Genomic DNA, 57671 nt, shown 5'->3' on the forward strand with positions numbered 1-57671 from the left:
GAGCTTGACGCACTGCTCGATCATTTGGAGATGATCCGGAACAGAGGCTACTCGATAGATGATGAAGAACATGAGCTGGGTATCAAATGCGCAGCTGCTCCCATTTTGAACTACAAAGGTGAGGTGATTGCCGGCATAAGTGTAGCAGGCCCGATTATGAGGGTAAGCGAGGAAAAGCTTGAAGAAATGGCGGCAGAAGTACTCAAAACATCAAAAGCAATTTCTATGGATTTAGGGGGAGTTATTTAGAAAATATTAATTTTGAATTGACTTTGTTTTTAGTTTAGCTATATAATTGTATAAAGTAATTAAGTGAAACGTCGTTCCTTATTGAGGAACGACTAAAAAATAATCATTTAATGAAACGGTGTTCCTTATTAAGGAATAGAGAGGGAGCGTTAGAATGAATTCGATTCTAGAGAGAATAGCTAATGAAAAGATTGTAGCCATCATCCGCAGTCAATCGTCTGAGAAATTAGCAGAAACTGTCGGCAGCCTTTATAAAGGAGGAATCCGGACCGTTGAAATCACAATGAACACCCCTGGCGCCCTGAAAAGCATAGAGGATATGAAAGCGCTTTACCCTGACTTGATCATCGGGGCTGGCACTGTCCTGGATTCAGAAGCAGCTGTACTGGCAATAAATGCAGGAGCCAGTTTTCTATTGGCTCCTACGCTTTCATCAAAAGCGATTGAAGCATCAAACCGGTATGATGTTCCATTGATTCCTGGTGTTTTTACACCTACCGAGGCTCTGACTGCGTATGAATATGGAGCCAAAATGGTTAAAATATTCCCTATTCGAAATTTAGGGCCGGGTTTTCTGAAAGATCTTAAGGGACCACTGCCATTTGTCCAAACAATGGCTGTAGGTGGGATTTCTCTTGATAATGCCAAAAGCTATTTAGAGGCTGGTGCATCATCTTTGGGAATCGGCAGCTCACTTGTGGATGACAAATTGGTTCAGACAGGCAACTTTGAAGAAATTCAGCGGCGAGCATCACAATTTGTAGAGGTGGCACGCCAAGTATAGACAGCGAGATGAATACAGAAAAGCGGTGATGAAATGTTTACCATCCTTATTGACTCGGGAACAACCAATTCACGAATCAGACTGATCGAAAGCAGTAAGAACTTGATAACAGATATTGAAAAAGTTCGCATCGGTGTCAGGAATACAGCGATTGAGGGAACGAATGAAGGACTGAAAAATCATTTACATAACGGTATTGCAAATTTACTGGAAAGAAATAATTTATCTGCAGCTAATATCGAGTATATAGTAGCTTCAGGGATGATTACCTCTAAACTAGGAATTCTTGAGGTGCCTCATCTGACTGCGCCTGTTACTGCAGAAGATTTTGCAAAGAATTCTCAAGTCGCGATATTAGACGAATTTTTTAATATTCCCTGTATTTTTGTACCGGGTATGAGCAACTATGCAGCAAATGTGGCTGATCAGGTTGATCAAATTAATCAATTTGATGTAATGCGGGGAGAAGAAGTTGAATCTCTAGGTTTATTAAAGCAATTGGAATTAGAAGGGAGAGGGATTTTGGTATTGCCGGGCTCCCATACAAAGTTTGTGATGGTGGATCGAAATCGTACACTGTCTTCCTGCCTATCTACATTGGCTGGTGAAACACTGATGGCCATTCAAAAAGAAACTATATTATCTGATTCGGTGAGCTCAAAACTGGTTCAATCAGTCGATGAAAGTATGTTGCTTAAAGGGTTCAGAGCGGCGGAAACGCATGGTCTTACCCGAAGCTTTTATCATGTTAGACTGCTGGAGCTTTTCACAGATGTAACGGATAACGAAAGAGCCAACTATTATGCGGGTGCAGTAATCCATGAGGATCTGAAATCTCTTCTGAGTAGTGTTCATGATAGTAAAGATATTGAGTGGGTTGTAGTTGGCGGATCTAATCCTTTACGAAGCTTATTTACTATTCTGCTGAAGCATTTGGGTCCAAAATGGAATGTAATTGAGGCAAGTGATTTGCAGGTTGAATACTCTCTTGTATTGGGCGCACAGGAAGTTGCTGAAAGAATTGATCAGAATTTATTCAAAAATTGTAAAAAACATATATAATTAGGGAGGTAATTGTATGAAGAAGAGTATGAAGTGTATCGGATTGTTTATTGTGTCAGTATTGATGCTGGCAATCGCAGGATGTGGAAATGACAAATCGGAAAATGCAAGTGACAGTGCCGGCTCAGGTGACAAAACAGACTTCCCGTCGAAAGCCATCACGATGATTTCACCTACATCAGCCGGCGGTGGAACAGACGCGACTGCAAGAGCGTTGGCGGCAGATGTTGAAAAGCACTTGGGACAGTCTATTGGCGTAGTTAATAAGCCGGGTGGCAGTGGTTCTGTCGGAATGACTGAAGGCGCTAATGCGAAACCGGACGGCTATACAGTAACTATGGTTATTGCAGAATTAACAATGCTTGAACATATGGGCGTTTCCACGTTGAATCAGGACCAGATGAAAGCGGTTGCTATGATCAACTTGGATCCAGCGGCACTTACAGTTCCTGCAGATGCACCGTATGATACATTGGAAGAATTTATTGATTATGCTAAAGAGCATCCTGGTGAACTTCAGGTCGGTAATGCGGGAACGGGCTCTATCTGGCATGTGGCTGCTGAAAGTTTAGCTAAGAATGCAGACATTGAATTAAACCACGTACCATTTGAAGGAGCTGCACCTGCTGTAACAGCTTTGGTCGGTGGACATGTGGACGCAGTCACAGTCAGTCCGGCAGAAGTAAAAACTCAGCTGGATGCCGGTAACTTGAAGACCCTTGCAATAATGTCTGATAAGAGATCAGATATTATTCCTGACGTACCGACATTTACAGAAGCAGGCCTTGAAAGTGAAACAATTGCCACTTGGAGAGGGATCACAGTACCAAACGACACACCGGATGAAATTGTCACAATTCTGCAGGATGCTTTCTTGAAGGCAGCGGATGAAGAGGGCTTCAAAAAATTCATGAGCAGTAATGGATTGGGAATTGAATTGAAGAAAGCAGATGAATTTAATGCGTTCATGGATGAAAACTACGATTATTACAAAGAGATGTTTGCAGAGTTGGGCTTAGGCAATAAATAAAGATTGGGACTTCCCAATCTTTGTTTTTTCACTATTTAATAGAAGTGAGGTGTGTGGCTATGAAGGTTCCGCATATAACGAGTGGGATTATTTCTATCTGTTTAGGCGGGTTGTTTTACTATTTGACTCTGGACTTTCCTAAATTAAACACTGCGGATACGGGGGCGGCATTTTTGCCCAGAATATACTGCGGTTTGTTGATTCTTTTTGGGATTATACTATTAATTCAGGGGATACGGGATCATTCGAAAAATGAAGAAAGTTCTCAAACAGTTAGATACGCATTGATCGCGATGGTCATTGTGCTGGCTTATATTTTGGTCATTCCCTATATCGGTTTTTATGTATCCACAGCTTTAACGATCTTCAGTTTGTTGTTTTTTTCTAAAGTCCGTAAGGCTGTTACGTTGGTGAGTGTTCCGTTAGGGGCCGTTTTGTTTGTCTTTCTTGTATTTGAAAAACTATTGAAAGTTTCGATTCCCATGGGATCTTTATTCTTATAAAAAGGCGGTGATTAAATGAGTTTATTAATGGAAGGTATAGTTAATATTCTTCACTGGGATGTTCTTCTTTTCCTGACTTTTGGTACTTTATTAGGGATTATCATTGGATCCCTGCCCGGTCTAACTTCGACTATGGGGGTCGCGCTGATGCTGCCTTTGACTTTCGGAATGGATGCGGTGACCGGGATTTTATTACTGATCGGGGTCTATTTTGGTTCAGTGTACGGAGGCTCACTGACCGCTATTTTAATCAATACACCGGGTACCCCCGCTTCTGCAGCTACTGTAATCGACGGGTACCCGCTTACTCAGAAGGGAAAAGCACAGAAGGCGCTAACAGTATCAACACTGTCTTGTGCAATTGGTGGTCTTGTCAGTGTAATTGTACTCATTTTAGTTGCACCGCAATTAGCTAATTGCGCATTAAAGTTTAGCGCGCCTGAGTCTTTCGCTTTGGCGCTATTTGGCTTGTCGATTGTATCCAGCATCGCCGGAGATTCACTTGTGAAAGGATTAATGGCCGGAACATTGGGACTGCTGATCGCCTCAATCGGATTGGACCCAATCGGAGGCTTTCCACGTTTTACATTTGGAATGTCGGAATTGTCTTCCGGTATTAATTTTATTCCTATTATGATCGGACTGTTTGCGGCTTCTGAAGCTTTTAAATCAATGGAAGACATATTCACTGAAAATAAAGTGAAAGTGACTATTGATAAAGTGAAATTAAAGTGGCTGGAGTTTAAAGGATTGATTGGTACCATTCTCCGTTCCGCAGGTATTGGGACTTTTACAGGCATGGTTCCGGGAGCTGGAGCGGATATTGCAGCTTTCGTCGCCTATAATGAAGCGAAACGATTTGCCAAAAATAAAGAGGAGTTCGGCAAAGGTGATCTGCGTGGGGTAGCAGCGCCAGAGGCAGCGGGAAACAGTGTAACTGGAGGAGCTATGATCCCGTTATTGACTTTGGGGATTCCCGGAGATGCGGTTACAGCAGTTTTATTGGGAGCGTTAATGGTGCAGGGGTTGCAGCCCGGTCCAATGTTATTTGAATCGAATGGGCCAATCGTTTATACGTTATTTGTGGGAATGCTGTTGGCGAATGTACTGTTATTGGTCTTTGGTCTGCTTGGAATTCGTTTGTTCACAAAAGTGCTGTTAATTCCACAAACAATACTCACGCCGCTGATCCTTATGTTATGTGTGGTAGGTGCCTATTCATTAGGAAATAATTACTTCGATATAGTTGTAATGTTTATCGCTGGTGTAGTAGGTTACTTTTTTAAACGGTTTAAAATTCCAGCTTCACCCGTCATTTTAGGGTTGATCTTAGGACCGATGTTGGAAAGCAATTTCCGAAGAGCTTTGGTTATGTCGCAAGGGGACTTGAGTATTTTCTATACAAGACCTATTACGGTCGTTCTATTAGTGATTGCGGTTATTACTCTGTTCACACCGTTATTTTCGAAAAAATTATTTAAAAAATCATAAGGAGGAGTATAGATGAAAATTACAAACTTTGAATTGTTTCAGGTGCCTCCCAGATGGCTGTTTCTCAAAATAGAAACAGATGAAGGATTGGTAGGCTGGGGAGAGCCTGTCGTGGAAGGGAGGGCCCATACTGTAAAAGCTTGTGTAGAGGAATTGATGGAATATTTAATAGGGAAAGACCCGATGAATATAGAGGATCATTGGAATAAGCTGTACCGGTCAGGATTTTACAGGGGTGGTCCTATTCTAATGAGTGCACTATCAGGAATTGATCAGGCGCTGTGGGACATTAAAGGGAAGTTTTTCAATGCGCCTGTTCATCAATTAATGGGTGGCGCTTGCAGAGATTCTATTAAAGTATATTCATGGATTGGAGGAGACCGTCCTTCTGATGTAGGAGTGGCAGCCAAGTCTATAGCTGATGCGGGTTTTACTGCCTTGAAAATGAATGGGACGGAAGAATTGCAGTATATTGACTCGTTTGAAAAAGTGGATCAAGTACTGGAAAGAGTAGCCGCTGTAAGGGATGCTGTAGGGGAATATATAGGAATAGGCATTGATTTCCACGGCCGTGTACATAAGCCGATGGCAAAAATACTGGCTAAGGAATTGGAGCAATTCAGACCTATGTTCATTGAAGAACCCGTACTTACCGAGAATATGGAAGCTCTTAAGGAAATCGCTCAACATACCGCAATTCCGATTGCAATGGGCGAAAGAATGTATTCTAGATGGGATTTTAAAAATATATTAAACGATGGCTATGTAGACATTATCCAGCCCGATTTGTCGCATGCCGGTGGAATCACGGAAGTAAAGAAAATTGCCGGTATGGCTGAAGCATATGATGTGGCTCTTGCCCCTCATTGTCCGCTTGGTCCGATTGCTCTAGCTGCCTGCCTACAAGTGGATGCAACTTCTCATAATGCGGTCATACAGGAACAAAGCTTGGGAATTCATTATAATAAAGGCAGCGATTTATTAGACTATATTACTGATAAATCTGTTTTTGACTATAAGGAAGGCTATGTCGCAATCCCTAAAGCTCCCGGTCTGGGCATTGAAATCGATGAAGATTATGTGAGACGGCAAGCCAAGATAGGACATAATTGGAAAAGTCCTGTGTGGAGACATAAGGATGGTAGTATAGCAGAGTGGTAACAGTTGAATAGGAGGGAAGTTCTGTATGAAGCCCAAAGTATTTATTGCTAAGCCCATACCTCAAGAGGTGGAAGATTATATAGCACAACACTGTGAGTATAAAATCTGGAACAAGGAAGAAGCGATTCCAAAAAGTGAATTGCTGAAGGAAGTAGCTGAAGTAGAAGGACTGATGACTCCAAAAGGGGTAATCACGAAGGAGTTCTTAACATATGCCCCTCACTTGAAGGTTGTGAGCAATATTGCAGTGGGATACGATGCGTTTGATACGGAGGCGATGAGAGAAAGACGGGTCATTGGCACACATACTCCCTACGTGCTAGATGACTCGGTCGCTGATTTGGTATTTGGACTGCTGCTTTCCGCGGGAAGAAGAATTGTAGAATTCGACCGCTATGTCAAAGAGGGTAAATGGGAAAAGCCGTTGGATAGCCGGGAGTTTTACGGGAAGGATATTCATCACGCGACAATAGGTATTATTGGATTGGGCCGTATCGGGGAAAAAATTATGAAACGGGCAAGTGCCGGTTTCGATATGAAAGTTCTTTATCATAATAGGTCACGGAAAATAGAATTGGAAAACCAATACGGCGTATTATATAGAGACATAGATGATTTGTTAAGGGAGTCTGATTATGTGGTCGTTATGCTGCCTCTTAATGAATCTACAACTCATATTATAGGCAAAGGGCAGTTTGAGCTCATGAAAAATGATGCGGTCTTCATTAATTGTTCGAGAGGAAAAGTGGTCGATGAACAGGCTTTGATTTCTGCTTTGCAGAATAATGAAATCCGTGCTGCCGGGCTCGATGTATTTGAAATAGAACCTATAGAAAAAGATAACCCTCTGTTGAAGATGAATAATGTTATTACATTGCCTCATATAGGTTCCTGCACCAACAACACCCGATTCGATATGGCTATGACAGCTGCAGAAAACATGGTGGCAGCCCTTACGAATCAAACTCCTCCAAATGTTGTGAAGGAACTACAAGACTTAGTAAAATGAAGTTAAATCGAGGCTTTAGTGGTGTCATCTTTCTGACGCCATTGAAGCTTTTATTAAAAAGTTACTAGGTTCCCGCACAACTAATCCTCAATTCTGAATTTCAAACATCATTGGGAAGTGTAACTGTCATATAATTCAGACTTACATAAATTTCACTCTCTAAAACAATAATCCACTAGCTGGCTTCCCGTTAACCCAGTTTGTTGCCGTATACTAGCTAGTTTTTCGCGCTGGACATCTTGAATTCTAATTTGATAAGCACTCATTTCTGACACTACAGCACAATATATTGTAATTAGCTTAAACAATGAAGCGTTACAAACAATTTTACCCTCATGACAAATAAGTGTATCCAACTTGTTTAGTTTTTCATTCATCTCCACAGTCGACTTTAAAAGGGAAATCGTTGATGGTAAGTAGATAGTCGTTCGTTTCGAAACCGTTTTTCGTTCACAACTTTTAGATGTTCATCATCCTGATACCAGCAAGACAATGCCTCCTCGTTTAAATAGTGATTTAGGAATTGAAAAGGCACTTCCTTCTTGCCGGCAGGTTACCACGTTTGATATAGCTCGGTAATTACTTCATGCGCCTTTGATTGTAATGTGTAGCATTCCGAGAAATTTGTTTGAGACGTGGATCTACAACTCATTTATAAACAGGGGAGTGAGCGGTAAAAAATCTTTTAGTTATGAATAGCAGTATTCTGCCTAGTCAAAATCTTCAATTCGGTGAATGAATTGAAACCTCGATTTTCGATACCTTTGCTTCGTTATACAGCCATCCCCCAGCAACTTCCCGCAAATCCGATGATATAATTGTTTGCTAACCTCCATTAAATTCACCAGTTAATGGGGATGTTCGTTCTATTATCTTATGTTTGACGGCTTAATCCTACTTGGATCATCAGGCAGATTATCTAGCTTGTTTCCAGTAGATAATCTGCCTGATCAGCCGATATAAAAAGTACTACTTAACTTAAAGGAAGACGACATCTATGTATGAAAACTCCGTAGAGGAACTCGAACTGCTTAAACAGCAACTGGAGCGGGTTAAGCAGCAAGATCGTATCCTTGCAGAGATCGAGCGCAAGTTGCATGGGATGAAAGAGATTGCTCAGTACGCCGCAGAGCATCGATTGTTAGCTGATGAGCAAGAGAGGTTGGATAAGCAAATGCAAGAACATCAGAATGCGATTATGTCGTTGGAGAACTATCTGTCTTAAATAATAGTAGTTGTTCAATTTTACTAATCCGCAATCCCTTACTGATTTATTGCAGATGACAGCACAAAAGAATTAATTCACTGTAATTAATCAAAAGGCATTTGAGTAGATTGCTTAGGTCTACAAGAATGCACATGAAGTGAATTTGGAAAAATAAAGAAGCGTAGGGTCCAATAGGAAGTGTGCTGGTTTGAATGCCACCTTCCACTTGTTTGTCGTTGTTTAATGTTTATATTTGGTACGCGTATTTATTCAAAGGTATGACATTCAATCTGAAAGTCACATGGATATTGAATCTTTCGATAAACAATATATGGAACAGGTGTGATATAGTGGGGACAAAAAGTTCCTTTTCTGAAAAAAAGAAACGCATGCGCGAGTGGCATGAGTTTCTTTCACGAGATACGCTAACGCGTGTTCAAATGACACGAGTTATACGCATACATATTATTATGTTACTAATCTTAACAAGTATACATACAGTCTGTCAAGAAAGTGGTGGGTTTTGTGAATGGAACTAAAAGTACAGAGATCATTATTTGCTTCGATGAAAGCGGTAAACAGAAACAAGATCCCATTCAATTAATGGGGGCAGTTAGTATTCCTTCAATTGTTTACAATCATCCTAACCACGCTGACATTCATGCGCTAAATGATAAGTACAAATTTCATTGGACAAGTTATGGAGGCTACTCTAAGGATCGGGAGGGAATAGAGTTACTATTTGAGCTGCTAGAACCTTTAGTCCCTTACATACAAATAAACATTATACATTATTCAAGAAATAAGCTAGATAGCCAAGCAGGATTGTTCACATCAGCTTACTCCTCAAAACAGAAAATCCTAAGTGATATGATTTACACAAAGTTGCCTGAAAGAATTTTTTATGGTTTGTTGAGAGGATATGGTGAACAAAATCAGCTGCATGCAAAAATATTTATCGAGGATGCGACCGAGTATCGCTCCAAACATCTCGATGTGCATGTGAAAGATACTCTGAACATACACTCACTTTATCGAGGAGAGTATTTTGTCATAACTGAATGCCATTATCGTTCGAAGGGAAAAGAAATTGGAGTAGAGTTAATTGATTTGCTATTAGGCATGGTCGGTCTCATATTAGATAATCCGGTTGCTCCGGGGACCAAGAAAAAGGCTAAGATTGCCTTGGTGCTGAAATTATTAAAGAATGATAAATTACAACCTTTAATAAATCGCTTAAGATTATTTCAGTTGAATCATTCTAACCAGTTGGTAGAAGTTGATTTCAATTATAGTATTAAATTGTTCATCAATCGAAATTTTAATGACTACCTTAAAATATAAAAATTGTGTAATGGTGATGTAGAGGGCGGCTCTTCTAATATACGAAAGTAGAAGGTGGAAGTCTAGAACGATTTTGGAGTGTTCTTGTATTATCCGATCGGTTGCCAGAGTAATGTGAATGTTGAATGACTTAACTCATTAAGTGCTAATTTCCTTATTTGAGCAGAAATTGATTGCTCAAATAAAAGACATTCTGCATGGTCAAAATCAAAGTGCAGCCGAGGTGGAGATTCAAATACTCAAAAGCAATTTTAAAACCTTTCCAAACTTAAAGATTATGCGAGCTATACGAATAAGTCGCTACTGTTGCATAAGCATAGAAATGGTTTTAACTTGCCTAGACACCACAAAACTAAAACAGGCCCCGTGGATGAATAAGCAAACGCGCCTATCGAAATAGTCATGTCTGTTTTGCGCACAGACAAGCATGAGAAATGGAACGGAAAAAGTAAAACCGCTGTCGAAACGCCCCTCATATATGGTAAACTAATATGCTTACCATATACGATAAGAAATTGAGGAATAGATATGTCAAACAACACCATGAAAAAAGGAAGTCACCTTTCGTTTTTACCGCTCATTGTTTTTGTAATTCTTTTCATCGGCTCAGGTATCGTTACAAAAGATTTTTCTATCATGCCGCTGAACGTTGCCATTCTCATTGCGGCAGCACTTGCGCTTGTGATGAATCGAAAGGAGTCTTTCGGCACCAAAGTTGATATTTTCATGAAGAGCGCAGGGCATCCAAATATCCTTTTAATGGCGGTCATCTTTCTTTTGGCTGGTGCTTTTGCAGGTGTCGCCAAGGGAATGGGTGCTGTTGAATCAACGGTCAATCTTGGGTTGTCGATGTTGCCAGCGAATTTACTCATGGTCGGTTTGTTTATTATTGGCTGCTTCATCTCTATTTCGATGGGGACTTCGATGGGAACGATTGTCGCGTTGGCACCGATCGGAGTGGGTATTGCCAGTCAGACGGATATTCCGGTGGCGCTTGCCATGGCGACTGTTATTGGTGGCGCGATGTTTGGGGATAACTTGTCCATGATTTCGGATACAACGATTGCAGCGGTCCGGACGCAGCATACGAAAATGAAAGATAAGTTTAAAGTGAATTTTTTTATTGTCCTGCCGGGTGCGATCTTGACGATGATTCTTCTTGGCTTCTTAACGCACGGCAATACAGCTGATCTAACAGGTAACCACCCGTACCAATTCGTAAAAATTTCGCCATATCTGGCTGTTTTAGTCGGTGCTTTGGCTGGCACACATGTGTTAATCGTGTTAGCAGGCGGGATTATTATTGCTGGTGTGATTGGTTTGATGGACGGCTCCTACAACTTGCAAAGCTATCTGAAGGCAATCGCTGACGGTGTTGTCGCGATGGAGGATTTGGCGATGGTATCGATTTTAATTGGCGGCATCGTTGGGATTATTCAGCATAACGGTGGTATTGATTATTTATTGCGCATGATTACGAGTAAGATTCAAACGAAAAAGGGTGCCGAATTTGGTATTGCGGGTTTAGTGAGTGCAGCGGATATTGCGACCGCGAATAACACAATCGCCATTATTATAACTGGACCGGTCGTGAAGCATATTGCGGATGAATATGAGATCGATCCCCGCAAGTCGGCCAGTTTGCTCGACACGTTCTCTAGCGTTTGGCAAGGTGTTTTGCCCTATGGTGTACAAATGCTTGCTGCTTCGGGGCTCGCTGCCATTTCACCGGTGAGCATTATCATGTATTCATTTTATCCAGTATTGATGGGAATTTGTTGTGTAATCGCGATTTTGGTTGGTTTTCCGAGGTTTAAAGGGGCGGAGAAAAAGGAGTAAGGAGTACGATTTTTATCTCAATCCAAAAAGAAGTTGTCCAAGAAGTCATATGTGGGGACCTGGTACCTCGAACAAACCCAAAAAAGCGAACAGCTATGTAAGCCGTTCGCTCAATTCTTATCCCCAAATCTCTTTGGAAATATCCACAATGAATTTCAACTTCGCCCATTGTTCTTCTTCGGTTAAAATATTGCCATGATGAGTGGAAGCAAAGCCACATTGAGGGCTGATGCATAATTGCTCCAATGGGACATAGTTTGTTGCTTCTTCCACACGTGCTTTAATATTCTCCTTACTTTCCAAATCACCGTGTTTTGATGTGAATACACCGAGCACGACTCGGGGACCGCCGTTTGGTATGTATTCCAATGGTTTGAAGTCTCCGGAACGATCATCGTCGTATTCCAGGAAGAATCCGTCCACTTTTTCCTTTGCAAATAAGACAGGGGCGATTTTAGCATAGCTGCCTTCAAAAGCCCAATTAGATCGGTAGTTACCGCGGCAAAGATGAGTCGTTACAATTAAGTCTTCTGGTTTATCTTCCAACACCCCATTGGCTACCCGCAATGCTAAGTCAATTAACTCTTCGCGGGAATGACCGCCGTCGTTAAATGGAATTTCGGGAGCATTGAGACCGGCGATATATACATCATCCAACTGTAAATACCGGCACCCGGCATCATAAAAGGCTTGGATTGCCTCACGGTACGTACTGATAATATCTTTTGCATATTCTTCAATGTCCGGGTAAATGTCCGGGTTGCGGATGCCCGCGTTAAATAATTGGTTGGGGCTCGGAATCGTTTGTTTGGCAATGGCACGGTCCCCGACGATCTCTTTAAATTCGATGAAGTCTTTTATGTGTGGGTGGTCCTGATTGAAGGAGACTTTCCCGATAACCCGTACATCGTATCTTTCCGTTTCTTCCCCTTTGAATGAAAAGCCTTCTTCCGGGATGTAGCCTTCCACTCCGTTTAAATGCTCAAGAAAATCCGTATGCCAAAATCTGCGGCGGAATTCTCCGTCTGTCACTGCTTTCAAACCTACTTCGATTTGCTTATCAACGATATGTTTAATTTCCTCTGTTTCGATTTCATGCAGCGTTTGTGAAGAAATGTTTCCTTCTTGGAAATCCTTTCTTGCCTGATGAATTCTTTCCGGTCGTAATAGACTCCCCACGTGATCCGCTCTAAACGGCGCTTTGACTAATGTCTTTACCATCAATACCCACTCCTTATTTTATAATTTTAATTAAAATGTAGGACCGAAATTAATTTATGTCCTTGGTAATTCCCAAATTCAAAAACCCTCTCCTAATAAATAAGAAGAGGGATAGGTAGACAAATTGGAATTACCTGCTCATCTTATCTTCTAGCATTATGCTACTGGAATTGGCACAGTTCTTATAAAAGTCCGTTGCCGAGGCTTCAAAGGGCCAGTCCCTCTACCTCTCTAGATAAGAAATTTCAAAATATTAAGTTGTTAGAACTCAATATACCATGTAGAAAAGAATTGTCAATAAATAAATGATAGATTGTATCTGAGTATGATTTTGTCGTACCAGTTCATCACACAACTTGAACATTTCCTGAATTACTTACATGGTCTATCTATTTCTCTAAGGAAGAAGCCTCTACGGGATTATCGGTACTAGTCAAATACAAGTTTAAAAAGAATTGATAACGTGTGATATAATTGAGAGAATCACAAAGTGCGACCCTAAGTGCCCATAAATTCCCTAAGAGGTTTGCGCAAAAAAACAGCAAAATCCTCTTTAAATCAGGAATATTAGTTTGCATATCTAGGGAAATACGATTTTAACTGCACTATATAGTATTTAAAGTATTGATGAACACAATATATCGCAGTCATTCTCTGTATAGAGAGTGTGGATTGAAATCCAAGTTAAGTGCTTTTGTTGAAGCAGAAAAGTGAAACATAAAGGCATATCCGGCGGTTTCTATGGAATAAGCGTGAACCATAAAAATACGTACTTTTTAGCCATGGAGTATAAAAGGAAATCTACTTGTTCTGTCAATTCACGACAGACACATAGAACTCACTTGTCATAATCATACCCATCAAAATGTATGTCTTCTCATTAAACCAAATAAGGTAAATTAGGCCTTCCTAATTAGCGTAATAAAACATTTGCCCCAACGGAAATTAGACACTCATGGATTAAAAAGGTATCATATAAGTATATAGGCACGTAGGAAATTTTTCCTTGTGAATTCTGAGGAGGTAATTAGCGTGATCAATCCTAGCAGTCCAGTGCCGCTTCATATACAACTTAGAAAGAGTATAGAACAAAAGATAACGCAAGGTCTATTTGAGGAGAAAATACCAAGTGAACGTGAATTAATGGAAACATATAATGTGAGCAGAAGCACTGTTCGAGAAGCTATCTCACAATTAGTTATCGATGGAATACTAGAAAAAAAACATGGTAGGGGAACATTTATTTCAAAACATCCTGTTCATTATTGGCAGGGGAATTTTATTAGTACAACTGAAATGATTGAGCGTATGAACAAGATTCCTAGTACTAAACTAATTGAACATGGAATTGAAGTAGTTCCTGAGGAATTAAATAAGGCGATTGCTTTAGAGAATGCGTATCTGATTAAGCGTGTTCGTTATGCAAATGAGGTGCCACTTGCGATCGAAACACAGTATTATCCTGTTAATATAGGTCTACAATTGGCAAATCTAGATATTAGCCATGGAACACTATATGATTTAATGGAGAAAGAACTGTCTATTCGGCTTCATGAAGCTGATGAAAAGATTACCGCTCAAAAAATATCAATTGAAGATGCGGAATTACTTAATCTTCCTGAAGATTGTTATACTTTACACTTAGAGCGATTTGTATATGACGTGAATGGTGATTTGGTTGAATATTGTATAGCTGATTATAATCCTGAGTTATATTCACTTCATTTTAAGTCAGCAAGGGCTGGTAAATAAAAGAAGACTCCTCACTAAATGGGAGTCTTCTTTTTTATTTATAAGTTTGTTGCAACTTGTTTTGTGTTTTCATAAATTACTTCTCCGTTTATAATAGTCATTTCAACTGAAATGTCTTTAATTTCTAACGGATCAATTGCAGTAGGGTCTCGATCAAGTACAGCAAAGTCCGCTAATTTTCCAACCTCTACACTACCTAATTGGTCTTCTTCAAAGTTTAATCGTGCTCCATATATAGTCATTGATTTTATAGCTTCTAAGACATCTATCTTTTGGCCTTCTCCTAACACCTTACCTTCCCGTGTAATACGATTAGCCGCTGCCCAGATAGAAAATAAGGGGGAAATGGCAGTGATTGGACAGTCTGAATGTAATGTATAAAGCATATCTAAATCTGAGGCATCTTTTAAGGGGTTCATGCGTTCTGCTCTTTCAGGTCCTAAAAATATTCGTTTATGACGATCCCCCCAATAGTACACATGATTGATAAAGAAAGAGGCGGCGATATCATGTTTTTTCATTTCCTGTAAGTCCTCTACAGTAGCGGTTTGTACGTGTTCAATGCGATGTCGATGGTCTATTTTCGTATTGGAATTAAGGGCGTATTTGTACGCTTCAATAATCGAGCCAATTGCCTGATCACCATTCCCGTGCGTTGTAACACGAAAACCACGCTTATGGAAATCAAGGACATAAGAATTTAAAGTATCTTGATGAAAAATTAATTCACCGTATAACTCGTCATCACAATAGTAAGGTTTACGCAATGCGCCAGTCAACCCTTGAATAGAACCGTCTTGAAATAGCTTGGCACTATCTAACTTTGCTTTCCCATTCGAGTCTTTCAAGATTCTTTCTCGTAATTCTTCAGCGTGAAATTTTTCGAATGGGCCACCTTCCGATAATAAATCATACATAATCATTAGACGCATACGCAGTTGGTTTGCACCTTCTTTTAATGCGACCATATGCAAGTCATATTCGGGCCGGCCAAATACTAAACCTACGCCTGCATCTGAACTTGTCGTGATGCCTTGTGCCAAATAGTCTTCTGACGCGAGTCCCATTAATTTAATAACTTCTTCATCTGTAGGAATCGGAGCGTGCTTATAAACTATATCCATTGCTGAAGGTTCAAATAACACACCATTCAGGGAGTTATTTTCTTCTCTTCCAAAATGGCCGCCTTCAGGATTCTCAATTGACTCATCAACTCCCGCAAGCTTGAGTGCATAGGAGTTTGCGACTGCTAAATGATTCGAGATATGTTTTATAAATATTGGACGATTCGTACTTACTTTATCCAAATCATGACGAGTAGGATGTCTATTCTCTTTTAGCAAGGTATCATCGTACCCGTACCCGATAATCCAGCTGCCATCCGAATGTGTATTGTGATGTGTTCGAAGGTTGTTGAGAATATCCTCGATACTTTCATTTTTTGGTGAAGAACAGTCTACTTGGTTTTTATTAAGTGCATACATAAGTAAATGGTTATGAGTATCAATAAAACCAGGAATGAGCGTCTGGCCTTCTAAATCATGAACAATGAGTTTATCGTCTTTCTCAATCTCTTTTTTTATAAGATCGAACTCACTATTGGTCCATATTCCTGTGATTTTGCCTTTATAGGATGCTACAACATTCGCATGACTGTTTTCCTCGTCAATAGTTAAAACGTTTGCATTTTTAAATAGTCTGTCCACTTGTATCATGGCATTCATTCTCCTTACATGTATTTAAATTTTATGAATATCAAAATTAGCGAAGGGATCGTTACTAACGAAATTATAGTTGACATAACGGTAGCAAATGCTCCAAACACCTCATCTTTAGAGTACTTTGTAAATAAAATGGATGCTAGCGTTAGTGAAGGCATCATTGCCTGAATGAGCAGCACTTTATTGATCATCACATCCATCTGAATCGGTAAAATACTAATAATAAAAAGTGTAATTATCGGTAATACTACTAACTTTGAGAAAATAGGTGAAAAGATATTTACATTTGTTGTTTTTATTGCACTTTTATTTTCACTCTTAGACATAATTAATAATCCAATATAAAACATTGCTAGGGGAGATGCTAAAGCCGCCAACTGGTTAGATAAATCAATGAAAATTTCAGGAGGCCGATAATTTATAAATGTACATAATAAGCCTACGATTATTGCGACAATTGGAATATTAATGAGCGATTTTATGTTGACTATCGAGAAGGCGTAAGAATTTTTTAATATCATGACACCTACTGTCCAAATTACGATATCCACACCTGCATCAAAAATAGCTGCATAAAGCGCTCCTTCAGGTCCAAGTATTGCAGCGCATAAAGGAATCCCGATAAAACCTGTATTCCCTAGACCGGATAAAAGAGCAATCTCTTGTCGAAGCCTACGGTTACCGGAAAATGAAGAAGCAAAAACCCATCCAATTCCAATTCCGATCGTATTAATAACAACGGAAAGGATTAAGACGATTCCGATATTTCTCAACATTGATTGGTCAATATTGACTTTAAAAATACTAGAAAGAATGATACAGGGCATAGCTACATTTACAATAAGTAGTGTATACGTTTTCTTAGTACTTTCGTTAATCGGTGTTACTCGGGCAAGTGCAACACCGATTACGATCATCATTCCAATTAGAGTTATTGAATTAAATACTGTGCTTAGTTGCATTCGAACCACATCCTAAATTCATCCAATTATCGTATGCTCATTTTATGTTCACCATTGGTGTTAGTAAGCGAACCTTACTTGCCGTCAACAAACTAACAATAATTGTTACAACAAAGTTGAAAACTAATGCAACTAGACCATTATTAATTGCAAATACACTTATGCCAGTGAATTGTAGGAACAATGCGACAGTGATTCCTGCAATAATACCTGCGCCCACTCCTTTGGCTGTTGCACTTTTGGAGAATAGAATAGCCAAAAGTCCGGGTAAGATTTGTCCGAAACCGAAATAGGCAGTATTGACAAGGTGGAGCATCAAACTCGGCATTCCAACAGTTAAAACCATCGAGATAAGTAGGTAACCAATTACTACAAATTGAGACCACTTTCTTTGTTTGTTTTCAGGGATACCTGGCATAAGGTTACGAGTAAAAATACCACCCACAACTAATGAAGTGATAGCAAGTACTAATAAGCCTGACAACGCGGCACCAGCAGCGACTATGCCGACAACCCAAGATGGTAATAATTCAATTGCCGTGGCAATAAACGCATGATTTGGATTATCGACGTTTGGAAGACCAACAAGTGCAAAGTAAGATGAAGCGATTAAGAATGGGTACATTAGCATATAAAGAGGCATAAATCTTTGTGCGCGCTTAATCGTTTTTTCTGATTTACTCGTGAATACGACCGTCACAATAAATGGTAAACAATAAAAAGCGACTGCTTGAAAAATGATTGTGGTTACGGAAAAGGTCAAATCACTAGTATTGGTAAATGATAATGATGTACCATGAGATTTAGCGGCTGAAAATAGATTATGAACGCCATCTAGGTTTCTAAATGCGGCTACACCTACAATAATAATCGCAGCAAACAATAATATATCTTTCAAGATTGAAATGATAGCAGGCGCCTTGACTCCAGATACAGATATATACAAGTAAGCAATCACGCCTGCTATAAATACAGCCAGACTAGGGGAAAGATTAAATCCCAAGGCATTTAATGCGACATTTAAGCCTTCAAATTGCAATTGTCCCCATGGTATGAGGAAGATTAAATATGAACAAGCGACGATCAATTCCAATGGTCTACTTTTAAAGTGACTTTTAAATAAATCTGGAGCTGTCATCGCATTGTATTTCTTACCTGCTCGCCAAATTAGAGGTGCTAAGAAATAACCGATTGGATAAGCTAATAAAATATAGCCAAGGAACCAAAGGCCGTAACCAACACCCTTTGCATAGATGCCGCCCGGAAAGCCAATAATCGTTCCTATGCTGTAAACTTCTCCAATTGCTAAGAAGAATAAGATGAAACCATTAAATGATCGTCCCCCGACCAAGTAATCTTCCATATTCCCTTTTTTCGCTTTACTCGAAGATCGAACTGCTAAGTATAAAGAAAAAATTAAAATACTACTAAATATTACAATTGCCATCTACAATCTCCGCCCTTCTCAATCTAATTCTACTTCTTTGCTGTCAAAGAAGTGCCATGATAGTGAAATGCAAATTGAAGTCAAAATAAACCATAAAAACATCCAGAAATATAAGATTGGAAACCCTAGAACGAATTGTTCAGAATTTCTAAATGCTAAGATACCCCCAATAACACCTACAAAAGGGATTACCAATCCAATTAGCACATTTAGCGCTGTCTTCAATTTCATCTAATCTCCTCCTTTTATTACAAAGTAAATTCAATTCATCATGATGTCCGTACCAGTTGTGTTTTTAGTAGTATAAGTTAAAAGAATAAAAGAGTCAATAACATTTCTGAAAATAAAAAATACATTGAATAAACTGATAAAAACTATTTTAAAATTGTTTTTTGAGGAAGTTTTAGTGTAAGGAAAGCTGAAGTATGAATAGGAATACAGGCTATATGCATGGTTAAATTTGAAACTGTATGCTGTTCTCCGTACACTTCAGTAATCGGTTTTCACATAATTCAACATTTGTTTAAAAAACTAAAAAGCGGGAGGAGAGTTTTTCAACCCTTCAATTCATCCACATGATTTAATTTTCATCTCAATTACGGCCATCAAACTAATAAAGCCTATCATCACTAACAGGAACCGTATAATCTTGATAGATATCCTTAAAAAGGTCTCATCAATCTATTTCCGCAGGAAGCCACTAAAATATCCCGGAAGATTATGAATGTTTATTGTCTTCGTCGCCACCATACTGATCAGCATCGTACGGCGAGTCAAATCCTCAAACATACCTTCCTTGCCCTTATGAATATCGAATTTTAGTATTTGCTCGAGTATTTGAAAGGACTCACGCGCCTTTGAGACAACTTTAGTTAACTTCAATAAATCCTTCATCTTCACGAACAAGGATATGAATAACATTTCAACAGCAGGGGATACACCTTTGTAGAATCTTCAACATTTGGAGATTATAAAAAGAAGGTTCATTTCTCAAAAACGATCTAGAAATCATGTCTTCAATAGGCTTGTCCGCTTTTTTATCCCTGTCCAAATACCTCTGGTTATTCACCGGCAAAATAACATAAATGTTTGCTCCGAAACTGCTCATCACTGGTCTGACGTAGTAGGTTCGCTCACCAGTGCGGAATTTGTTTTTTTATTTTTAGCGATTTAATACACCTTAATAAGGGTTTTCCTCACACCCTCCCGATCAATTCTTTTATTAGAATAGCATTACATATTACATATTACATATTACCTAAGCCTTTAAAATTTGAAAACTATACCGATATAAGAATTTGGATTGGAATTTAGGGAGGCTAGATAATGCAGTCAATTGAGCAGTTAGTATTAAAAGATGTAATGAAGAAGAACCGAGTAATGGCGATCACGATGGGTATCTCGCTGTTTATTGCGGTTATGCAGGCTCTAGCGTTTAAAGACACTGGGACTGCGATTTTATACAGTCTCGATTTTTTAGGGGTTGTCGGTTTTTATTTCCTATTCAGTAAGTGGTTACATAAGGCGGAGTGGTATGCTTATGCGGTCATTTTCAATGTGTTTACGTTTGCATTGATCGGGAGCGTTCTGTTCGACGGTGGCATGAAAGCAGTAATCATTAGCATTTTTCTCGCCATCTTCTCTGCTGTCCAGTTGAAGTTGCAACCATTTATTTTCGGTTATGCTTATGGTTTAGTATTGCTTATCGTCAACCGTATGGTGAGTGCCGAGGAGATGGTCGGAGAATTATTCGCCTATACCTTGATCCTATACCTTCTGCTTGGGTTCATGTTCATTGCCATCATGCGATTGACGACCGGGCAATTCAGACAAGTTGCAGCTTTTACGCAAGAGTTTGCTGAAGATGCAAAAAGGAAAGAAAACGAAAAAGCTATTTTGGACAAGAATGTGACGGGAATTATCGAGAGCATTTCGGGCATGAATTTGCGCATTCAGCAAAATATGACGTCACAGAGCAATATGTCATCTGTTGTGGAAGAGATGGCGGACGGCAGCCAGTCGCAGGCTGATCAAATTTCAACCATTGCGCAAAATACGGTGTCCATGAAAGATGGCATCTCTTCTCTATTCGATTTAGCGAATGAGTTGAAAAGGGAATCGAGCGAAGCAAACGGAGTGGCAGTTGAAGGGAACATGCAAATTGATATCCTTTCAGCGGACATGATGATGTTGAAGGAGAATATTGCCGAGTTACATAAGACATATCTTTCGTTATCCAATAAGTTAAATGAAACAAATGAATTCGCCGCTCTCATCAAAGGAATCACGGAACAGACCAACTTGCTTGCGCTCAATGCGTCAATAGAAGCCGCGCGGGCCGGGGAAGCGGGCAAAGGGTTCGCGGTTGTCGCTGATGAAATCCGGAAATTGGCTGAAGTGACGAATAAGACGACGGAAAAAATCACAGTCAATTTGTCAAAACTGAACGACAGCAATCGCGATGCGTTTAAAAAGATGACGGAAAGCAGCGAGAAGATAGAACAAAATGCGCTGACGACGGAACAGGTTTCAAATCAGATTTCAAAGATTGCTTCGACACTGCAGCATTTGGATGATGAGCTGGTCCAATTCGCATCCTCTTCCACTGAAATGATTGAGCAATCAACGGAAATCGAAGACTCGACGAACAACTTTGCGGCAATTGTTGAAGAGAATTCAGCCAATTTACTAGAAATGAGCAAGATCATCGACAATTTGACTTCCGACAGTCGGATAGTAGCAGAGGAAATGGATAGTACTGCTCAACAGGTTACTTCTTTGCATAAAGGGGAGTGAAAGTTGCAGGCAAAAAAGATGTCAACGAAATGTTATTGTCCTATAATAAAAGTAGTTCAAGAGTTATAGGCTGAAAGGGGTAAATGATGATGGAATATAAAAATATTACAGTGGCAGGCAGCGGCGTTTTGGGGAGCCAAATCGCTTATCAAACAGCGTTTCATGGCTTTAACGTTTCCGTTTACGACATTAATGACGAGGCTTTGAACGTGGCGAAAGAGCGCATCAACAAATTGAAAGATGTTTATAAAGCGGATTTGAATGCTACAGACGCGGTTGTAGATTCGGCATTTAAACGGATTTCATTCAATAGTGATCTTGCAAAGGCTGTTAAAAATGCAGATCTTGTGATCGAAGCGATTCCTGAAGTAGTCAGCATTAAGACGGATTTCTACGAGAAACTAGGACAAGTCGCACCTGAAAAAACAGTGTTCGCAACGAACTCATCGACTTTATTACCAAGCCAGTTTGCAGAAGCGACAGGACGCCCCGGGAAGTTTTTAGCGCTTCACTTTGCAAATGAAATTTGGAAAAACAACACAGCCGAAGTGATGAAACATCCGGGAACGGACGAATCAGTGTTCAACGAAGTGATTGAATTCGCAAAAGCGATCGGTATGGTAGCATTGCCATTGCATAAAGAGCAGCCAGGCTATATCCTTAACTCACTTTTAGTACCGTTTTTAGACGCTGCGCAGACATTGCTCGCAAGGGAAGTTGCAGATGTCGAGACGATTGATAAGACTTGGATGATCGGGACAGGCGCTCCTTTAGGCCCTTTTGCTATTTTGGATATCGTTGGCGTAACGACTGCCTACCACATTGTATCGGCAAAGGCGCAGGCAACCGGCAATCCAGAAGCCCAAAAAGTAGCCGATTTGATGAAAGAAAATTATATCGATAAAGGAAAATTGGGTAGGGAGACAGGTGAAGGATTCTATAAATATCCAAACCCTGCTTTTGCCCAACCTGATTTCTTAAAAGGATAAGATTATATGAAAGGGATGGCTTTTTAGCTGTCCTTTTTTTGTTGATTCATGTTCGAAACATCGCACTGGGCAAGAAAGAAGGGGCGTCCATCGAAATAGAAAAGTACATAAAATTTGGAGTAAATCTTATCGTCTATTACTTACAATAGGGCGAGGATCCTGTGGAGGGTACGAACCTCAAGTTCTGTTGCTACATGGATTTGACAGTACGGTATATGTGTGGTTTGAGCTTGCGAAGAGACCGTGTGGGACGGACATTTGCATTGCTCAAAGGTCAGTACGAAGATGATGAACGCTGTCTAATGCAATTAGGTAAGCCTAGTGGGGGCAAAGGACAGCGTGCATATCTTTATTTTTGTCGACAATTTTTACAGACCGTCACAGTTTGAGCCGATTCAGTTTTACTAGAATACAACAGCTTTATTCGTTTACGTCCACATAACGGGCAGTTTCCACGCGAATTGGACGGCAGCCTTTTTAAAGTTTTCCCCCGGTTTCTTTTCGCCATTGCTAATCACCTCTATAGTAAGGATTTATCTATCTCTGTAGTAGATGATGATAAGGAGAAAATGTTGACGATAGAAAGAGAAAATCGTCAACATTCTTATTGGATTTTGAATGTGGCGGGGTGCTTTTGCCTCTATACAAGAAAAACGTCTACAGAATAGCACTTCATTGTGCTTCGTAGACGTTTTTTATTTATTTTCTTGTCCAAGTCGATTGAACAGGGACGTTGGCATCCAACAACAGATTCATGACTGGACATCTTTTTTCGACAGCCTGTTTCAATAGTTCGATCCGTTCCTCAGTCTCTTCCGTTGTCAATACCACATCAAACTGGACAGATTGGAAGTGTGGAGAGACCCCTTCCACTCCTGCTAACCCTTGCAGATCTAGTTCACCTGAATTGGAAAATTCAGCAGCTTCGTATGAAAATTTATGTTCTTTCGCAATGAGGGCGATCATGACAGATGTACAGCTACTAAGACCGGCTAACACAAGTTCTACTGGATTCGGCCCTTCGTTCTTTCCTCCGAGGTTCTCAGGTTCGTCTACAATAAACGGTTCAAATGATCGGATGTCAATCTCAGTTTGTACTCCGCCTGTCCACTTCCCGCTTGTTTCCACTTGAATAAGTTGTTTTGTTGTCATGGGAATCACTCCTGTAAAGTATAGTAAGTTAATTGGTTTTATAAACTATAAACTATATTTTTAGAAAAATCAAGTCGCTTTAAAATTTCGAGCTTTTCACTCAGTTGAAAATTGAACTGGGCTAAAATATTTCTCCACGGCGTCTGAACTCAGTAGGCCATGTCATTGAAAGCTGCATCCAATAGTTAAGTAACTTTGTCCTATTCAACCTATATGCATCATACATTTGTAGGAATAACAGGAGGGGGAGCGGGTGGGTTGGCGAAAATTAAAAGAAATTTTGATTTAGTGTGTTCATCGCTTGGAATAGTTTTAACATTTCTTTTGATTATGGCAGCTGATAAACTACTTGATCCAATAAAAGGAAGACAGGATTATCATCTTACAGGAGAAAAGTTCAGTGGGTTCTTCAGGAAAATGGGAACTGAAATTTCGGAAATCTGTGGATTACCTGCCACGGTCCCATTTGAAAATACGTATAATGTTTTTAGCAATCTAATGATACCGTTATTATTAGTATGTATCTCTTTAGCAATTGCTTGTTTTGCATTTGGTTATCTTCTGAAAACAATGATATATTCGGATGATGTGTGGATTAATAAGGTCTTAAGTGGTATGTTGGGGGTATTATATCTTGGCGTGATTATACTAACTGCCCGTATTGCATGGTTTCTTTTTGTGCTTAACTTTAAAGTGTTCATATAAAGTATAATAGTCGCTAAAATTCATAATTAAATCTGCAACAGGATCAAGACAGATAGGAGCAAGCCCAGTGAAAATCTACAGTCAACTAAAAGAAGCCCTTGACGGTCAAGAAGGCATTATCGTCACCCGACAGGAAATTCAACAAATCATGCTAGAGAAGTATGACCGGAATCCTGACAGTGTGATTCCAACAGATTATTGCTATAACCGGTGGAACAAAGGTATTTCATTTACAGAGCATATTTTTGAATACTTGACACGCAATACATACAAATGTATCGGTGAACATGCTGCTTATACAGGATTGATCTATCGGAAGTCGCGTGGGGAAGTGGAAGAAGTTATTGGAGAGTGGAGTAACGGTGTCAAGACAATGTACGGCAAGGAGGGCGTTGACTGCATTAGCACGGAGCAATTAATTCGACTGTATGAAGAGTATTTGAGAATACTTCGCTATGAGCTGCGGGTTTTACAATGTCAGCCGACAGAACTCCGACATCTAATTGGGCGCATAGGTGAATTACTTTGTGCGATTACAACAGGTGGTCAACTTGCACGGGAGACAAACCAACATGGATTTGATGTGATGTATGAGAGCAGACGGATCAGTGTAAAGACGACAGCTCAAAAGAATGGATTTATTGTATTCAATCGAAAGACCTTCGATCAGTTGGATGCGATTTTTATCGTGCATTATTATGAAGATGATTTCCATGTGATTTATCATGGAGATAAAGAACCAATCGAGCAGATTGCACGTGTGTACAAGGATACCTATGAAGTGGATTTTGATAAAGTGAAGAAGATTGGAATGCAGAAGGAAGTACAGTTGACGTAAAATATAAACTGTACTTCTTTTGGCTTTACATGCCGATTGTATTCGTTTTAGAGTAGTGTCAAGATTAGGTAGCGACCAGGTACCTTTTTATCCCAACAATTACTTCTTCTTAGGATTCCTCATGACAAACAAGCCCTCCCATGATAACCTATACATCAACCAATCAATCAAAATAAAGGATGATTTGTGATGGCTCCACTTATTATTTTCATAACAACTATTATTCTATCGCTCATTTTTATGATGGTAAGTGTCCGGAAATTCTATAAAAAAGAATTGAAACGCAAAGGAATTTACGACAATTTCTATTTTAAATATCAATCTGTGGAATGTCCGCACATCTAAAAAAAAGCTTTCTGAAACTACTTGGCTTGATCATTTTACAATGAAGCGGGAAATTGGCGGAAGTGTCCAAAGCGGGCTTGCGAAAGTCAACGTTACACGTACACAGCAGCGTCTGTTTTGTGAAGAATGCGGAGAAAAAAGGTGGTTCGGTCAGGTGAATTCGATGAGTGAGCTTTGGCCTTTAATATTCGTTTTCTTGAAATACATGCTGGTTACGCTATTGTCGCTCGTTGTTTTGGCAAATATTTTTGTGAAAGTTGGTGATTGGTGGTTTTAGTGTTCGAATAGCGCTTGTTTTCACTTCATAACTTAAATCTTATAGTCGATAAATGAACTACCCTTCGTTGCTAGACACTATCTAACAACGAGGGAGCGGTGATCGAATTCACGATTAGCCCTTTCTTTATCTAACCAGCTAAGCCTCCCTTTTATTCCTTGCAAAATGCTCCCTCTCCACCAGAAAAGAAACAAATAAACTCCCGATAATCGCCCACAAAGGCGCACTAATATTAAAGAAACTCACATCCGACATTCCGATAATCAAAGCAAAAAACGCACCCATTTGAAATTTATTTGCTGAAAAGGCTGTCTTAAGGGAAGTAATAAGAACTCCAAGCATCGCAAGGCCCGCAATCACACTGACAATTACACCAGGCATAGCAATTACCAGTGGCACGACTGCAGCTGCAAACAACCCGAAAATAGAAAATAACCCTCCACTGACAACCGCTGCCGCATACCGACTCTCTTTGGTGCCTACCTCTTCGGCAGAACAAATCGCTGTCATAGGACCTGCTATATTGATTGCATGTCCACCGAAAAAGGCGGCGATTAGACCAACGATTGAACCATTCATCGCCATCGCGTTATTCGGCGGTTTATAACCTTGTGCCATTAATACCCCTGATGCTTGAGCATTTTCAGTACAGATGATAAGCAATGCAAGTGGAACACCTATTGATAACACGGCATCAAGACTAAAAGTAGGTATGAAGAATTTTGGAAGTATGAATAAGCTTTGAGCATTTTGAAACTGAAATTCATTCATAAAGATGGCCAGTAAAACAGTAACCAGCAATGCAGATAGTACAGGTGGAAACTTTTTAAGAAAGCGTGTGGATAGTAAATAAACCAAAATAGCTGAGCCTGCGAGTATTGGCGAAACAGTTAATGATGTTATCATATCTGTTGCAAAGCGGATCATCACCCCAACAATCATTCCCATCACAATCGGAATGGGTATCCATCTCATCACTTTATCAATTAAACCCGATGCACCTAGAAGGATGATCAGAATATGGGCGACTAAGTAAGCGCCAATTGCTTCCCGCATTGTAAAATGGGTCAAAGCCCCGACAACCAATACCGCTCCGGCAATCGAATGGGCACCCACGATAGGTTGTCGATATTTTAATGAAAGAAAGATACCGAGCAATCCACTAAAGAAGTAAATAGCAAAGATCCAGCTAATGGTCTCCTCATACGTCAAGCCGCCACTTGACGCGCCCCCAATAATAATTAAAGCAGGGCCTGTACATCCGAAAATCGCTGCAACCAGGCCGGCGCTGAATGTGTTGACATTCATGTTTTTTCGCAAGTCTTTCAAATTATTGAGTAAAACAGTTGCTTTCATATTCACACCGCCCCCATCTATTAGAATCCTTACTAGTAATATACACCAAAATTCTAAGTATTGCGGATACTTAAATGGCGAGTCTCAATTGCTGTGATTGTTTCCGTGTGATACTAGTTGAGCGTCCAATTAAAACACGTACCTGTTAGCGCTAAAATTTTAATGTAAAACGAAAAGAACCATCTAGCCATATTACAACTAGATGGTTCTTTCACGTTCATTAGGAAAATCAAACAGTAAACCGTTCAATCGCCTCCTGTAATCGTTCGCTCAAATCAGTCAAAGTTTCTGCTGCATCTGTTACCGCTTGAATAGCACGCAGCTGTTCTTCAGACGAAGCGCTCACTTCTTCACATGCCGCAGCAGTTTCTTGGGAAGTGGCGGTCATTGTTTGGATGGTCCACATTACTTCGTCTTTATGAGTTGCAATCTGTTCGATTTCTTTTGTGACGGTGTGGATGCTTTGTTGCATGTCGGTCATCAGTGCAGAGAGTTCTTGGAATGTCGCTTCAGTCTCTTCGACAACAATTCCTTGCTGTTTGAATGTGTCGACGGTTTCGCTTAATTGATTGGCAACCATTGTCGATTCTTCTTGCAGTTCATAGATTGTCATGCCGACGTTTTCTGTCGATTTGGCGGTTTGTTCGGCGAGAGTGCGTACTTCTTCCGCCACTACCGCGAATCCTTTTCCATGTTCTCCGGCCCGTGCTGCTTCAATGCTGGCATTTAAGGCTAATAAATTGGTTTGTTTGGAAATATTCATGATCGTTTCCATGACATTTCCGATTGCGTTTACTTTCTCGCCGAGTGTTTGCGTTTGCTGTGTCATTGTACGCAAAGTGGCGCCGGATGTTTCGAATGACTGTTTCAAAGCTGCCATCTGTTCCTGTCCGCTGGCATTTTTAATGCCTGTCTGTTCAGCAATCTGCAACATTGATGCTGCGTTATCGGTAATTTCGTTGATTTGCTGTCCGAGCAATTCAGTGCGTTCTGTGACCATTTCAGCATCTTCAGCAGATTTAGATGCTCCTTCCGCAATCTCATAAATGGCATGTGCGACTTCTGTGCTTGCCGCGCTTGTCTCTTCTGCAACGGCGCTCAAGCTTTCCGAATTGGATCGGACATCATCGGCTGAAGTGCGGACTACACGAATGATGCCGTTCATTTGATCGAGCATATGATTGAAGTCTTTGCCTAGGCTGCTGATTTCATCGGTTGCTGTCATTTCGGAACGGACGGTTAAATCGCCGGCAGATACAGAGTCCATGACGGCTTTGATCTTTCCGATCGGTCTAGTTGTTCGGCTGACCGTTACAAAAAGTGCAGCAAATATGACGAACAGTGTTAGCAGGGCGAAGAGCAGCGTGGAATTTCGTAAATTGTTCGCCAAGCTGTTCAGTTCGCGTTCTTCATAGACTGCTCCTACCTTCCAGTTGACGTCAGGGAGCGTCGTGAAAATGATTCGTTTTGCCACTCCGTCTTCATCTTTATAGGTGACAATTCCATTTTCCGATTCGTACAATTTGCCGACATATGAAAGTTGGCTCAAGTCGTTACCGGTTTCGGAAGGATATGAAATTGCTGTGCCTTTTCCGTCGAGCAAGATAGGAAACCCGTTATAGCCGATTTCCCGATTGGTGATTTCATCGGTCAACGTTCCTAATTGAATATCGAGACCTACGACACCTACTACTTTGCCGTTATCCCGAATCGCTTTTGAAACGGAGATGACAAGCTCGCCGGTTTGGTCGTCTTCATAGGGCTCAATCCACTGGATAGCGTCGGGATTCTCTATCGCGAGGCTGAACCAAGGACGAGTTTCAGGCTCATAGTCGGACAGGTCAGCATAAGGCATGATGAATGAATCGCGTGTTGTGGATGAGTAGTATGCAGCCGATGTTTCCGGATAAATGGACAGAAACTCATCTAGTTTGTCTTCCATTTCCTTACCGGCTTTTTGAGAATCTTCCGCTCTTTTGAAAAGCGCGATGGAGTCGGAGGTTGCCAGTAAATTGAGACCAGTTTCATATTTCTGCAAGAATTGATTCACCCCAAAACCCATTTCATTCACAATCGCGTCACTTGAATCCAGTGCGTCCGCTATGGAATGTTTTTTCGCTTGATTGGTCGTGAAATAAGTCATCAGCGAAATTCCGAGAATAAATAAAATCATGACAGTGAAAAGTAATTTAGTTTTAATTGATCGAAACAAGAGAGAATCAGTCCTTTCTAGGTTGCTGTCGCGTTTATAGTCCTCATTACATTATCGTCAATCTGTGCAAGTTATTTAGCTTAGTTTTAAGACGATATGCAAATCAAACACTATTCAGATAGGTGTATAGGGGGTTCAATCGCTCGCTAATTCCAACAATCGCTGTTTCAGTTTCCGAAGAAGCCGTTCCCGGCGTTTTTTCACACCTGCGATTGAAATCCCGAAAAACTCAGCGCACTCTGTTTGTGATGTTTTTTCTACGAACAGCATGTTAAGCAACTGTCGCTCTTCCATCGTCAATGCTTTAACAACAGTACTCAAACCGGCATGTATCTCTTCCGCGTGCGTAGAGAAGGGAACCGTGCCACCTAGCAATTCTATCGTTTCTGTTTCTACCGACGTATTTACCGCGCTAAAGCGATTTTCCCGTTTTATTTCATCGAGCAAAGCTCCGTAAATTGATCGATAGGCAAATGGAGTGAAGTTTCCTTTGCTTTCATCAAACCGTTCCCACGCTTGCCATAATGCCACACGTCCAGCTTGGCGGTACTGTTCAAAATCACGATAGATATTCAACTTACGAATGACTGCCGAAATCATCGGCTCGTATTGTGCCAATACTTCTTCAAATGAATTCATGAAAGCGACCTATTCAGGTCGTGCACGACACCTTGTATTCCCTGGGTGCATTCATCATAGGAAGTTTGGGTTTGAAAATCGAATCGCTATTTTTCAGCTTTGTCTAAGGCAGAACTTTGAAATACTGTAGAAAGATTTCAAAGGTTGCTCACAGAAACAAAAATAGTTGGGTAATTACAGAAAAAGAGGAAAAAATGACAATGTTCTCACTCTATTAACAATAAAATCAGAAAAATGGGAAAATTAGATAGACGAAAAGATTACTGTAGTATACAATAGGTGAAAAGACAGGGAGAGGATAGATCTAATTTATGTAGACGGAATTGGCGGAAGAATAAAGATTCGTTGATAGTATGTCTTTTTTGGGGGGCATAATAGGATGAAAAGGGAGATGGTGGGAATGGAAAGTAACAAAGAAACTGTGATTACACCGAGGACAAGTGTGATTTTTCCACACTACGACTCTGCAGGGAAGTTATGTGCCAAAGTGCTGATAGACGGTCAATTTGTTTCTGTAGATATGAGCCCGACAAATATGGTGGACCTAAGCTTACGCTATTTTGGCTCCAGTTTACGGGGAGCTTTCGATGGATCCAAGTCAATATTAGGAGAGAAAATCAGCATGCCGCCGGTCGTGGTCAATGAACGGTTGAAACTGTATTGGTTTCCGACCAAGTCACCTTCCAGCGATGACTGTATTTGGCTATCCCTCGGTCATATTTACAAATATGTGAAAGTGGATAAAGGGCATACAAAAGTGATCTTGACCGACGGATCTTCCGTCACGATTCCTCTTAGTCTCCATTCATTCGAAAGAAGATATCAGCGTGCAGGTATGCTGAAACTCATAATAGAGGGAAGGATACGTCAGCATGCATATTACGAACAAGCAAACGGTGTGACATACTCGATTTCAAAAGATGCCAAAAAACGAAACTTTGATGTCTCGGAAAGTTAAAGAAACCGACATAAGGAATAGCGTTCCCCATAATTGGCGGAACGCCCTTTGCAATTTTGGAAACATTCACTTGGGGACTTTACGAAAAAAGAGTGTGTGGAATAATTTAATGTACTCGCTTTAATAACGCTTCGTGTTCAATGGAACGGCTGGAGAGGATATCGATGATGGCGTGCTGGTTGTCTTGTCTGTCTGTCAATTGTTTGACGCGTTCATTCGTTTCCAGGACAGCCTGCTTGATCTGGGCTTGTTCGTCTTTGAGGAATTGAATATCTTGCTTCATTCCAGATAACTCTTGTTTGATGCCTGAAACATCTTGCTTCATTGCAGATATCTCTTGTTTGAAACCAGAGATTTCTTGCTTCATTCCAGACATCTCTTGTTTAATACCGCTGATTTCCGAAAGAATTTCTCGTAGTAATACTTCGCTCATTTTGCTCACCTCCTATTATAGTGCATTTATTATAACATGGAAGTTTGTCGAAAGGTATCCTCCTTCTGAACGTTAGGAAGATGAAAAATAGATGTTTGCAAATCGGGTTAAGTTACTCTAGAAAAGGGTAACAAGTTAGATAGTGTCTTTTTTTCACTGTGAAGCAGCAGTATATTAAAAGGAGAGTGCAAGGGATGAAGCCGTTGATTGGGATTACTTCAGATTTGGATCAAAATGGGGAGACGTTGGTACAGTCAAATTACAGCCGGGCAATTTTGCGCGCGGGTGGTTTGCCCGTCGTCTTGCCGGCAGGATTGGAAGATATAGATGAAATTTGCGGTCGTTTGGATGGTTTGCTGTTGACTGGCGGGGAGGACGTCAATCCGCTCGTCTACGGAGAAGAGCCACACCAGGAGGTTGGCAAATTGTCGCCGGAACGTGATGAGATGGAACTTGCGCTGGCTAAATGCATGACAGAAAAGGATAAGCCGGTACTCGGGATTTGCCGCGGCCATCAAGTTTTGAATGTGTCGTTTGGAGGAACGCTTCATCAGCATATTTATTCTGAGTTGTCTGCTGAATTGGTTCAGCATAAGCAGCAGGCAGATCGTGAGTTTGCGACACATTCCATTGATATCATTGACGATAGTAAATTGGCAGGATTTGCAGGGACTTCAGAGATCCAAGTGAATTCGTTGCATCATCAGGCGGTGAATGAGGTTGAAGCGCCTTTAGTGGTAACGGCTGTGGCAAAAGATGGCGTGATCGAGGCACTTGAAAGTACAGAACATCGTTTTGTCATGAGCGTGCAATGGCATCCTGAAGCGCTCATGAATCGTGATGATCCGACGTCGCTAAACTTATTCAAGCATTTTATCGAAGCATCGAGTCAAGCATAAGAGGGAAAACCAAAAGGACTTGTCGATGGACAAGCCCTTTTTGCATTCGGTTAAACTTTAAATTGTTCTATGACTTCAGTCAGTTTCTCGCTCAGTTCAGTCAGTGTTTCGGCCGCATCCGTGACAGATTGGATGGCGCGTAGCTGTTCCTGTGATGAAGCACTTACTTCTTCACAAGCCGCTGCTGTTTCTTCAGATGTAGCGGACATCGTCTGGATCGTCAATGTCACTTCGTCTTTATGAGCGGCTATTAAATCAATTTCCTCTGTCACGGTGTCAATGGAATCGTGCATGTCATCCATCAGAGAGGAGAGTTCCTTGAAGGTTTCCTCAGTGCCTTGTACGACCAATCCTTGCTCGCGGAACGTGTCGATTGTTTCTTTCATTTGTTCCGAGACGATTCTTGAGTCTTCCTGTAGTTCTTCAATGGTCACTTTAACGTCATCCGTTGCACGTGCGGATTGTTCAGCAAGCTTTCGTACTTCTTCGGCTACCACAGCAAATCCTTTGCCGTGTTCTCCCGCTCTTGCCGCTTCAATACTGGCGTTCAATGCCAATAAATTAGTCTGCGCGGAAATGTTCATGATTGTTTCCATGACACTTCCGATTGCTTGTACTTTTCCAGATAATGAAGAAATATCTTTAGTCATTGTTTCTAAAGTCGTCCCGGTTGTTGCGAATGAACGATTCAGTGCATTCATCTGCTCCTGGCCATTGGCGTTCTGGATACCTGTTTTTCTCGCGATGTCCTTCATTGTATCTGCCTTTACGATAATTTCATTGATTTCATGGCTGAGCAAATCGGTGCGTTCCGTTACGATTTCTGCATCTTCCGCTGATTTGGCTGCACCTTCTGCAATTTCATTGACTGCTTGGGCGACTTCCGTGCTTGCGGCATTGGTTTCTTCGGACACAGCACTCAGGCTTTCCGAATTGACGCGGACATTTTCTGCGGAGGTGCGGACGACTGAAATAATATCGTTCATATTCTCTACCATTTGATTGAAGTCTTGACCGAGTTCGCCGATTTCATCATTTGTTTTGATATCGGAACGGACAGTCAAGTCACCTGTAGAAACTGTCACCATCGTTTCTTTAATTATTTCGATAGGTTTGAGCATACGGCCGATTGCGATGAACAGGCCGGTAAATGTGATTGCCAGCGTAATGAGTGCGATGATCAACATGGAGTTTCGGAGAGAGTGAGCTAGACTATTGAGTGCATTTTCTTCGTAGACCGTCCCTACCTTCCAGTTGAAATCAGGCAATGTTGTATAAATATTGCGTTGTGCTTTTCCATTTTCATCTGTAAATGTGGCTACACCATTTTCGTGATCAAACATTTCATTAAAGTAAGGCAAGGTACTTAAATCTTCCCCAATTTTTGACGGATGAATGATGGCTAGTCCTTGTTGATCCAGTAAAACTGGATAGCCGCCATAACCGATGTCTTTGCTGGAAATTTCGTCGGTCAGCGCCGCCAAGTCAATATCTAAGCCGATAACTCCAGCCACTTTTCCATTCTTGGTAATTGCTCTTGAAACAGTAATGACGAAATTGCCTGTTGCATGATCGAGATAAGGGGCAGACCATTGGGCTTCTTCTGGGTTTTCGGTTGCTAGTTTGTACCATGATCTCTCGGAGGCAACGAAATCTGTTAAATCAGCATTTGGTTTTATGATTGTGGAATTTGAGGCCAATGAATAAAAAATAGACGATGTATCAGGATAGACTGCTAAAAAGTCTTCCAACGCCGATTCGAGATCAACTTCAGTCGTCTCGCCAGTTTTCCCTGTGAAAGAAGTGATGGCGTCCGTAGCCGCAAGTAAATTCAAACCATTTTCAAAGTTGTCCAAAAAGCTATATATACCAAAGCTTATTTCGTTTGCAATCGTGTTGCTGGATTCTACTGCATTCGCGATAGATTGTTTCTTTGCCTGATCATTCGTCATGAATGTCATCAAGAAAATACCGACAATGAAGAGGGCCATGACCATTAGAATAATTTTAATTTTAATAGATCTAAACAAGTGGTGTTCCTTCCTTCCTGCTCTTTAAATAGAACACTAGTATTATCGGTTGAAATATGAGTGTCTTAATTTGTCGAATGAATAAAATATAAAAAACCCGTCGTAAAAATCGACGGGCTGACAAACCATTACTCCTTCTCCGTTTTATAGGCAAGCAGCGCCAACGATAATGAGAAGGATAAATAATACGACAATCAATGCAAATCCACGACCTGCGCCATATCCGCCGCAGCCGGCTCCGCCAACATTACCACCGCCGCCATAGCCACAGCCACCGCCACCGCCGCATCCATATCCACCGAATCCGAACATTTTATTCACCACCTTTTCCGTTTCATTTAGAAATTATTAACAGCCGTATCCCATAAACCCTGCGCCGACAATGATCAATAAGATAAATAACACGACGATCATTGCGAAACCGAAACCACCGTTGTAACCTGCTCCTCCAACTGACTCACCCATAGTTACTTCACCTCCAAATGTGGAACTATCCTTATCGTATGCAGAAATTTTCAGAGTGTCTTGGCTTCTCAAAAGAATTTAGGATGTTTATTTTGGAACCCATCATGTACGGATGGATCAGACGTATGCCTTTTAATGGCATACGCTGTGTATAGGAGTGACTGAGGGGGTGAAAAGATGTCGAGTTGTGGATTTTACGAAATGTGTCAGCGATATCATGGCAGAGCAGTTACGGTTCAGACGAAGGATGGCGGTGTTTATCGTGGCTATATTCGAGAAGTAGATCGACGGCAAGTTGTAATCGAGCCGATCGGTAGACCTCGTGGATTGGGCGGCTTTGGTTATGGCGGTTTTGGTATAAGAGGATATGGTTTTGGAGGATATGGCTATGGCGGATATCAACGAATTGCGTTAGGTGCGATTGCGGGCATTGCTTTATTGTCCTTGTTTTTCTGGTAAGAAGTAAGGGAGGAAGCTGTCGTGGGTTACGACAGCTTCTTTACCATTTGTTCTGCCGAAACACCAAGTAAACCAGCCGTTGTAAGCCCTGAAGATTTCATATACCTCCCTACTAAAAAATAACCGACTGCGTAACCTGCCATGCGTGGATTGCCAGCCGTACCATTCACTAGATGCTCATGCGCCCATGACGATTTTGGCAGCTGACGGTTCGGAAAAAACAATGTCTCCCAAAATTCTTCCAACTGACTGGCCGTATACCAATTTGTCCAGCCTGCTACCAATTGACTCCCGAGTCGTTCACGGACCGCATGCTCTGCAAGACCTTCCAATACGATGGCATCTAGTAGCGTATAATCGGATTCGTTCTGAAAAAATCTTGAAAGTCGACAAACATGATGATATTCATGCGTAACGACAGCTTTGATCTCAGACTCGCTACAATCAGGAGGAAGAAAGATGAATAATTTATCATTGAATGCTAAACCGGATTTTGTGGAATGAGCTGGGAGAATGAAAGTAGGGATTTGAGGACCTTGCCATTCCTTACGGAGCAGTTTGATTTCTTTTTGGACAATATCCCAAGCTTGTAATCGCTGAAGTTCTGAAACGACTTGTTTAGCTGGTTTGGTAGGATAGCTGTAGAGACCATGAAACGTCAGATGGTCATAGATTTGGCCTGCGGTAGCACCTTTAAAATAGCTTGTCAACTTTCGACAGAGTTCGATAGGGCGCTCATAACACTCCAGTAGCCATTGGTTTGTATCAGGGTTTGACATTGAACCCTCCTTTCTCTATTTTACCTAATCTTATGTAGTAGGTTAAGAAGTTATCAAACGTTAAAGGAAAACTTCATATAGATCCTAAGACCCTTCGGAGAATGGAAATGAGCACTATAAAGTATAAGATAGGCCATCGGAATTATATGAATGGCCATTCATTCATGCTACCTTAATATTACTATGTTGCCAATTATACTGGTATAGTGAAAGGGGATGTATGATGGATATTGAACAGGTAAAGCGAGAGGACTGGATACAGAAGAACAAAATTATGGGGTTAGGTTTTGGGATTGCAGCGGGGCTGGGGCTGATCGCACAGTTTATTCAGCAATCGGCTATGGAGATTATTTTATCGGTGGCCATACCATTTGCGATAGCAGCTATGCTGTATTTTTATTTTTTGTTCACTAAGCATGAACTGATCACGAAATATTTGCCTTACTTTTTGATACTGATGAATTTTGCGATTGCGGTTGGAGTCATTTATTTTTCCGAAGCGAATTTAGGGTCAATTGGTATTATCATTTTGCTGCTTGTGCTGGGGGGCATTCACGGTAAGATGGGTATTATGGCATTTGGATATGTGTTGAGTTTGATTGCATTGCTGTTGAATAATGCGCGTTTTGTTGAGCCAGAATTGGTGGCGGCGAGCGGAAGTAACCTCGTATTGCTTCATTTCTTAGGTGGAGTGATATTGCTCTTGGTCGTGCGCCAAAACGCACGCAATTTTAAGCAAGTCGAAGAATATGCCGAATTGACAGCGGAAAAGATGCGCAAAGAAGAGCAGTTGGCACAAAAACTAGATCAAGCGGTTGAAAAAATCACCAGCAATCTGGGCCAGCTTCAAGTTAGCTCCGAGACTTCCGTATCATCTCAGCTCGAAATGTTGGTTGCGATTAATGAAGTGAGCGCCTCCAGCCAAAATCAAGCCGATCATATAATGGAAATTGCTGAGAGTACAGAGAATACACATAGTTCTGTGACGCGCATTTCGGGACAGATGGGTGAATTAGCGATACAGACAGACGAAGCAGGCCTGAAAGCAGAAGAAGGAACGCATCAAATTAGTGAACTAAAACAACAGATTGACCGTTTTTCCGAATTCTTTGAGGAACTGGATGAAACATTTAAGGTGCTTTCTGACAAAATCAAGGAAACGAATACATTTGCAGGCACGATCAAGGAAATTACGGAACAGACCAATTTGCTTGCCTTGAACGCCAGTATTGAAGCAGCGCGAGCGGGCGAGAAAGGAAAAGGCTTTGCAGTCGTTGCGGACGAGATTCGAAAGCTCGCTGGGTTGACCGACGGAACGCTGAAGAAAATTGATCTGAATTTATCCGAAGTAAATACATTCAATGAATTATCGGTAGGCAAGTTGCAGGACGGCTTGAGACAAGTCGCGGAACAAGTGAAAGTTGCAGATCGCTCCAATACATCATTCGCTGAACTGTTCGGCACGATGACGACATTGCAAAGCGCCTTACATGCATTCATGGATGACTTCGAATACATCGCAAGGAGCAGTGAAACAGTCTCTGAACGTACAGTGGAGTTTGCGTCCATCATCCAGGAAAGTACGGCGGCAATCGAAGAAATGAACGCCACGCTGACAGAGCTGACGGGCGAGCAAGAACAAATAGCAAAGTATATTCAGGAAACGCATGAAGAAGCTGTGCAGCTGAGGATATAAATTTTTATACAACAAAAATCCGCCACTCCCTTAATGAGAGGATGGCGGATTTTTTTAAATTCAGTCGGTGGGAAGATTTTCATTTGTTTGGCTCAACATCTCTAGTTTGAAACCGATATTAGTAATAACGAATGTTGATTTAAAGACGGGGGGGTTCCATGTATGGTTAGCCGAATAGGCAGTGGATCCACGCCACAACCAGTACAGTCATCCTATGATAGTGCGTCCATTGAAACCGAAAGACCAGTTACAGAAGTACAGCCAATTAAAGACACCAGGCAACAACCGCCTCCTGAAGAGCGGAAAGAACTTTCAAAAAGCGATGCGAAGCAGCTGACGGACGGCATGAATAAGTTCCTCGAAAGCGTCAATACGCAGCTTCGATTTAAATTTCATGATAAACTGAATGAATACTATGTAACAATCGTAGATTCCCAGACGGATGAAATCGTGCGTGAAATCCCGCCAAAAAAATTGATGGACATGTACGCCTCAATGAAAGAATTCGTCGGATTATTGGTAGACCGAAAAATTTAAAGAAAAGGTGTGAAGTAAATGAGAATTGGTGGATTAGCATCCGGTATGGATACAGAAACAATCATCAGAGACATGATGAAAGCACACCGGATCCCGCTTGATAAAATTACACAGAAGAAACAATACACTACGTGGCAGATGGAAGATTATCGGAGTGTGAACCGAGATTTAAAAAAGCTTAGTGATAAATTGCTAGATAACTCGATATTACAGAAGAATTATTTACACAAAACTGTAAATGTTTCGGACGAGAACGCAGCTAGTATTCGATCAGTGAGCGGCTCAAGTGATTTTTCTGGAACTCTTGAAATAGATGTACTTGCTACACAAGCTACTTTACAAAGTGGTGAACTTAAGAGTGGTACAGAGAAAATCACTGATGAAATGGCTTCTAAAAAAACGCTTAAGGAGCTTGGCCTTGCCAATGTAGGAGCGACATTGAAAATCGAAGCTCCTGGAAGAGAAGCAGTTGATATTACCATCGAAGAGTCCGATACAATGACATCATTAATGAAAAAGATTAATGATAAAACCGGTGTCAATGCATTTTTTGATTCGGCATCTGGCAAGATTGCTATGAGTGCTAAAAATAGTGGGGAAGGTAATATTAAAATTACAGGCGATGCAGATTCAATATCAAAACTTCAATTAAATGTACCAGGTAAGGCAGGTATTGATGCCGAGTTTACGTTCAACGGTTTAAAAACTACCCGTCCATCAAATACATTTGAAATCAATGGTTTTGAAGTAACATTAAAACAAACAACGTCTTCACCGATTACTTTTAGTTCTTCTGCGGATTCCGATAAAATAGTAGATTCTATTACGGAGTTTGTAAATGATTACAATGAAATGATCGAAAAGCTAAACAGCAAAATTAAAGAGAAAAACTTCCGAGACTTCCATCCACTTTCTGCGGAACAAAAAGCCGACATGAAAGAAAAAGAAATAGAATTATGGGAAGAGAAAGCAAAGAGTGGTACCTTACGTAATGACCCAGCGATTTCTAGCATGCTATCAAGTCTTCGAGGGATAATGTCTAAAGTTATAAAGACAACTGATGCTGATGGCAAAGAAATTACAATCAGTTTAAAAGACATAGGAATCGAACCATCCAATAGCTATTCGGAGAATGGTAAGTTGATCATCAATGAAGATAAATTACGGGCGAAAATTGCGGAAAATCCAAACGCAGTATATGACTTAATTGGTCGTGATGATAAGGATACGAAAGGTGTTCACAGTGAAAATAACTCTGGTATTGCTCAAGACTATAGAAAAGCTTTACAAGATGTGCAAAAAAACATCTCGGCAAAAGCAGGTTCGTCAACAGCGGTCAACGACACATTCGCCCTAGGACGCTCACTAAAAAGTTTCGATAAACAAATCGAACGTTTCGAAAATAAATTGCAGATGATGGAAAGCCGCTATTGGAAGCAGTTCTCCGCGATGGAGCGTGCCATCCAACGTGCGAATGCTCAGTCTGCTCAGTTGATGAATTCATTTGGCGGCGGTATGTAACACACTTTGTAAGAAAAAAGGAGATTGACTGAACATGGCTATTAACAATCCTTATGCAGCATATCAAAACAACTCGGTGACGACTTCTACTCCTGGCGAATTGACATTAATGCTTTACAACGGATGCCTCAAATTTATTCAGCAAGGGAAAATGGCGCTGGAAGAAAGTAAACTTGAAGAAAAGAATGTTGCAATCCAAAAAGCGCAGGCTATTGTTACGGAATTGATGTTGACGTTGGATACTTCCTATCCGGTTGCGGAGAATATGTTGGTGCTGTATGAGTTTGTCAACAGTCGCTTGATCGATGGCAATATCAAAAATGACCCGGCGCTATTTGATGAAGCATCCGGGATTATTAAGGAATTCCGTGACACGTGGAAACAGGTTATTCAGGTGAATCGTTCAAAACAATATGCGAATGTGAATGAAATATGATTCGGGCTGCCATGACCATGTGGCGCGAACGTTCCATGCAATTGATTGCGTTAACGGAAAAAGTGGATGAATCGCAGCGGGACGAAGTGATCACAAAGATTGAGGGATTGCTCGACGACCGTGAAAAATTGCAACCGCATATTGCAGAACCATTCACAGATGAAGAACGAGATGCTGGTCAAGAGCTCATGCAGCTTGAAAAAGAAGTGCTAACGAATCTTGCGCGCTTCATGAAGGACATCCGCACAAATATTTCGGAGTCCCAAGCAAAGAAAGAAAATATCAATAGTTACACGAATCCTTACGGGAAAATGATCCAAGACGGTGCCTATTACGATACAAAACAATAAGAACCGAAAGAGAGCGCATCTCTTTCGGTTTTTTTACATAGAAATTCAATAAGAAGGGAGAATAGCGTATGCGCTATAATCGGCAGGACTATTTTAGATACGAGTTCAACCCACAACTACCTGCGAAGTTTCGACTTCAGTTGGATGACGAAGAGAAGAAATTGTCGAATGAAGGGGAGTGCGAGTTACTAGATATTAGCACGGGCGGCGTGAAGTTTTTTACGTTCCTCGATTTGCCTCTGCATCCTAAAAAACTTACTTTGCAGTTGGAGTTCATGCTGTATCAGCATCGGTTCGAAATTCTTGGCGCAGTCGTCTGGAAGCAGTTTGTCCAACACGGTTTTCAATACGGTTTCGAATTCGGTGAAGAGCAACGAGTAGATGCGCAAATCGTGGAGGAACTGAAAAAACGTGCGCGTCTGGAGAAACATTTGGAGTAAATTCATTGGTCTATACAAAATTTCTTGAAGTTTCAGCAAATTTCTCAAGTTTGCAGAAGGTATTTAAGGGTACTATGAAGAAGTATACTAATAAGGTTCAAATAAAGGAGGAGTTCATATGTTAGACTTCAATATCCGCGGTGAAAACGTCGAGGTTACTCCGGCGATCCGAGAGTACGTAGAAAAGAAAATACAAAAACTGGAGCGTTATTTTACAGAAGGTGCAAACGCAACAGCTCACGTTAACTTGAAAGTGTATAATGATAAACAAACAAAAGTGGAAGTAACAATTCCAATGAAGAATTTGACACTTCGCGCAGAAGAGCGCCACAGTGATATGTACGCAGCTGTTGACTTGATCGTTGATAAGCTCGAGCGTCAAATTCGTAAATATAAAACACGCGTCAACCGAAAATCTCGCGAGCGCGAAGGCGTAGCTGCTTTCTTCCAATCTGTTGAAGATAGTAACAACACACAAGAATCTCTCGACGACGATCAAGACTTCAACGTAGTACGGACAAAGCAGTTCGACTTGAAGCCAATGGATCAAGAAGAAGCCATCCTTCAAATGAACATGCTCGGCCACAACTTCTTCATCTTCACAGATGCAGAATCCGACGGCACAAACATCGTCTACAAACGAAAAGACGGCCGTTACGGTCTGATCGAAACAAACTAATCAACAATAAAACAAGTCCAGCTAAGCTGGGCTTGTTTTATTTATACATAATGATTTATGCCGAGCCTTAACTTATAGGATTACTTGTTGAGCGGTCCGGGATTCAGGGCAAAGATTTGCACTGAACAATTCGCCAGTCCACAGTGATTTCCTTAAATTTAAGAAGAAGCTAAATGTCAGATTGCAAAACTTAGATATATTATTAAATGAGTTCAAGCGTGTTAAGTAATTTTACGGCTAACCAAGCCTGCGAGCACTGCACAAAATCATTTAGCTTTTGAACTTTGATCACGCTAGAAGGCAACACCTTGTCCCTTATAAATCACAATGGACTAGCCATTATACTTCCTTTTAAAAGTAGGGATTGTAGCGGAAGACGGGCGACTCCGGGAGGATTAGCGTGAGTCTTGAGACCCTGGACTGAGCGAAGCGAGGGAAGCGGCTCAAGCCACGCCCTCCGGAAAGCGTCCCGTCTGTAGCGCAAATCCCCGGACAACCTAGCACTCTCACTCTGTCCTCTGAAAATCCATACGGCGGACCATTTGCACCAGGCTTTTGACAGTGCTAAAATGGAGTGTGACACAAATTCGTATTAGTGAAAACTTACCAGAACGAACAACTGGCGGGACAAACCTGCTTGATTGAAGAAGTTATGAGGATGTGACATAAATGCTTGGCGTATTGAATAAAATGTTTGATCCGAACAAACGTGACTTGAAACGTCTCGAAAAAGTAGCAGACCAAGTCGAAGCATTGGCTTCCGACATGGAAAAATTGTCAGACGATGAACTGACAGCAAAAACCGACGAATTCAAAACACGCTATCAAGAAGGCCAAACGATTGAGGACCTGCAAGTCGAAGCATTCGCAGTCGTTCGGGAAGCCGCTCGCCGCGTGCTCGGACTCTATCCATTCCGTGTTCAAATCATGGGAGCAGCCGCACTGAATGAAGGCAATATCGCAGAGATGAAGACCGGTGAGGGGAAGACGCTGACTTCTACACTCGCCGTTTATTTAAATGCCCTGACATCTAAAGGTGTGCACGTCGTGACAGTCAACGAATACTTGGCCAGCCGTGACGCAGCCGAAATGGGCCAGCTATATGAATTTTTAGGCATGAAAGTCGGCTTGAATTTGAACAGCATGGGCAAGGAAGAGAAACGCGAAGCCTATGAAGCCGATGTCACCTATAGTACGAACAATGAACTTGGTTTTGATTACTTACGGGATAATATGGTGCTTTACAATGAACATAAAGTTCAGCGCCCACTTCATTTTGCGGTGATTGACGAGGTTGACTCCATTTTAGTCGATGAAGCCCGTACACCGCTTATTATTTCCGGTCAAGCAGCAAAATCCCAAGAACTCTATCGTCTGGCGAATCGTTTCGTCATTACATTGAAAAAAGATGAAGACTATTCGTTTGATGAATCAACGAAAGGTGTCGTCTTGACAGAGGCGGGTATTGAAGCTGCAGAGAAGGCATTCAGCATCGACAACTTGTTCGATTTGCAGCACGTCACGCTGAACCATGCGATTAATCAGTCATTGAAAGCGCATGTCAGTATGCATAATGACGTAGACTACGTTGTGGAAGAAGGCGAAGTTGTCATCGTTGACTCCTTCACCGGACGTTTGATGAAAGGCCGTCGCTACAGTGATGGCTTACACCAGGCTATAGAGGCAAAAGAAGGTCTTGAAGTTCAGAACGAATCGATGACACTTGCGACGATTACATTCCAGAACTATTTCCGTATGTACGAAAAGCTTTCCGGCATGACCGGTACTGCAAAAACGGAAGAAGAAGAGTTCCGTAATATTTACAATATGAACGTCATTGCAATTCCTACGAATAAACCAATCGCACGTGACGACCGTCCAGATTTGATCTTTGCAACGATGGACGGCAAATACAAAGCGGTGGCGGAAGATATTAAAGAACGTCACGAAAAAGGTCAGCCTGTCTTGGTCGGTACCGTTGCAATCGAAACATCTGAAATCATTTCTGCTTTCTTGAAAAAGTATGGTATTCCGCACAACGTCTTGAACGCGAAAAACCATGAACACGAAGCAGAAATAATTTTAGACGCCGGTAAAAAAGGTGCAGTAACGATTGCGACAAACATGGCAGGTCGTGGTACAGATATTAAACTGGGCGATCATATTCAAGAAGTTGGCGGTCTTGCGGTCATCGGTACAGAGCGGCACGAGTCAAGACGTATCGATAATCAGCTCCGCGGTCGTTCCGGACGTCAGGGAGATCCTGGGGTGACACAATTTTATTTGTCACTCGAAGATGAATTGATGCGCCGCTTCGGTTCGGAGCAAATGAAATCGATGATGACGAAGCTCGGAATGGATGATTCCACACCGATTCAATCCAAAATGGTTTCGCGTTCTGTTGAATCTGCGCAAAAACGAGTCGAGGGGAACAACTTTGATTCGCGGAAACGTTTGCTGCAGTATGATGATGTTCTTCGTCAGCAACGTGAAGTTATCTATAAAGAACGTAATGATGTGTTAAGTTCCGATAATATACGTCCTGTACTTGAAGGGATGTTGAATTCGGTCATTGAGCGTGTAGTTGCGCTGCATATCGATGAGAACACAGTACATGCTAAAGGTCTGAAGGATTATCTGGAAGCGAACCTATTGCCGGAAGACTCCGTTACGGTCGCGGAGCTTCAAGGAAAATCTCAAGAAGAACTGCAATCATTTATTCACGAATTGGTGATTGCACGCTATAATGAGAAGGAGCAGGAAATGTCTGAAGACCGCATGCGCGAGTTCGAGAAAGTCGTCTTACTGCGTGCGATTGATACGAAGTGGATGGATCATATAGATGCGATGGATCAGCTTCGAAACGGAATTCATTTACGTGCGTATGGACAGACTGACCCGCTGCGTGAATATCAGGCAGAAGGATTTGCGATGTTTGAAGATATGCTGACAGCGATTGAAGACGACGCGACGAAGTATGTCATGAAAGCAGAAATCCGCAACAACCTAGAGCGTGAAGAAGTAGCAAAAGGGCAAGCGAACAACCCGAAAGAAGGCAGCGAACCGGCACGCAAAAAACCGATTCGCCGTTCGGTCAACATCGGCCGCAACGATCCTTGTCCATGCGGCAGCGGCAAAAAGTATAAAAACTGCCACGGCAAAGCGTGATTTTAATTAAGGCGATTTATTGATTTTATTTCCGAAGCTGAGTGTTTTCCATGAACATGCGAAAGCCCAGTTGATTGTAGTGGAAGGCGACGACTCCTTGGGGATCAGCGTGCGTCTTGAGACCCCGCAGGAGCAAAGCGACGAGGAGGCTCAAGCCACGCCCCCAGGAAAGCGTCCGTCTGCAACGGAAATCAACGTTGCAAAACCGTGCACATAGGATGTAGATTATTTAACTCGTTATTTAGAGAAACAACCACTCAGGAGGAAACAATTATGATGGAATTATCCGATGTTCGGAACGAGCTCGACAAAACAGCTAAGAAATTAGCGGACTTTAGGGGGTCTCTTTGACTTAGAAAACAAAGAGGCCAGTATGCAGGAATTAGAAGAAATGATGCTTGAGCCAGGCTTCTGGGACGACCAGGATGCCGCGCAAAAAGTCATTTCTGAATCCAATGCATTAAAAGATATTGTCGGGGAATACAATGATTTGAATGACACGCAGGAAAACTTAGAAATGACACTTGAACTGCTTCGTGAAGAGGCAGATGAAGAGTTGCAGGAAGAGCTCGTCTCCGAATTAAAAGAGTTCAAAGGACGAATGGATAAATTCGATCTACAGATGCTATTGAGCGATGAATTTGATAAAAACAATGCAGTGCTGGAGATACATTCAGGTGCAGGTGGAACCGAGTCACAAGACTGGGCTTCAATGTTGCTCCGCATGTATACGCGTTGGGCTGAGCACCATGGTTTCAAAGTGGAAACCCTTGATTATCAAGCAGGTGACGAAGCAGGTGTGAAATCGGTCACTTTGAGTGTCAAAGGTCATAACGCTTATGGTTATCTAAAAGCTGAGAAAGGCGTTCACCGATTAGTCCGTATCTCACCATTCGACTCTTCTGGAAGACGTCACACATCTTTTTCTTCCATTGAAGTCATGCCGGAATTCGACGGCGACATCGATTTGGATCTTAAAACAGAAGATATCAAGGTCGATACGTATCGTTCCAGCGGCGCGGGCGGACAGCACGTCAACACGACGGACTCTGCTGTACGCATGACACATATACCGACAGGCGCAATCGTTACCTGTCAAACGGAACGTTCACAGATCAAAAACCGTGAACGTGCGATGAATTTGCTTAAAGCAAAAATTTATCAAATACGCGTTGAAGAAGAAGAAGCTCGCTTAGCGGAAATCCGTGGCGAGCAAAAAGAAATCGGTTGGGGCAGCCAAATCCGCTCCTACGTCTTCCATCCATACTCCATGGTAAAAGACCACCGAACAAATGAAGAAACCGGAAATGTAAGCTCCGTCATGGATGGCGATCTCGACCCATTCATCAACGCTTACTTGCGTTCCAGAATATCCTAATCAAAAAGTGCAGAAATGCACTTTTTCTTGTTCTAATAAAGTAATAATGGGATTGTAAGACTTAGTAAATGCTCCGGGGATTTGCGCTCTGGGTGGACGCTTTCCGCGGGGCTCGCGGTGAGCCTCCTCGTTCGCTACGCTTCCTGCGGGGTCTCACCTGTCGAGCTGATCCCGCAGGAGTCGCCACCCGCCGCTCCAATCCCTACTTTTTGATGGGAATTATAGTGGCTTATCCATTGAAAATTCTAAGTGACAAAGCGATGTGTCCTTACGAAATTGATCAAAGTTCAAAAGCTAATGAAAAGAAGCAGTACTCGCAGGCTTCTTGTTCTTGAAATCACCTAACGCTATTTAACTAAGAGAATGAGAGATGCCCGTTATGTACTCTGAGTGTGGGGACTCTTCTCAGACTTTAAAAAAAGTACAATGGGCTTACTGTGTGTCCATCCCCACTAATTAAGGATTGGAGCGGAAGACGGTCGACTCCTGGGGGATCAGCGTGCGTCTTGAGACCCCGCAGGAAGCGAAGCGAACGAGGAGGCTCAAGGCCACGCCCCCCGGAAAGCGTACCGTCTGGAGCGGAAATCCCGGAACGCTTACTGAGTCATCTTTACTCATCGAGAAAAGTAATAGGCACAGCTGACTTGCTAAATTCCTTACACTTTATCTAAAATAAAATGTTTAATCCGCAATGTTTTGGTCAATACTATAGAGTGTATTCATTACCAAACCGTCCATTACGCAGAAGACGCATGGCAGCTTCCTTGTAGAATTTGAAAACTTGTCATTTCTGTTTGCTGTGGAACGAAGGTTTTTTGGTATACTATTGAATGTGAGAAAAAATTAATCAAAAGGGAGGATATTGCATGAAGAACAAACTTTTGGCTACCTTATTTGGAGCAGCGCTAGTGCTTGGTGCATGTGGCGGCGGTGACGACAACGCAGCGGACAAGCCAGCAGAAGACACAAATACCAACAACGGTGCTGAAACATCCAATGTAGACGCGGAGAAAGTCGTACAGACTAGCTGTGTGTCTTGTCACGGTGGAAACTTAGAAGGTGGAGCAGGTCCTGCATTGGACAAAGTTGGAGCTACTCACTCTGAAGAAGAAATCCATGACATCATCATCAACGGTAAAGGCGCAATGCCTCCAGGTATTATCAAAGGCGAAGAAGCTGACGCAGTAGCAGCTTGGCTTGCTGAGAAGAAATAATTATGTAACAATCGACCATTCTTGAGGACTCCTTGAGAATGGTCTTTTTCATGTTTGGAGAGGGTTAGCCAGGATTTCACATAAAAATACCCACTTAGACCATTTGATACATAACTGTAATACAAGGCATGTCGAATCATGCTATAATTAGTTTGGCGAACATGAATGGAAAACAAAATTCAGGTGGTTAAAATGTATGATTGTAATGAAAAATGTGTACAAAAAGTACCCGAATGGCGTAGTGGCTTCTAACGGAATCCACATTGAGATCACAAAAGGTGAATTTGTTTACGTTGTCGGGCCAAGTGGAGCAGGAAAATCCACTTTCATTAAGATGATGTATCGTGAAGAAGTTCCGACCAGTGGAACGATTTATTTCAATGGAACGGACTTAACAAAAATGCGCAGTAAAGATGTGCCTTTCTTGAGAAGACAGATCGGTGTGGTCTTCCAGGATTTTAAATTGCTGCCTAAATTGAATGTCTATGAAAATGTTGCATATGCACTAGAAGTAATAGAAGAAACACCGAGTGCGATCCGTAAAAAAGTGACTGAGGTATTGGAATTGGTCGGATTAACTCAAAAAGCAAGAATGTTCCCGAATGAATTGTCGGGGGGCGAACAGCAACGCGTGTCGATTGCACGGTCAATCGTCAATTCACCGAAGCTGGTTATTGCGGACGAGCCGACTGGAAACTTAGATCCCGACACATCTTGGGAGATCATGAAAATTTTTGAACGAATCAATGCGCACGGCACGACGATTGTCATGGCAACACATAACAAGGAAATCGTCGACACGCGGCGCAACCGAGTGATTCAGATAGAAGGCGGTCTCATCACACGAGATGAGTATGAAGGAGAGTACCGCTATGAAATTTAGAACGTTAAAACGACACGTGAGGGAAAGTTTCAAAAGCCTTAGCCGAAACAATTGGATGACTTTCGCATCTGTCAGTGCGGTAACGGTCACGTTGCTACTCATCGGCGTGTTCTTCGTCATCATGATGAACTTGAATCAACTCGCGGATAATATTGAAAATGATGTGGAAATTAAAGTGGTAGCGGATCCCGCGGCGGATCAGGAAGCGGTACAAAAGCTCTTAAAGAAAGTGAAGGAAACGCCAGGTGTGGAAGAGGTAGTCCATTCCACCCGAGATCAGGAACTTGAAAAAATGATCGATTCATTCGGAGATGAGCTGGCGCTGTACAAGCAGAGCAATCCGCTTGGTGACGCGCTTTATATTAAAGCTGCGGATCCGAAAGAGACGGCGAAAATCGCAAAAAAAATCGGTACATACGATTATACATACGATGTGGAATATGGAGAAGGTAAGGTTGAAAAACTGTTCAATGTGCTGAAGGTTGGTCGGAATGTAGGGCTTGTTTTAATATTGGCCTTATTATTTACCGCTATGTTCCTCATATCGAACACAATCCGTCTAACGATTGTGGCGAGACGAACAGAAATCGAGATTATGAAGCTTGTAGGCGCAACCAATAGCTTTGTACGAATTCCATTCATGCTCGAAGGAGTGTGGCTCGGAATTTTTGGTGCGATTTTGCCGATGATCTTGGTTACAGTCGCTTATTCTCAATTGTATACCGTATGGGAAGCCAGATTGCAAAATGAACTGTTTCATTTACTGAATCCAATGCCATTTCTATTGCAGTTGAATGGTTTACTGCTGTTCATCGCGGTATTCATTGGCGTATGGGGCAGCTTTATGTCAGTTAGAAAGTTCTTAAAAGTATAAAGGATTGATAGATTTGAAATTTCGAAGGGGGAACTGGGATTTGATAAAGCGACACCGAATCATTTCGAGTGTCTTGGCGGTATGTCTTATGACGACGATGGTCGGCAGTGGGGGCGTTTCGGCAAGTACTTTGAAAGATCTTCAGAATGAACGAAAAGCGGTGGAAAATAAAAAGAACAGTTTAAATTCCACGATCGAGAATAAAGAAAGTCAAATTCAGGCGAAGCAATCGAGAGCAGATCAGCTCACGGGGCAGATCAAGAAGCTCAACGCGAAAATCGATGAAACAAACAGCAATATGAATCATCTCGTTGCCGAAATGGATCAAACAAAGAAAGAGATTAAAGAATTAAAAAAGTCGATCAAAGAACTGGAAATTCGTATTGCGGAACGTGATGAAGTATTACGCGAACGCGTGCGGGTTATGCAAGTGAAGGGCGGACAAGTCAGCTATTTGGACGTGTTGCTCGGTGCGAACAGCTTCTCTGATTTCATTGACCGCTTTTCGGCAGTGACGACTTTAATGGATGCGGATCGTAAAATTATCCGCCAGCAAGAAGAAGATATGGCACAGCTTGAAGAAGAGAAAAAGCTTGTCGAGCAAAAGTTAGCAGAACAAGAAGAACGCAAGATTAAAATTCAAGCAATGAAAGATAAGTTGGATGCTCAAAAGAAAGAAAAGAATACGCTCGTCAATAAATTGCAGGCTGAGCAAGAGAAACTTTCAAAAGAGAAAGCCAATCTCGAAGAAGAGTATAACGATGCAATCGAAATCAGTGACGAGCTCGAAGGCCAAATCGTAGCGGAACAGAATCGTCTCGCGGAAGTTGCTCGCAAAGCAGAAGCGAAACGTCGTGCGGAAGCAGCGGCGAAGCGTCAGCAGCAAACACAATCAAGCGGCGGTTCATCTGCACCGACTGGTAACCTACCTGCCGTTTCAAGCGGATTTTGGACAAAGCCTACAAATGGTAGATACAGCTCAGGATTTGGCTGGAGAACACACCCGATCACTCATGCGAAAAAACAGCACCGTGGTATCGATTTAAGTGCGCCTATGGGAACTCCGGTTGTAGCAGCTGGAGATGGCGTCGTATCTTACGCGGGTCAGATGAGTGGATTCGGTAATGTGATCATGATCACACATTCTGTCGACGGTAAAATCTTAACTACTGTCTATGGTCACCTTTCGTCAATTAGTACGAGCTCAGGTGCCCATGTCGGAAAAGGTCAATATATTGGAGCTGTTGGATCAACAGGCTTCTCGACAGGACCACATTTGCACTTTGAAGTCCATGTTGGAAACTTCTCAGGCTCTGGTCCAAGCGCGGTCAACCCTTTGCATTACGTGTCTTTTTGATATAGGATAAAATGAAAACCTGCCTATTCAACGGCAGGTTTTTCATATGGTGACAGATGAAGGAGGAAGTGGCGGTGCCCATAACTCAGTATTATCCTGTCGGAGCAATCACCGTGCCGTCTTCCTGGATTGCATTTAGTGCAGGCTTTGTCATGACCTATCTTTTCATTCGCATATACTTTGGGAAAACAGCTGGTGACCGAATCGGCAATATATTTTTTAATACGGTGATCATATGGAAGTTCTCTGTGATCTTGACAGACTTTTCGACTGTCCGTCACTATCCTTTGTCTATTCTATACTTCCATGGCGGCAAGATTGGTTGGATTCTAGCTTTGATTGTTGTCGGTCTGCTGACAATTCGGCAAGGGATGAAAGAGAAGTGGAAGTACGAGGATCACTGGTCGCTGTTGCTTGCGTTGATTAGTTGGCAGACGGTGTATCAAGTGGTCATGACTTTTTTGAATGATGGCAGTCTCCTAGTTAAAGGCGGGACGATCGCTTTCTTCGTTTTGTTATGGGCCTTGACGTTTTGGAGTTACCGCAAGAAAGCCAATTCGGTTAGTGAATTATCAATTATTTGGATTGCGGTTCATTTCATGGTGTCGGCATCTCAGCCAGGCGCATTTTGGACAATGCCGCTTATCACAACGATCGGAAGCGGGTTGCTGATGTGGATTCTGCAACGCCAGGCAACGCATTCGGTAAGTAGAAAGGAAGAAGCAAAGTGAGTAAAAAAATGATTGGATCCATCCTCAGTTTGTTAGTGATCGGCACATTGGTTTTTTTGATGGTGAAGAATACAGTGGAGAAGCCTGAGCCGATTGAATCGCCTGTAACCTCCTTGAGTCAAGCGAATGAACTAGAGGTGGCTGAAGAAGGGCTCGAACAGTATTCACCTGCTCCTGACTTCACATTGGAGACACTTGCCGGTGAAACGGTGACTTTGTCAGAGCTGAAAGGTAAGAAAGTGATCTTGAATTTCTGGGCGACCTGGTGTCCTCCATGCAAAGCAGAAATGCCGCATATGGAAAGTTTTTATTCGAAACTAACGGATGAAGATCAAGTCGAATTGATAGCGGTCAATGTGACGGAGTCAGAGAAATTGGGAATCAGTGAAGTAGAAAATTTCGTAAAGTCATATAAATTGAGCTTCCCGATCCCGCTTGATAAAACTGCGGAAGTAACGCGAATGTATGGTGTATTCTCCATGCCGACAACGTTTATGATCGATACGAAAGGGCGAATTGCACAAAAGGTCATTGGCCCGTTAGATGAAAAAACGTTGAATGAATTGGTCGATTTTATGGATTGAAAAAAGAGTCTGTTTTCGTGTCGTAACTTCTTGTCTTCCTTCATATAGTGGAGGGAGGAGGAGGTTATGCATGCGTAGGAGCAGGCTTTTTTTATTGGGAAGCATCTTGCTGATCGGCGGTGTGCTGTTCGGATTGAATGGTTGCGGAAAATCAGGATCGGAATCAGCAAAGCCGATCAGTAAGTTGCCTGTGCTGGATGAAGTGTATGAAACCATTCAAGAAAAAGCAGTTTATCCAGTCGAAAAGGACAGGCTCGTCGAAGGAGCACTGCGTGGGATGACGGACACGATAGGTGATCCGTATTCGACGTATTTGACGGAACAAGAAGCAGCTTCACACCGTGAATCGCTGGCAGGCTCCCGAGTAGGAATTGGGGCTGAAGTGACGCGGACGAACGGCAAGTATATCATCGTCTCTCCTATAAAAGGGGGGCCAGCGGAGAAAGCAGGTTTACAGCCGTATGATGAAATCGTAAAGGTAGGCAATGAGCGATTAAGCAATGAAACGCTGCAAGAAGTTGTAAATTTGATTCGGGGTAAAGAGGGAACGGAAGTGAAGATGACGATTTTCCGGCCGGACGCAGATAAACATATGGAATATACCATTGTTCGAGATCAAATTCCGGTGCAGTCCGTTTCACATCAACTGCTGGAAGAACGAGGTGCTAAGTTAGGGTACATAGCACTGACGATGTTCGGTGAAGAGACGGCGAAAGAATGGCAAAAAGCAACTTCAGAAGTCATCAAGCAGGGTGCGAAGGCGATTATCATCGATGTGCGGGGCAATCCAGGCGGTTATTTGATGGCAGTCTCCGAAATAGCGGGGAGTTTATTGAACGAAGATAAGGTGTTTGTCGTGATGCAGGATGCGAAAGGGAATTTGACTCCACTCGTGACAGAGAAATCTGCGGATCTCGATTACAATGAACGATTGAAACAAATCCCGGTTGTACTCGTACAAGACGTGGGAAGCGCATCCGCAAGTGAAGTGTTAAGCGCAGCTGTAAAAGACCTGAAACGCGGAGCCATCATCGGCACAACAAGCTTCGGGAAAGGTACTGTACAGGAGACGATGGAGTTAACAAACGGTGGCGAGTTAAAACTATCGACGAATAAATGGCTGACACCGAAAGAAAAGTGGATTCACGGAAAAGGTGTCAAAGCAGATATAGAAGTGAAGCAGAGTATACTGTTCACGGAGCATTTACAAATGGTCACGGAAACGTTTAAAGAGGGTCACTACAATGACCAAATCGCTTATGCGCAACGGATGCTGAAAGCTTTTGATTATGAGACCGGCCGAGTAGACGGTTTTTTTGATAAAGATACTGCTGAAGCAGTACAGGCATTCCGTGCAGACCATCAAATCGCCGACAATGATGCGATGGATCGAGAGTTTTTCACCACGTTGAAGGCTGCAGTAGAGGAGTACCGCGGAGATGCAAAAAACGATAAGCAATTGAGGATGGCAATTGATTATTTAGTAAATGAATTAGCAGAATAAATAGAGCGCATCTCATAGGAGGTGCGTTTTTTTCGTTCAGCATTCGCTATTTCCCTTCATTTTTTGTACAATGGGGAAAAGAGTTGTTTGGACGAGCGGGAAGGTGATAGATGATGTCTAGCGAACTATTGAATACTATTATGGAAGCAATATTATATTTTCTTTTTAATCCAGTCTGGCTGGTTACTTTGCTTGCGGCCGTGCTGCTCGGCTATGTTCGGGTTAAGAGAGAAAGAAAAGACTTTAAGACCCGCGTGCTGGCTGGCTTGACGGAGATGAAGCATGCGCTTTCTTCTGCCTGGATTCATGGCTTGCTGCTTTCTGTTCTAATTGCAGGCGTAGGATTAATTGTCGATTTTAATTGGATCATAATTTTTTCGCTCGTGATGTTGCTAGTAATCTTATCATTTTCCTATAAACTAGCTTCACCGATCTATTATGCAGCGATAGCGTTTTTCGGTTTATATGCAGTCGGGCGATGGGCGGGAGATTTTTCAATTAACGATTGGTTTGTACAAGAGGATTTGGACTTTTTCGGCACATTGGCTATTACAGTCCCGATTATCGCCGGCCTGTTTTTAATTACGGAAGGTTTGCTGATCCGTCGTTATGCGAGTCGTCATGCTTCACCGGTTTTGATTCCGACAAATCGAGGAATGCGTGCGGCGATCTATAAATCAAAACTGTTGTGGATAGTTCCGGTTGTTCTCTTAGTGCCCGGTCATATGGTCGCGGAATATGCTCCTTACTGGCCACAATTCACGCTCGGGGCAGAAAAGTTTTCATTCGTACCAATTCCGCTGATCATCGGTTTTTCGCAGATGGCGCGTGCTTCGTTCCCGGATGTGCTGTTTCCCAAAGTGGGTACAGCGGTCGCTTGGCTTGGGATTGCGGTTGCAGCCATAGGCGTCGGAGCGATATGGATGCCGATTCTTGGTTGGGCCGCGTTGATCGCGGGGGTGTTGTGTCGTATCTTCCTGTCTGTTTTGATCTCTGTTTCCGAGCGCAAAAAGCCATTAATATTAGTGCCGCAGTCTGAAGGGGTTTTCGTCGTTACTGTACTGGAGGATTCCCCAGCAGAAAAAATGGGAATTATTCCAGGTGATCTGATTAAGTCGGTGAACGGTATTACGATTCATAATGAAGGTGAATTGTATGACGCGATACAAGTGAATGCTGCTCATTGCCGTTTGCAGGTGATTGGCCGTGACGGTGAAGTGCGGCTGAAGCAGCAAGTGTTGTATCGCCACGATCATTTCCGTCTAGGTATGCTAGTCGTGCGGTAAAAGGAGAGAGTACGATGCATGATTTTGAAACGAAGCTTCTGCTTGCTACATTGTTGCCAGGAATTTTAGTGGTGTTTTTTACGAGGGTGACATTCCATCATGTGGTAGGGCTCATCCTTACATTGGCCTTGATTGCTGCATCTGTCTATGCAGGGTACACGCATAATTGGCTGCTTTATGTAGCAGATGCAGTCTCGTTAACGGTGGGGTTTTGGTTTGCTTCACGTATGGTGCGCAATGCCCGGAGAAGCCAAATGGAGGAATGAAAAAAGCGGTTTTCAAAGCATATAACTCTTTGAAGACCGCCTTTTTGTTCCTAAAATTGCATTCTCTGTTTTAGTCAGGAGTGTTTCGGGGATAATTAAGATAAGAGAGCGATTAAAACAAACTATAAACAGCTAATACTGCAATCGTTCCTATAACGACGAACATGACATCGAGTCCGATGAAAGACAGAGCAAAAGCCGTGACGGCACCGATGACTCCGAACAGGATATTGTCTTGGATATGAAGAACCGCAGGGAAAATTAGCGCACCAAGCACAGCGTACGGAATATTGCGAAGTACCCCGCTGACGATCGGCGGCAACTCTTTTCCATCCAAAAACGTCAAAGGAATCATTCGAGGCACGTACGTAGCGATCGCCATCCCGAGCAGCATCCACCAATATGCAGCGCCCATCAGTTATCCGCCTCCTTTTGTACAGTCCAATGTTCGACTGTCTGGTTATTTTTTACATAAATGATTTCTACAAAAATAGCGGATCCGAGTGTTGCGACCAGAATAGACCATCCGGTGGACAGCAGATTTCCGTAATACAACACGCAATGAATAGCAGCTCCGATTGCGGCAAGCAAGACAACTTTGCGATTGCCTTTCATCGAAGGGACGAGCAATCCGATAAACATTGCATAGAGCGCCACAGACATCGCATTTTGTAAAAATTGCGGAAGGTTGGCGCCAATAACATGTCCTACTGCAGTGAAGAAAACCCAGCTGCCGTAGGCGATTGAGGCAACGCCAAATGCGAAAGCTGTCGTGATCTTGCCTTTTTGTGTAGACAGGACGGAGAATGACTCGTCCGTAATACCGAATGCATAAATCGCCTTCATCCACTTCGGTGCCGGTTCCACTTTTTCGCTTAATGAAGCGGTCATCAGGAAATGGCGTATGTTGACGATAAATGTATTCATGACGACGAGCCAAGGTGCTACGCCTGTTGCGATCAGGCTAAGTGCCATATATTGCGAAGCCCCTGCGTAGACAATCAAACTCATAGCAGTCGCTTCGATCATAGACAGTCCAGTTGTTTTAGCAAGCAGTCCGAACGTTAAGGCAACCGGAAAGTAGCCGATGGCGATGCTCGATCCTGCTTTCAGGCCTTGAGAAAAAGTTGTATTCATATGAAGCAGCCCATCTTTCTATCAGAATCTTTCTGCTATTATACTATAAATGGACAGATGCTAGGGACTTTTGCAATTATATGGAGGAGTAAACATATTTAATTGAACTTTAAACGGTGAGGGTGTTTGCGATGAAGGAATGGCTATCAATTGATAAAGTGGAGGAATTGGCAAGGCAATATGAGTCGATTGGGTTTTATATGGGCTTAATCCCGCCTTTTTTGGAGGCGTTTTTACCATTTCTGCCGTTGGTCGTGTTCGTCATCGCAAATGCTCTGGCGTTTGGTTTTTGGCAAGGTTTCCTGCTTTCATGGGCAGGTACGGTGGCAGGGTCGTATGCGGTGTTCTTGCTCATTCGGAAGTACGGGGATAATCGCTTTTTCACGTTTTTGACAAAGCCGGTGCGTGTGCAGAAGTTGATTCGATGGGTGGAACGCAATGGATTCGGTCCGTTGTTCATTTTGCTTTGCTTTCCATTCACTCCTTCTTCGGTTGTTAATTTAGTGGCGGGTTTGTCAAATATGAATAAGAAGAATTTTTTGTTTGCGTTGATGCTTGGTAAGTTGGTCATGATTTTGATGATTACGTATATCGGGCATGATATACGTGCGTTGTTTACGAATCCGATTCGCACGTTGATTATGTTTTTCCTAATTTTCCTGTTGTGGTTGGTTGGTAAGTGGTTTGAGCGCAGGCTGGCGAAGAAGGTGGAGGAAGATTTTAAGAGTTTCTCCACTTTGGGGCAGTCGGATAAGAAAAACGTTTAAAATATTTCCTGTCTATCTTTTCTTTCGGTACAATGAAGGAAAGGAGTCGACAGGATTTTTTTGTTGTTTCGTCGCTCGACTGATAGTGGGTTCTGGCAAGGGGCGGTGTGTGTATTGTCACCGCTTCGCCGCTGGGGGATTGCCTCCCGCCAAGAGCCAACTAGCAAAGGGCGCTAGTTGTCTCATGGCTCCGGCCGACCCCGCAGTTGCGGCTTCGCTGGAGTGGTTAAAATAACGAGAGTGGCGTTTAAAATGAGAAGGTCTCAGCATCCAGCTCATTAATAGAATCCAATGTGCAAATAGATATACCAAGTGCTTTCACTTACCAAACGTAGGCGCCTTACAAGCGGTAGGCGGAGCAATGAGACAAACAGGCGCTCTTCCTGATTGGCTCATTGTGGGAGCCATCCGCAAGCGCCGAAGTGAGTCCAATAGGCTTACTCTTTTTGCTGTTACGGTTGCCCGACTTATAATGGGTTCTGGTAAGGAGCGGAGGACCGTACTTTGTCACCGCTACGCCACTGGGGGATTGCCTTCAGCCATGAGCCAACTAGCAAAGAGCGCTAGTTGGCTCACGGCAACGGCTGACCCCGCAGTTGCGACTTCGCTTGTGTTGCTAATTTAGTGAGTATAGTATTTAAAAATAGAACTAATTGGCATCTACTAAGTAGTGAAAGACAGCTTAGGCTATGTGTTTCTCAACATATCAAACGAAGGCGCCTTACAAGCGGTAGGCGGAGTGATGAGAC

Annotated in this window: 57 protein-coding genes, 1 pseudogene and 1 riboswitch (2 of these 59 only partly in view); of the genes and pseudogenes, 41 read left to right on the forward strand and 17 right to left on the reverse strand. The window is 42.1% G+C overall.

Annotated features, from left to right (window positions below):
- The 11 genes from B5D59_RS06175 to B5D59_RS06225 all read left to right on the forward strand — a co-directional run.
- Positions 1–249, forward strand: partial view of an IclR family transcriptional regulator gene (locus B5D59_RS06175; protein ID WP_078817278.1) — the 3' portion only. 519 nt of this gene lie to the left of the window's left edge; the window shows 249 of its 768 coding nt (coding positions 520–768); the start codon falls outside the window, past its left edge; it ends in the stop codon at positions 247–249.
- Positions 250–403: 154 nt separating this feature from the next.
- Complete coding sequence (locus B5D59_RS06180) at positions 404–1033, forward strand: bifunctional 4-hydroxy-2-oxoglutarate aldolase/2-dehydro-3-deoxy-phosphogluconate aldolase (protein WP_078817279.1); 630 nt, start codon at positions 404–406, stop codon at positions 1031–1033.
- 33 nt (positions 1034–1066) lie between these two features.
- Positions 1067–2095, forward strand: a complete 1029-nt coding sequence (locus B5D59_RS06185; protein ID WP_078817280.1) for a 2-dehydro-3-deoxygalactonokinase — start codon at positions 1067–1069, stop codon at positions 2093–2095.
- Positions 2096–2111: 16 nt separating this feature from the next.
- Positions 2112–3125 (forward strand): tripartite tricarboxylate transporter substrate binding protein, encoded by a 1014-nt coding sequence (locus B5D59_RS06190; protein ID WP_078817281.1) that lies wholly within the window; start codon positions 2112–2114, stop codon positions 3123–3125.
- Between the two features lie 59 nt (positions 3126–3184).
- Positions 3185–3628, forward strand: a complete 444-nt coding sequence (locus tag B5D59_RS06195; protein ID WP_078817282.1) for a tripartite tricarboxylate transporter TctB family protein — start codon at positions 3185–3187, stop codon at positions 3626–3628.
- A gap of 15 nt (positions 3629–3643) precedes the next feature.
- Positions 3644–5119, forward strand: coding sequence for a tripartite tricarboxylate transporter permease (locus B5D59_RS06200; RefSeq protein ID WP_078817283.1), 1476 nt, complete (start codon positions 3644–3646; stop codon positions 5117–5119).
- 12 nt (positions 5120–5131) lie between these two features.
- Positions 5132–6280, forward strand: coding sequence for a galactonate dehydratase (gene dgoD, locus B5D59_RS06205; protein ID WP_078817284.1), 1149 nt, complete (start codon positions 5132–5134; stop codon positions 6278–6280).
- Positions 6281–6305: 25 nt separating this feature from the next.
- Positions 6306–7289 (forward strand): 2-hydroxyacid dehydrogenase, encoded by a 984-nt coding sequence (locus B5D59_RS06210; protein ID WP_078817285.1) that lies wholly within the window; start codon positions 6306–6308, stop codon positions 7287–7289.
- 997 nt (positions 7290–8286) lie between these two features.
- A complete protein-coding gene (locus B5D59_RS06215) occupies positions 8287–8514 on the forward strand; it encodes a hypothetical protein (RefSeq protein ID WP_078817286.1) in 228 nt (75 codons plus the stop codon).
- Positions 8515–9021: 507 nt separating this feature from the next.
- On the forward strand, positions 9022–9840 hold the full coding sequence (locus tag B5D59_RS06220) for a DUF3800 domain-containing protein (RefSeq protein ID WP_078817287.1): 819 nt from the start codon (positions 9022–9024) through the stop codon (positions 9838–9840).
- A 528-nt stretch (positions 9841–10368) separates the two neighbouring features.
- Positions 10369–11679 carry a Na+/H+ antiporter NhaC family protein gene (locus B5D59_RS06225; RefSeq protein ID WP_139365957.1) on the forward strand — a complete coding sequence of 437 codons (1311 nt, stop codon included), beginning with the start codon at positions 10369–10371 and terminating at the stop codon, positions 11677–11679.
- Positions 11680–11796: 117 nt separating this feature from the next.
- Here B5D59_RS06225 and B5D59_RS06230 read toward each other — a convergent pair whose 3' ends face one another.
- Positions 11797–12900 (reverse strand): 5-methyltetrahydropteroyltriglutamate--homocysteine S-methyltransferase, encoded by a 1104-nt coding sequence (locus tag B5D59_RS06230; protein ID WP_078817288.1) that lies wholly within the window; start codon positions 12898–12900, stop codon positions 11797–11799.
- Between the two features lie 140 nt (positions 12901–13040).
- Positions 13041–13142, reverse strand: a riboswitch (SAM riboswitch).
- Positions 13143–13932: 790 nt separating this feature from the next.
- On the opposite strand from B5D59_RS06230, the gene B5D59_RS06235 reads away from it, so the two are divergent.
- A complete protein-coding gene (locus tag B5D59_RS06235; RefSeq protein WP_245799469.1) occupies positions 13933–14652 on the forward strand; it encodes a GntR family transcriptional regulator in 720 nt (239 codons plus the stop codon).
- Between the two features lie 38 nt (positions 14653–14690).
- Here B5D59_RS06235 and B5D59_RS06240 read toward each other — a convergent pair whose 3' ends face one another.
- From B5D59_RS06240 to B5D59_RS06260, 5 genes are all read right to left on the reverse strand, one after another.
- Positions 14691–16367: an amidohydrolase gene (locus B5D59_RS06240; RefSeq protein WP_078817289.1), complete on the reverse strand. Its 1677-nt coding sequence runs from the start codon at positions 16365–16367 to the stop codon at positions 14691–14693.
- A gap of 14 nt (positions 16368–16381) precedes the next feature.
- Positions 16382–17335 (reverse strand): AEC family transporter, encoded by a 954-nt coding sequence (locus tag B5D59_RS06245; RefSeq protein ID WP_078817290.1) that lies wholly within the window; start codon positions 17333–17335, stop codon positions 16382–16384.
- Positions 17336–17372: 37 nt separating this feature from the next.
- The gene (locus tag B5D59_RS06250; RefSeq protein ID WP_078817291.1) at positions 17373–18782 is read right to left on the reverse strand and encodes a sodium:solute symporter family protein; all 1410 of its coding nucleotides are present in this window, start codon (positions 18780–18782) and stop codon (positions 17373–17375) included.
- Positions 18783–18800: 18 nt separating this feature from the next.
- Entirely contained in the window at positions 18801–19013 is a 213-nt protein-coding gene (locus B5D59_RS06255) for a DUF3311 domain-containing protein (protein ID WP_078817292.1), read from the reverse strand.
- Between the two features lie 450 nt (positions 19014–19463).
- Positions 19464–19664: a hypothetical protein gene (locus B5D59_RS06260; RefSeq protein WP_139365958.1), complete on the reverse strand. Its 201-nt coding sequence runs from the start codon at positions 19662–19664 to the stop codon at positions 19464–19466.
- A 444-nt stretch (positions 19665–20108) separates the two neighbouring features.
- Here B5D59_RS06260 and B5D59_RS06265 point away from each other — a divergent pair, with 444 nt between their 5' ends.
- Positions 20109–21578 carry a methyl-accepting chemotaxis protein gene (locus tag B5D59_RS06265; RefSeq protein WP_078817294.1) on the forward strand — a complete coding sequence of 490 codons (1470 nt, stop codon included), beginning with the start codon at positions 20109–20111 and terminating at the stop codon, positions 21576–21578.
- An 89-nt stretch (positions 21579–21667) separates the two neighbouring features.
- Entirely contained in the window at positions 21668–22567 is a 900-nt protein-coding gene (locus tag B5D59_RS06270) for a 3-hydroxyacyl-CoA dehydrogenase (protein ID WP_078817295.1), read from the forward strand.
- Between the two features lie 699 nt (positions 22568–23266).
- Here B5D59_RS06270 and B5D59_RS06275 read toward each other — a convergent pair.
- Positions 23267–23719 (reverse strand): OsmC family protein, encoded by a 453-nt coding sequence (locus B5D59_RS06275; RefSeq protein WP_078817296.1) that lies wholly within the window; start codon positions 23717–23719, stop codon positions 23267–23269.
- Between the two features lie 258 nt (positions 23720–23977).
- Between B5D59_RS06275 and B5D59_RS06280 the strand changes: the two genes are divergently transcribed.
- From B5D59_RS06280 to B5D59_RS06290, 3 genes are all read left to right on the forward strand, one after another.
- Positions 23978–24424 (forward strand): hypothetical protein, encoded by a 447-nt coding sequence (locus B5D59_RS06280; protein WP_078817297.1) that lies wholly within the window; start codon positions 23978–23980, stop codon positions 24422–24424.
- A gap of 67 nt (positions 24425–24491) precedes the next feature.
- Positions 24492–25262 (forward strand): DUF7225 domain-containing protein, encoded by a 771-nt coding sequence (locus B5D59_RS06285; RefSeq protein WP_078817298.1) that lies wholly within the window; start codon positions 24492–24494, stop codon positions 25260–25262.
- A 385-nt stretch (positions 25263–25647) separates the two neighbouring features.
- Positions 25648–25884 (forward strand): hypothetical protein, encoded by a 237-nt coding sequence (locus B5D59_RS06290; protein ID WP_078817299.1) that lies wholly within the window; start codon positions 25648–25650, stop codon positions 25882–25884.
- A gap of 138 nt (positions 25885–26022) precedes the next feature.
- On the opposite strand, the gene B5D59_RS06295 is transcribed toward B5D59_RS06290, so the two are convergent.
- From B5D59_RS06295 to B5D59_RS06305, 3 genes are all read right to left on the reverse strand, one after another.
- On the reverse strand, positions 26023–27240 hold the full coding sequence (locus tag B5D59_RS06295; RefSeq protein ID WP_078817300.1) for a benzoate/H(+) symporter BenE family transporter: 1218 nt from the start codon (positions 27238–27240) through the stop codon (positions 26023–26025).
- A 229-nt stretch (positions 27241–27469) separates the two neighbouring features.
- Positions 27470–29452, reverse strand: a complete 1983-nt coding sequence (locus B5D59_RS06300) for a methyl-accepting chemotaxis protein (RefSeq protein ID WP_078817301.1) — start codon at positions 29450–29452, stop codon at positions 27470–27472.
- A 135-nt stretch (positions 29453–29587) separates the two neighbouring features.
- A complete protein-coding gene (locus B5D59_RS06305) occupies positions 29588–30091 on the reverse strand; it encodes a sigma-70 family RNA polymerase sigma factor (protein WP_078817302.1) in 504 nt (167 codons plus the stop codon).
- Between the two features lie 379 nt (positions 30092–30470).
- Here B5D59_RS06305 and B5D59_RS06310 point away from each other — a divergent pair, with 379 nt between their 5' ends.
- Positions 30471–31049: a competence protein ComK gene (locus B5D59_RS06310; RefSeq protein ID WP_078817303.1), complete on the forward strand. Its 579-nt coding sequence runs from the start codon at positions 30471–30473 to the stop codon at positions 31047–31049.
- Between the two features lie 106 nt (positions 31050–31155).
- Here B5D59_RS06310 and B5D59_RS06315 read toward each other — a convergent pair whose 3' ends face one another.
- Complete coding sequence (locus tag B5D59_RS06315; protein ID WP_078817304.1) at positions 31156–31482, reverse strand: hypothetical protein; 327 nt, start codon at positions 31480–31482, stop codon at positions 31156–31158.
- A 194-nt stretch (positions 31483–31676) separates the two neighbouring features.
- Between B5D59_RS06315 and B5D59_RS06320 the strand changes: the two genes are divergently transcribed.
- Entirely contained in the window at positions 31677–32381 is a 705-nt protein-coding gene (locus B5D59_RS06320; RefSeq protein WP_078817305.1) for a gamma-glutamyl-gamma-aminobutyrate hydrolase family protein, read from the forward strand.
- Positions 32382–32431: 50 nt separating this feature from the next.
- On the opposite strand, the gene B5D59_RS06325 is transcribed toward B5D59_RS06320, so the two are convergent.
- From B5D59_RS06325 to B5D59_RS06335, 3 genes and pseudogenes are all read right to left on the reverse strand, one after another.
- Positions 32432–34411 (reverse strand): methyl-accepting chemotaxis protein, encoded by a 1980-nt coding sequence (locus tag B5D59_RS06325; protein ID WP_078817306.1) that lies wholly within the window; start codon positions 34409–34411, stop codon positions 32432–32434.
- Between the two features lie 144 nt (positions 34412–34555).
- Positions 34556–34639 (reverse strand): annotated as a pseudogene (locus tag B5D59_RS18685) (YjcZ family sporulation protein); the annotation flags it as partial.
- A 120-nt stretch (positions 34640–34759) separates the two neighbouring features.
- Complete coding sequence (locus B5D59_RS06335) at positions 34760–34876, reverse strand: YjcZ family sporulation protein (RefSeq protein WP_078817308.1); 117 nt, start codon at positions 34874–34876, stop codon at positions 34760–34762.
- A gap of 177 nt (positions 34877–35053) precedes the next feature.
- Here B5D59_RS06335 and B5D59_RS06340 point away from each other — a divergent pair, with 177 nt between their 5' ends.
- Positions 35054–35335: a hypothetical protein gene (locus tag B5D59_RS06340; RefSeq protein WP_078817309.1), complete on the forward strand. Its 282-nt coding sequence runs from the start codon at positions 35054–35056 to the stop codon at positions 35333–35335.
- 26 nt (positions 35336–35361) lie between these two features.
- Here the strand turns inward: B5D59_RS06340 and B5D59_RS06345 are convergent, their stop codons facing one another.
- Positions 35362–36114, reverse strand: a complete 753-nt coding sequence (locus B5D59_RS06345) for a DUF2268 domain-containing putative Zn-dependent protease (protein WP_078817310.1) — start codon at positions 36112–36114, stop codon at positions 35362–35364.
- A 223-nt stretch (positions 36115–36337) separates the two neighbouring features.
- Between B5D59_RS06345 and B5D59_RS06350 the strand changes: the two genes are divergently transcribed.
- The 18 genes from B5D59_RS06350 (at position 36338) to B5D59_RS06440 (ending at position 55018) form a co-directional block, all read left to right on the forward strand.
- Positions 36338–37810: a methyl-accepting chemotaxis protein gene (locus B5D59_RS06350; RefSeq protein ID WP_176132516.1), complete on the forward strand. Its 1473-nt coding sequence runs from the start codon at positions 36338–36340 to the stop codon at positions 37808–37810.
- A gap of 162 nt (positions 37811–37972) precedes the next feature.
- Entirely contained in the window at positions 37973–38347 is a 375-nt protein-coding gene (gene flaG, locus B5D59_RS06355) for a flagellar protein FlaG (protein WP_078817312.1), read from the forward strand.
- A gap of 18 nt (positions 38348–38365) precedes the next feature.
- A complete protein-coding gene (locus tag B5D59_RS06360; RefSeq protein WP_078817313.1) occupies positions 38366–39868 on the forward strand; it encodes a flagellar hook-associated protein 2 in 1503 nt (500 codons plus the stop codon).
- A gap of 34 nt (positions 39869–39902) precedes the next feature.
- Complete coding sequence (gene fliS, locus B5D59_RS06365) at positions 39903–40304, forward strand: flagellar export chaperone FliS (protein ID WP_078817314.1); 402 nt, start codon at positions 39903–39905, stop codon at positions 40302–40304.
- An 11-nt stretch (positions 40305–40315) separates the two neighbouring features.
- Complete coding sequence (gene fliT / locus B5D59_RS06370; RefSeq protein ID WP_139365959.1) at positions 40316–40654, forward strand: flagellar protein FliT; 339 nt, start codon at positions 40316–40318, stop codon at positions 40652–40654.
- Positions 40655–40722: 68 nt separating this feature from the next.
- Positions 40723–41094, forward strand: coding sequence for a PilZ domain-containing protein (locus B5D59_RS06375; protein ID WP_078817316.1), 372 nt, complete (start codon positions 40723–40725; stop codon positions 41092–41094).
- 118 nt (positions 41095–41212) lie between these two features.
- Positions 41213–41773, forward strand: coding sequence for a ribosome hibernation-promoting factor, HPF/YfiA family (gene hpf, locus B5D59_RS06380; protein WP_009765757.1), 561 nt, complete (start codon positions 41213–41215; stop codon positions 41771–41773).
- 669 nt (positions 41774–42442) lie between these two features.
- Positions 42443–44941, forward strand: coding sequence for a preprotein translocase subunit SecA (gene secA / locus B5D59_RS06385; RefSeq protein ID WP_078817317.1), 2499 nt, complete (start codon positions 42443–42445; stop codon positions 44939–44941).
- Positions 44942–45217: 276 nt separating this feature from the next.
- A protein-coding gene (gene prfB / locus B5D59_RS06395) for a peptide chain release factor 2 (protein WP_171805920.1) occupies positions 45218–46319 on the forward strand; the annotation gives its coding sequence in 2 pieces (ribosomal slippage) (positions 45218–45289 and positions 45291–46319; 1101 coding nt in all).
- An 866-nt stretch (positions 46320–47185) separates the two neighbouring features.
- On the forward strand, positions 47186–47533 hold the full coding sequence (gene cccB, locus B5D59_RS06400; RefSeq protein ID WP_078817319.1) for a cytochrome c551: 348 nt from the start codon (positions 47186–47188) through the stop codon (positions 47531–47533).
- A 196-nt stretch (positions 47534–47729) separates the two neighbouring features.
- Positions 47730–48416, forward strand: a complete 687-nt coding sequence (gene ftsE / locus B5D59_RS06405; protein ID WP_078817320.1) for a cell division ATP-binding protein FtsE — start codon at positions 47730–47732, stop codon at positions 48414–48416.
- Entirely contained in the window at positions 48406–49290 is an 885-nt protein-coding gene (ftsX, locus tag B5D59_RS06410) for a permease-like cell division protein FtsX (protein ID WP_009765750.1), read from the forward strand. The genes ftsE and ftsX overlap by 11 nt, the downstream gene beginning before the upstream one ends.
- A gap of 40 nt (positions 49291–49330) precedes the next feature.
- Complete coding sequence (locus B5D59_RS06415; protein WP_245799470.1) at positions 49331–50647, forward strand: murein hydrolase activator EnvC family protein; 1317 nt, start codon at positions 49331–49333, stop codon at positions 50645–50647.
- Positions 50648–50721: 74 nt separating this feature from the next.
- Entirely contained in the window at positions 50722–51378 is a 657-nt protein-coding gene (locus B5D59_RS06420) for a hypothetical protein (RefSeq protein ID WP_078817321.1), read from the forward strand.
- Entirely contained in the window at positions 51375–51962 is a 588-nt protein-coding gene (locus B5D59_RS06425; protein ID WP_009765747.1) for a peroxiredoxin family protein, read from the forward strand. Before B5D59_RS06420 ends, B5D59_RS06425 begins: the two co-directional genes overlap by 4 nt.
- Positions 51963–52032: 70 nt before the next feature.
- Positions 52033–53466 carry a S41 family peptidase gene (locus B5D59_RS06430; RefSeq protein ID WP_009765746.1) on the forward strand — a complete coding sequence of 478 codons (1434 nt, stop codon included), beginning with the start codon at positions 52033–52035 and terminating at the stop codon, positions 53464–53466.
- Positions 53467–53576: 110 nt separating this feature from the next.
- Entirely contained in the window at positions 53577–54752 is a 1176-nt protein-coding gene (locus B5D59_RS06435; RefSeq protein ID WP_078817322.1) for a PDZ domain-containing protein, read from the forward strand.
- A gap of 14 nt (positions 54753–54766) precedes the next feature.
- Positions 54767–55018: a CsbA family protein gene (locus B5D59_RS06440; RefSeq protein WP_009765744.1), complete on the forward strand. Its 252-nt coding sequence runs from the start codon at positions 54767–54769 to the stop codon at positions 55016–55018.
- A gap of 112 nt (positions 55019–55130) precedes the next feature.
- Here the strand turns inward: B5D59_RS06440 and B5D59_RS06445 are convergent, their stop codons facing one another.
- Positions 55131–55433 carry an AzlD domain-containing protein gene (locus B5D59_RS06445; protein WP_009765743.1) on the reverse strand — a complete coding sequence of 101 codons (303 nt, stop codon included), beginning with the start codon at positions 55431–55433 and terminating at the stop codon, positions 55131–55133.
- Positions 55433–56155, reverse strand: coding sequence for an AzlC family ABC transporter permease (locus B5D59_RS06450; protein WP_078817323.1), 723 nt, complete (start codon positions 56153–56155; stop codon positions 55433–55435). Before B5D59_RS06450 ends, B5D59_RS06445 begins: the two co-directional genes overlap by 1 nt.
- Positions 56156–56286: 131 nt before the next feature.
- On the opposite strand from B5D59_RS06450, the gene B5D59_RS06455 reads away from it, so the two are divergent.
- The 3 genes from B5D59_RS06455 to B5D59_RS18160 form a co-directional block, all read left to right on the forward strand.
- On the forward strand, positions 56287–56922 hold the full coding sequence (locus B5D59_RS06455; RefSeq protein ID WP_009765741.1) for a TVP38/TMEM64 family protein: 636 nt from the start codon (positions 56287–56289) through the stop codon (positions 56920–56922).
- A gap of 361 nt (positions 56923–57283) precedes the next feature.
- Positions 57284–57547: a hypothetical protein gene (locus B5D59_RS06460; RefSeq protein ID WP_078817324.1), complete on the forward strand. Its 264-nt coding sequence runs from the start codon at positions 57284–57286 to the stop codon at positions 57545–57547.
- Positions 57548–57592: 45 nt separating this feature from the next.
- Positions 57593–57671, forward strand: the beginning of a protein-coding gene (locus B5D59_RS18160; RefSeq protein ID WP_176132517.1) for a hypothetical protein. It continues 92 nt past the right edge of the window; only the first 79 of its 171 coding nucleotides appear in the window; the start codon lies at positions 57593–57595; its stop codon lies off the right edge, out of view.

Source organism: Sporosarcina newyorkensis (genome assembly GCF_900167515.1).
GTDB classification, from domain to species: domain Bacteria; phylum Bacillota; class Bacilli; order Bacillales_A; family Planococcaceae; genus Sporosarcina; species Sporosarcina newyorkensis.

Bases quoted from the DNA above. Each gene is read 5' to 3' on its own strand.
- B5D59_RS06225 (WP_139365957.1), top strand. From the start codon at position 10,369: ATGTCAAACAACACCATGAAAAAAGGAAGTCACCTTTCGTTTTTACCG.
- B5D59_RS06250 (WP_078817291.1), bottom strand. From the start codon at position 18,782: ATGGCAATTGTAATATTTAGTAGTATTTTAATTTTTTCTTTATACTTA.
- B5D59_RS06240 (WP_078817289.1), bottom strand. From the start codon at position 16,367: ATGATACAAGTGGACAGACTATTTAAAAATGCAAACGTTTTAACTATT.
- B5D59_RS06245 (WP_078817290.1), bottom strand. From the start codon at position 17,335: ATGCAACTAAGCACAGTATTTAATTCAATAACTCTAATTGGAATGATG.
- B5D59_RS06335 (WP_078817308.1), bottom strand. From the start codon at position 34,876: ATGGGTGAGTCAGTTGGAGGAGCAGGTTACAACGGTGGTTTCGGTTTC.
- B5D59_RS06295 (WP_078817300.1), bottom strand. From the start codon at position 27,240: ATGAAAGCAACTGTTTTACTCAATAATTTGAAAGACTTGCGAAAAAAC.
- B5D59_RS06360 (WP_078817313.1), top strand. From the start codon at position 38,366: ATGAGAATTGGTGGATTAGCATCCGGTATGGATACAGAAACAATCATC.
- B5D59_RS06340 (WP_078817309.1), top strand. From the start codon at position 35,054: ATGTCGAGTTGTGGATTTTACGAAATGTGTCAGCGATATCATGGCAGA.
- fliT (WP_139365959.1), top strand. From the start codon at position 40,316: ATGACCATGTGGCGCGAACGTTCCATGCAATTGATTGCGTTAACGGAA.
- B5D59_RS06445 (WP_009765743.1), bottom strand. From the start codon at position 55,433: ATGGGCGCTGCATATTGGTGGATGCTGCTCGGGATGGCGATCGCTACG.
- B5D59_RS06265 (WP_078817294.1), top strand. From the start codon at position 20,109: ATGCAGTCAATTGAGCAGTTAGTATTAAAAGATGTAATGAAGAAGAAC.
- B5D59_RS06185 (WP_078817280.1), top strand. From the start codon at position 1,067: ATGTTTACCATCCTTATTGACTCGGGAACAACCAATTCACGAATCAGA.
- B5D59_RS06315 (WP_078817304.1), bottom strand. From the start codon at position 31,482: ATGAGCGAAGTATTACTACGAGAAATTCTTTCGGAAATCAGCGGTATT.
- B5D59_RS06305 (WP_078817302.1), bottom strand. From the start codon at position 30,091: ATGAATTCATTTGAAGAAGTATTGGCACAATACGAGCCGATGATTTCG.
- dgoD (WP_078817284.1), top strand. From the start codon at position 5,132: ATGAAAATTACAAACTTTGAATTGTTTCAGGTGCCTCCCAGATGGCTG.
- hpf (WP_009765757.1), top strand. From the start codon at position 41,213: ATGTTAGACTTCAATATCCGCGGTGAAAACGTCGAGGTTACTCCGGCG.
- ftsX (WP_009765750.1), top strand. From the start codon at position 48,406: ATGAAATTTAGAACGTTAAAACGACACGTGAGGGAAAGTTTCAAAAGC.
- B5D59_RS06255 (WP_078817292.1), bottom strand. From the start codon at position 19,013: ATGAAATTGAAGACAGCGCTAAATGTGCTAATTGGATTGGTAATCCCT.
- ftsE (WP_078817320.1), top strand. From the start codon at position 47,730: ATGATTGTAATGAAAAATGTGTACAAAAAGTACCCGAATGGCGTAGTG.
- B5D59_RS06215 (WP_078817286.1), top strand. From the start codon at position 8,287: ATGTATGAAAACTCCGTAGAGGAACTCGAACTGCTTAAACAGCAACTG.
- B5D59_RS06310 (WP_078817303.1), top strand. From the start codon at position 30,471: ATGAAAAGGGAGATGGTGGGAATGGAAAGTAACAAAGAAACTGTGATT.
- B5D59_RS06345 (WP_078817310.1), bottom strand. From the start codon at position 36,114: ATGTCAAACCCTGATACAAACCAATGGCTACTGGAGTGTTATGAGCGC.
- B5D59_RS06430 (WP_009765746.1), top strand. From the start codon at position 52,033: ATGCGTAGGAGCAGGCTTTTTTTATTGGGAAGCATCTTGCTGATCGGC.
- B5D59_RS06440 (WP_009765744.1), top strand. From the start codon at position 54,767: ATGCATGATTTTGAAACGAAGCTTCTGCTTGCTACATTGTTGCCAGGA.
- B5D59_RS06200 (WP_078817283.1), top strand. From the start codon at position 3,644: ATGAGTTTATTAATGGAAGGTATAGTTAATATTCTTCACTGGGATGTT.
- B5D59_RS06450 (WP_078817323.1), bottom strand. From the start codon at position 56,155: ATGAATACAACTTTTTCTCAAGGCCTGAAAGCAGGATCGAGCATCGCC.
- flaG (WP_078817312.1), top strand. From the start codon at position 37,973: ATGGTTAGCCGAATAGGCAGTGGATCCACGCCACAACCAGTACAGTCA.
- B5D59_RS06320 (WP_078817305.1), top strand. From the start codon at position 31,677: ATGAAGCCGTTGATTGGGATTACTTCAGATTTGGATCAAAATGGGGAG.
- B5D59_RS06190 (WP_078817281.1), top strand. From the start codon at position 2,112: ATGAAGAAGAGTATGAAGTGTATCGGATTGTTTATTGTGTCAGTATTG.
- B5D59_RS06195 (WP_078817282.1), top strand. From the start codon at position 3,185: ATGAAGGTTCCGCATATAACGAGTGGGATTATTTCTATCTGTTTAGGC.
- B5D59_RS06275 (WP_078817296.1), bottom strand. From the start codon at position 23,719: ATGACAACAAAACAACTTATTCAAGTGGAAACAAGCGGGAAGTGGACA.
- B5D59_RS06350 (WP_176132516.1), top strand. From the start codon at position 36,338: ATGGATATTGAACAGGTAAAGCGAGAGGACTGGATACAGAAGAACAAA.
- B5D59_RS06455 (WP_009765741.1), top strand. From the start codon at position 56,287: ATGAAGGAATGGCTATCAATTGATAAAGTGGAGGAATTGGCAAGGCAA.
- secA (WP_078817317.1), top strand. From the start codon at position 42,443: ATGCTTGGCGTATTGAATAAAATGTTTGATCCGAACAAACGTGACTTG.
- B5D59_RS06460 (WP_078817324.1), top strand. From the start codon at position 57,284: ATGAGACAAACAGGCGCTCTTCCTGATTGGCTCATTGTGGGAGCCATC.
- cccB (WP_078817319.1), top strand. From the start codon at position 47,186: ATGAAGAACAAACTTTTGGCTACCTTATTTGGAGCAGCGCTAGTGCTT.
- B5D59_RS06375 (WP_078817316.1), top strand. From the start codon at position 40,723: ATGCGCTATAATCGGCAGGACTATTTTAGATACGAGTTCAACCCACAA.
- B5D59_RS06180 (WP_078817279.1), top strand. From the start codon at position 404: ATGAATTCGATTCTAGAGAGAATAGCTAATGAAAAGATTGTAGCCATC.
- B5D59_RS06290 (WP_078817299.1), top strand. From the start codon at position 25,648: ATGAAGCGGGAAATTGGCGGAAGTGTCCAAAGCGGGCTTGCGAAAGTC.
- B5D59_RS06435 (WP_078817322.1), top strand. From the start codon at position 53,577: ATGATGTCTAGCGAACTATTGAATACTATTATGGAAGCAATATTATAT.
- fliS (WP_078817314.1), top strand. From the start codon at position 39,903: ATGGCTATTAACAATCCTTATGCAGCATATCAAAACAACTCGGTGACG.
- B5D59_RS06230 (WP_078817288.1), bottom strand. From the start codon at position 12,900: ATGGTAAAGACATTAGTCAAAGCGCCGTTTAGAGCGGATCACGTGGGG.
- B5D59_RS06210 (WP_078817285.1), top strand. From the start codon at position 6,306: ATGAAGCCCAAAGTATTTATTGCTAAGCCCATACCTCAAGAGGTGGAA.
- B5D59_RS06270 (WP_078817295.1), top strand. From the start codon at position 21,668: ATGGAATATAAAAATATTACAGTGGCAGGCAGCGGCGTTTTGGGGAGC.